Annotated in this window: 58 protein-coding genes (2 of these 58 only partly in view); 32 read left to right on the top strand and 26 right to left on the bottom strand. The window is 72.5% G+C overall.

All coding sequences use genetic code 11. The features are described from left to right. Both ACFY1H_RS37700 and ACFY1H_RS37705 read left to right on the top strand, forming a co-directional pair. On the top strand, nt 1-439 hold the 3' portion of the coding sequence (locus ACFY1H_RS37700) for a MarR family transcriptional regulator (protein ID WP_366583597.1). It extends 101 nt beyond the left edge of the window; the window shows 439 of its 540 coding nt (coding positions 102-540); its start codon lies off the left edge, out of view; its stop codon occupies nt 437-439. Between the two features lie 199 nt (nt 440-638). Continuing rightward, nucleotides 639-1,040: a MerR family transcriptional regulator gene (locus ACFY1H_RS37705; RefSeq protein WP_366583598.1), complete on the top strand. Its 402-nt coding sequence runs from the start codon at nt 639-641 to the stop codon at nt 1,038-1,040. 52 nt (nt 1,041-1,092) lie between these two features. Here ACFY1H_RS37705 and fdhA read toward each other — a convergent pair whose 3' ends face one another. Then, a complete protein-coding gene (gene fdhA / locus ACFY1H_RS37710) occupies nt 1,093-2,307 on the bottom strand; it encodes a formaldehyde dehydrogenase, glutathione-independent (protein WP_366583599.1) in 1,215 nt (404 codons plus the stop codon). Nucleotides 2,308-2,500: 193 nt separating this feature from the next. On the opposite strand from fdhA, the gene ACFY1H_RS37715 reads away from it, so the two are divergent. Both ACFY1H_RS37715 and ACFY1H_RS37720 read left to right on the top strand, forming a co-directional pair. Then, entirely contained in the window at nt 2,501-3,499 is a 999-nt protein-coding gene (locus ACFY1H_RS37715) for an acetamidase/formamidase family protein (RefSeq protein WP_366583600.1), read from the top strand. Nucleotides 3,500-3,510: 11 nt separating this feature from the next. After that, nucleotides 3,511-4,272 (top strand): SDR family oxidoreductase, encoded by a 762-nt coding sequence (locus ACFY1H_RS37720; protein ID WP_366583601.1) that lies wholly within the window; start codon nt 3,511-3,513, stop codon nt 4,270-4,272. 3 nt (nt 4,273-4,275) lie between these two features. On the opposite strand, the gene ACFY1H_RS37725 is transcribed toward ACFY1H_RS37720, so the two are convergent. From ACFY1H_RS37725 to ACFY1H_RS37740, 4 genes are all read right to left on the bottom strand, one after another. Then, nucleotides 4,276-5,199 (bottom strand): alpha/beta hydrolase fold domain-containing protein, encoded by a 924-nt coding sequence (locus ACFY1H_RS37725; RefSeq protein WP_386954533.1) that lies wholly within the window; start codon nt 5,197-5,199, stop codon nt 4,276-4,278. Nucleotides 5,200-5,337: 138 nt separating this feature from the next. Further along, nucleotides 5,338-5,613 (bottom strand): YggT family protein, encoded by a 276-nt coding sequence (locus ACFY1H_RS37730; RefSeq protein WP_366583603.1) that lies wholly within the window; start codon nt 5,611-5,613, stop codon nt 5,338-5,340. Between the two features lie 99 nt (nt 5,614-5,712). Beyond that, nucleotides 5,713-8,007, bottom strand: a complete 2,295-nt coding sequence (locus ACFY1H_RS37735; protein ID WP_386954536.1) for a glycoside hydrolase family 3 N-terminal domain-containing protein — start codon at nt 8,005-8,007, stop codon at nt 5,713-5,715. Next, the gene (locus tag ACFY1H_RS37740) at nt 8,004-9,023 is read right to left on the bottom strand and encodes a LacI family DNA-binding transcriptional regulator (RefSeq protein ID WP_366583605.1); all 1,020 of its coding nucleotides are present in this window, start codon (nt 9,021-9,023) and stop codon (nt 8,004-8,006) included. The genes ACFY1H_RS37735 and ACFY1H_RS37740 overlap by 4 nt, the downstream gene beginning before the upstream one ends. A 133-nt stretch (nt 9,024-9,156) precedes the next feature. Between ACFY1H_RS37740 and ACFY1H_RS37745 the strand changes: the two genes are divergently transcribed. The 4 genes from ACFY1H_RS37745 to ACFY1H_RS37760 all read left to right on the top strand — a co-directional run bounded on the left by ACFY1H_RS37745 (nt 9,157) and on the right by ACFY1H_RS37760 (nt 14,042). Beyond that, nucleotides 9,157-10,449: an extracellular solute-binding protein gene (locus tag ACFY1H_RS37745; protein ID WP_366583606.1), complete on the top strand. Its 1,293-nt coding sequence runs from the start codon at nt 9,157-9,159 to the stop codon at nt 10,447-10,449. Beyond that, nucleotides 10,449-11,414, top strand: coding sequence for a carbohydrate ABC transporter permease (locus ACFY1H_RS37750; protein WP_386954541.1), 966 nt, complete (start codon nt 10,449-10,451; stop codon nt 11,412-11,414). The genes ACFY1H_RS37745 and ACFY1H_RS37750 overlap by 1 nt, the downstream gene beginning before the upstream one ends. Before the next feature lies 1 nt (nt 11,415). After that, the gene (locus ACFY1H_RS37755) at nt 11,416-12,240 is read left to right on the top strand and encodes a carbohydrate ABC transporter permease (RefSeq protein ID WP_386954543.1); all 825 of its coding nucleotides are present in this window, start codon (nt 11,416-11,418) and stop codon (nt 12,238-12,240) included. Between the two features lie 68 nt (nt 12,241-12,308). Beyond that, on the top strand, nt 12,309-14,042 hold the full coding sequence (locus tag ACFY1H_RS37760) for an IlvD/Edd family dehydratase (RefSeq protein WP_386954546.1): 1,734 nt from the start codon (nt 12,309-12,311) through the stop codon (nt 14,040-14,042). A gap of 29 nt (nt 14,043-14,071) precedes the next feature. Here ACFY1H_RS37760 and ACFY1H_RS37765 read toward each other — a convergent pair whose 3' ends face one another. The 5 genes from ACFY1H_RS37765 to ACFY1H_RS37785 form a co-directional block, all read right to left on the bottom strand. Beyond that, nucleotides 14,072-14,266 (bottom strand): hypothetical protein, encoded by a 195-nt coding sequence (locus tag ACFY1H_RS37765; RefSeq protein WP_386954549.1) that lies wholly within the window; start codon nt 14,264-14,266, stop codon nt 14,072-14,074. Between the two features lie 98 nt (nt 14,267-14,364). Continuing rightward, nucleotides 14,365-14,961 (bottom strand): sigma-70 family RNA polymerase sigma factor, encoded by a 597-nt coding sequence (locus ACFY1H_RS37770; RefSeq protein WP_386954552.1) that lies wholly within the window; start codon nt 14,959-14,961, stop codon nt 14,365-14,367. 151 nt (nt 14,962-15,112) lie between these two features. Further along, nucleotides 15,113-15,601, bottom strand: a complete 489-nt coding sequence (locus ACFY1H_RS37775) for a cupin domain-containing protein (RefSeq protein ID WP_366583611.1) — start codon at nt 15,599-15,601, stop codon at nt 15,113-15,115. Next, nucleotides 15,598-16,515 carry an NADP-dependent oxidoreductase gene (locus tag ACFY1H_RS37780; RefSeq protein ID WP_386954555.1) on the bottom strand — a complete coding sequence of 306 codons (918 nt, stop codon included), beginning with the start codon at nt 16,513-16,515 and terminating at the stop codon, nt 15,598-15,600. The genes ACFY1H_RS37775 and ACFY1H_RS37780 overlap by 4 nt, the downstream gene beginning before the upstream one ends. Nucleotides 16,516-16,658: 143 nt before the next feature. Beyond that, nucleotides 16,659-18,827: an ATP-binding protein gene (locus ACFY1H_RS37785; RefSeq protein ID WP_386954558.1), complete on the bottom strand. Its 2,169-nt coding sequence runs from the start codon at nt 18,825-18,827 to the stop codon at nt 16,659-16,661. Between the two features lie 159 nt (nt 18,828-18,986). Here ACFY1H_RS37785 and ACFY1H_RS37790 point away from each other — a divergent pair, with 159 nt between their 5' ends. The 7 genes from ACFY1H_RS37790 (at nt 18,987) to crcB (ACFY1H_RS37820) (ending at nt 24,180) form a co-directional block, all read left to right on the top strand. Continuing rightward, entirely contained in the window at nt 18,987-20,327 is a 1,341-nt protein-coding gene (locus ACFY1H_RS37790; RefSeq protein WP_386954561.1) for an alginate lyase family protein, read from the top strand. Nucleotides 20,328-20,436: 109 nt separating this feature from the next. After that, nucleotides 20,437-21,462, top strand: coding sequence for a 4Fe-4S binding protein (locus tag ACFY1H_RS37795; protein ID WP_366583615.1), 1,026 nt, complete (start codon nt 20,437-20,439; stop codon nt 21,460-21,462). A 95-nt stretch (nt 21,463-21,557) separates the two neighbouring features. Further along, entirely contained in the window at nt 21,558-21,839 is a 282-nt protein-coding gene (locus ACFY1H_RS37800; RefSeq protein ID WP_366583616.1) for an isoamylase early set domain-containing protein, read from the top strand. 60 nt (nt 21,840-21,899) lie between these two features. Continuing rightward, nucleotides 21,900-22,538, top strand: coding sequence for a helix-turn-helix domain-containing protein (locus ACFY1H_RS37805; protein WP_366583617.1), 639 nt, complete (start codon nt 21,900-21,902; stop codon nt 22,536-22,538). Nucleotides 22,539-22,552: 14 nt separating this feature from the next. Then, the gene (locus tag ACFY1H_RS37810) at nt 22,553-23,224 is read left to right on the top strand and encodes an enoyl-CoA hydratase/isomerase family protein (protein WP_386954566.1); all 672 of its coding nucleotides are present in this window, start codon (nt 22,553-22,555) and stop codon (nt 23,222-23,224) included. A 132-nt stretch (nt 23,225-23,356) separates the two neighbouring features. Next, entirely contained in the window at nt 23,357-23,818 is a 462-nt protein-coding gene (gene crcB / locus ACFY1H_RS37815; RefSeq protein WP_366583619.1) for a fluoride efflux transporter CrcB, read from the top strand. Next, nucleotides 23,815-24,180, top strand: coding sequence for a fluoride efflux transporter CrcB (gene crcB / locus ACFY1H_RS37820; RefSeq protein WP_366583620.1), 366 nt, complete (start codon nt 23,815-23,817; stop codon nt 24,178-24,180). The genes crcB (ACFY1H_RS37815) and crcB (ACFY1H_RS37820) overlap by 4 nt, the downstream gene beginning before the upstream one ends. Nucleotide 24,181: 1 nt before the next feature. Here the strand turns inward: crcB (ACFY1H_RS37820) and ACFY1H_RS37825 are convergent, their stop codons facing one another. The 3 genes from ACFY1H_RS37825 to ACFY1H_RS37835 all read right to left on the bottom strand — a co-directional run bounded on the left by ACFY1H_RS37825 (nt 24,182) and on the right by ACFY1H_RS37835 (nt 27,156). Beyond that, a complete protein-coding gene (locus ACFY1H_RS37825; RefSeq protein WP_366583621.1) occupies nt 24,182-24,778 on the bottom strand; it encodes a class F sortase in 597 nt (198 codons plus the stop codon). Nucleotides 24,779-24,782: 4 nt separating this feature from the next. Continuing rightward, entirely contained in the window at nt 24,783-25,664 is an 882-nt protein-coding gene (locus tag ACFY1H_RS37830) for a hypothetical protein (RefSeq protein WP_386954571.1), read from the bottom strand. 256 nt (nt 25,665-25,920) lie between these two features. Continuing rightward, on the bottom strand, nt 25,921-27,156 hold the full coding sequence (locus ACFY1H_RS37835; RefSeq protein ID WP_386954574.1) for an alpha/beta fold hydrolase: 1,236 nt from the start codon (nt 27,154-27,156) through the stop codon (nt 25,921-25,923). 324 nt (nt 27,157-27,480) lie between these two features. Here ACFY1H_RS37835 and ACFY1H_RS37840 point away from each other — a divergent pair, with 324 nt between their 5' ends. Together ACFY1H_RS37840 and ACFY1H_RS37845 are read left to right on the top strand one after the other, a co-directional pair. After that, the gene (locus ACFY1H_RS37840; protein ID WP_386954577.1) at nt 27,481-27,651 is read left to right on the top strand and encodes a hypothetical protein; all 171 of its coding nucleotides are present in this window, start codon (nt 27,481-27,483) and stop codon (nt 27,649-27,651) included. 51 nt (nt 27,652-27,702) lie between these two features. After that, nucleotides 27,703-28,641, top strand: a complete 939-nt coding sequence (locus tag ACFY1H_RS37845; protein WP_386954580.1) for a macrolide family glycosyltransferase — start codon at nt 27,703-27,705, stop codon at nt 28,639-28,641. A gap of 16 nt (nt 28,642-28,657) precedes the next feature. Here ACFY1H_RS37845 and ACFY1H_RS37850 read toward each other — a convergent pair whose 3' ends face one another. After that, complete coding sequence (locus ACFY1H_RS37850; RefSeq protein ID WP_386954583.1) at nt 28,658-28,960, bottom strand: hypothetical protein; 303 nt, start codon at nt 28,958-28,960, stop codon at nt 28,658-28,660. Nucleotides 28,961-29,189: 229 nt separating this feature from the next. Here ACFY1H_RS37850 and ACFY1H_RS37855 point away from each other — a divergent pair, with 229 nt between their 5' ends. Then, a complete protein-coding gene (locus ACFY1H_RS37855) occupies nt 29,190-31,013 on the top strand; it encodes a coagulation factor 5/8 type domain-containing protein (RefSeq protein WP_386954586.1) in 1,824 nt (607 codons plus the stop codon). 51 nt (nt 31,014-31,064) lie between these two features. Here the strand turns inward: ACFY1H_RS37855 and ACFY1H_RS37860 are convergent, their stop codons facing one another. Continuing rightward, nucleotides 31,065-31,682: an RraA family protein gene (locus ACFY1H_RS37860; RefSeq protein ID WP_386954589.1), complete on the bottom strand. Its 618-nt coding sequence runs from the start codon at nt 31,680-31,682 to the stop codon at nt 31,065-31,067. A gap of 101 nt (nt 31,683-31,783) precedes the next feature. Then, nucleotides 31,784-32,437, bottom strand: coding sequence for a GPR1/FUN34/YaaH family transporter (locus ACFY1H_RS37865; RefSeq protein WP_366583628.1), 654 nt, complete (start codon nt 32,435-32,437; stop codon nt 31,784-31,786). A 405-nt stretch (nt 32,438-32,842) separates the two neighbouring features. On the opposite strand from ACFY1H_RS37865, the gene ACFY1H_RS37870 reads away from it, so the two are divergent. The 3 genes from ACFY1H_RS37870 to ACFY1H_RS37880 are packed head-to-tail and all read left to right on the top strand — an operon-like array spanning nt 32,843 to nt 35,196. After that, nucleotides 32,843-34,147, top strand: coding sequence for a sensor histidine kinase (locus ACFY1H_RS37870; RefSeq protein WP_386954593.1), 1,305 nt, complete (start codon nt 32,843-32,845; stop codon nt 34,145-34,147). Continuing rightward, nucleotides 34,144-34,767, top strand: a complete 624-nt coding sequence (locus tag ACFY1H_RS37875; protein ID WP_366583630.1) for a response regulator transcription factor — start codon at nt 34,144-34,146, stop codon at nt 34,765-34,767. Before ACFY1H_RS37870 ends, ACFY1H_RS37875 begins: the two co-directional genes overlap by 4 nt. Before the next feature lie 48 nt (nt 34,768-34,815). Beyond that, the gene (locus tag ACFY1H_RS37880; protein ID WP_366583631.1) at nt 34,816-35,196 is read left to right on the top strand and encodes a hypothetical protein; all 381 of its coding nucleotides are present in this window, start codon (nt 34,816-34,818) and stop codon (nt 35,194-35,196) included. A 3-nt stretch (nt 35,197-35,199) separates the two neighbouring features. Here the strand turns inward: ACFY1H_RS37880 and ACFY1H_RS37885 are convergent, their stop codons facing one another. Further along, nucleotides 35,200-36,081 (bottom strand): DMT family transporter, encoded by an 882-nt coding sequence (locus tag ACFY1H_RS37885; protein WP_386954598.1) that lies wholly within the window; start codon nt 36,079-36,081, stop codon nt 35,200-35,202. A gap of 70 nt (nt 36,082-36,151) precedes the next feature. Here ACFY1H_RS37885 and ACFY1H_RS37890 point away from each other — a divergent pair, with 70 nt between their 5' ends. After that, a complete protein-coding gene (locus tag ACFY1H_RS37890; protein WP_386954600.1) occupies nt 36,152-37,036 on the top strand; it encodes a LysR family transcriptional regulator in 885 nt (294 codons plus the stop codon). Between the two features lie 30 nt (nt 37,037-37,066). Here the strand turns inward: ACFY1H_RS37890 and ACFY1H_RS37895 are convergent, their stop codons facing one another. The 4 genes from ACFY1H_RS37895 to ACFY1H_RS37910 form a co-directional block, all read right to left on the bottom strand. After that, entirely contained in the window at nt 37,067-38,479 is a 1,413-nt protein-coding gene (locus ACFY1H_RS37895) for an alpha/beta fold hydrolase (protein WP_386954603.1), read from the bottom strand. 122 nt (nt 38,480-38,601) lie between these two features. After that, entirely contained in the window at nt 38,602-39,858 is a 1,257-nt protein-coding gene (locus ACFY1H_RS37900; protein WP_386954606.1) for a bifunctional 3,4-dihydroxy-2-butanone-4-phosphate synthase/GTP cyclohydrolase II, read from the bottom strand. 103 nt (nt 39,859-39,961) lie between these two features. Next, the gene (locus ACFY1H_RS37905; protein ID WP_366583636.1) at nt 39,962-40,867 is read right to left on the bottom strand and encodes a hydroxymethylglutaryl-CoA lyase; all 906 of its coding nucleotides are present in this window, start codon (nt 40,865-40,867) and stop codon (nt 39,962-39,964) included. A gap of 10 nt (nt 40,868-40,877) precedes the next feature. Then, nucleotides 40,878-42,095 (bottom strand): CaiB/BaiF CoA transferase family protein, encoded by a 1,218-nt coding sequence (locus ACFY1H_RS37910; protein WP_386954610.1) that lies wholly within the window; start codon nt 42,093-42,095, stop codon nt 40,878-40,880. Between the two features lie 161 nt (nt 42,096-42,256). Here ACFY1H_RS37910 and ACFY1H_RS37915 point away from each other — a divergent pair, with 161 nt between their 5' ends. Next, nucleotides 42,257-42,763 carry a flavin reductase family protein gene (locus ACFY1H_RS37915; RefSeq protein ID WP_386954613.1) on the top strand — a complete coding sequence of 169 codons (507 nt, stop codon included), beginning with the start codon at nt 42,257-42,259 and terminating at the stop codon, nt 42,761-42,763. A 3-nt stretch (nt 42,764-42,766) separates the two neighbouring features. Here ACFY1H_RS37915 and ACFY1H_RS37920 read toward each other — a convergent pair whose 3' ends face one another. Next, nucleotides 42,767-43,774, bottom strand: coding sequence for an AraC family transcriptional regulator (locus tag ACFY1H_RS37920; protein ID WP_366583639.1), 1,008 nt, complete (start codon nt 43,772-43,774; stop codon nt 42,767-42,769). A gap of 313 nt (nt 43,775-44,087) precedes the next feature. Here ACFY1H_RS37920 and ACFY1H_RS37925 point away from each other — a divergent pair, with 313 nt between their 5' ends. The 3 genes from ACFY1H_RS37925 (at nt 44,088) to ACFY1H_RS37935 (ending at nt 47,778) form a co-directional block, all read left to right on the top strand. Then, entirely contained in the window at nt 44,088-45,578 is a 1,491-nt protein-coding gene (locus tag ACFY1H_RS37925) for an aldehyde dehydrogenase (protein ID WP_386954616.1), read from the top strand. Between the two features lie 30 nt (nt 45,579-45,608). Then, the gene (locus ACFY1H_RS37930; RefSeq protein ID WP_366583641.1) at nt 45,609-46,787 is read left to right on the top strand and encodes an LLM class flavin-dependent oxidoreductase; all 1,179 of its coding nucleotides are present in this window, start codon (nt 45,609-45,611) and stop codon (nt 46,785-46,787) included. A 142-nt stretch (nt 46,788-46,929) separates the two neighbouring features. Further along, nucleotides 46,930-47,778: a helix-turn-helix domain-containing protein gene (locus ACFY1H_RS37935; protein ID WP_386954620.1), complete on the top strand. Its 849-nt coding sequence runs from the start codon at nt 46,930-46,932 to the stop codon at nt 47,776-47,778. 3 nt (nt 47,779-47,781) lie between these two features. Here the strand turns inward: ACFY1H_RS37935 and ACFY1H_RS37940 are convergent, their stop codons facing one another. Next, the gene (locus tag ACFY1H_RS37940) at nt 47,782-49,245 is read right to left on the bottom strand and encodes an amidase (RefSeq protein WP_386954623.1); all 1,464 of its coding nucleotides are present in this window, start codon (nt 49,243-49,245) and stop codon (nt 47,782-47,784) included. A gap of 215 nt (nt 49,246-49,460) precedes the next feature. Here ACFY1H_RS37940 and ACFY1H_RS37945 point away from each other — a divergent pair, with 215 nt between their 5' ends. From ACFY1H_RS37945 to ACFY1H_RS37955, 3 genes are read left to right on the top strand one after another with little or no spacing between them, the layout of a single operon-like run. Next, the gene (locus ACFY1H_RS37945; RefSeq protein WP_366583644.1) at nt 49,461-49,961 is read left to right on the top strand and encodes a methylated-DNA--[protein]-cysteine S-methyltransferase; all 501 of its coding nucleotides are present in this window, start codon (nt 49,461-49,463) and stop codon (nt 49,959-49,961) included. After that, nucleotides 49,958-50,452: a sigma-70 family RNA polymerase sigma factor gene (locus tag ACFY1H_RS37950; RefSeq protein ID WP_366583688.1), complete on the top strand. Its 495-nt coding sequence runs from the start codon at nt 49,958-49,960 to the stop codon at nt 50,450-50,452. Before ACFY1H_RS37945 ends, ACFY1H_RS37950 begins: the two co-directional genes overlap by 4 nt. Beyond that, nucleotides 50,449-51,048 carry a methylated-DNA--[protein]-cysteine S-methyltransferase gene (locus tag ACFY1H_RS37955; protein ID WP_366583645.1) on the top strand — a complete coding sequence of 200 codons (600 nt, stop codon included), beginning with the start codon at nt 50,449-50,451 and terminating at the stop codon, nt 51,046-51,048. The genes ACFY1H_RS37950 and ACFY1H_RS37955 overlap by 4 nt, the downstream gene beginning before the upstream one ends. Before the next feature lie 10 nt (nt 51,049-51,058). On the opposite strand, the gene ACFY1H_RS37960 is transcribed toward ACFY1H_RS37955, so the two are convergent. Continuing rightward, nucleotides 51,059-51,241: a hypothetical protein gene (locus ACFY1H_RS37960; RefSeq protein ID WP_386954626.1), complete on the bottom strand. Its 183-nt coding sequence runs from the start codon at nt 51,239-51,241 to the stop codon at nt 51,059-51,061. A 566-nt stretch (nt 51,242-51,807) separates the two neighbouring features. Between ACFY1H_RS37960 and ACFY1H_RS37965 the strand changes: the two genes are divergently transcribed. Together ACFY1H_RS37965 and ACFY1H_RS37970 are read left to right on the top strand one after the other, a co-directional pair. Continuing rightward, nucleotides 51,808-52,041, top strand: coding sequence for a hypothetical protein (locus tag ACFY1H_RS37965; RefSeq protein ID WP_366583647.1), 234 nt, complete (start codon nt 51,808-51,810; stop codon nt 52,039-52,041). 124 nt (nt 52,042-52,165) lie between these two features. Then, nucleotides 52,166-52,471, top strand: coding sequence for a hypothetical protein (locus ACFY1H_RS37970; protein ID WP_366583648.1), 306 nt, complete (start codon nt 52,166-52,168; stop codon nt 52,469-52,471). A gap of 6 nt (nt 52,472-52,477) precedes the next feature. Here the strand turns inward: ACFY1H_RS37970 and ACFY1H_RS37975 are convergent, their stop codons facing one another. Next, complete coding sequence (locus ACFY1H_RS37975) at nt 52,478-52,870, bottom strand: hypothetical protein (RefSeq protein WP_386954630.1); 393 nt, start codon at nt 52,868-52,870, stop codon at nt 52,478-52,480. 106 nt (nt 52,871-52,976) lie between these two features. On the opposite strand from ACFY1H_RS37975, the gene ACFY1H_RS37980 reads away from it, so the two are divergent. Next, a complete protein-coding gene (locus ACFY1H_RS37980; protein ID WP_386954703.1) occupies nt 52,977-53,627 on the top strand; it encodes a response regulator in 651 nt (216 codons plus the stop codon). 235 nt (nt 53,628-53,862) lie between these two features. Here ACFY1H_RS37980 and ACFY1H_RS37985 read toward each other — a convergent pair whose 3' ends face one another. Further along, nucleotides 53,863-54,582, bottom strand: partial view of a hypothetical protein gene (locus ACFY1H_RS37985; protein WP_386954633.1) — the 3' portion only. Its footprint extends 126 nt past the window's final position; 720 of the gene's 846 nt are visible here — the last part of the coding sequence; its start codon lies off the right edge, out of view; it ends in the stop codon at nt 53,863-53,865.

Below are 54,582 nucleotides of genomic sequence, written 5' to 3' on the forward strand. Positions count from 1 at the left end.
GTTGTCGCGGCAGTTCGAGCAGGTGCTGGGCCGCGCGGCCGCCGCCCACGACCTCACCCCCGGCGACTGGCAGGCCCTCTCGGCATTGCACCGCTCCGGCGAGCCGCCCGTGCTCACGCCCAAGGAGCTCGGTGACCTGCTGGGCGTCACCTCGGGCACCGTCAGCGTCCGGATCGACCGCCTGGCCCGCGCGGGCCTGGTCGAACGCGTCGCGGCCGCCGACGGCCGCAGCCGCCCGATCCGCCTCACCCGCAAGGGCCGCGCCCGCTGGGCCGCCGCCACGAAACAACGCACCGACGACGAACGCGACCTCTTCGCCGGTGCTCTCGAACCCGGCCGCCTGGCCGCCCTCAACACCCTGCTGGCCGACCTGCTGGCGCGCTTCGAGTCGGAGTTCGGCCCGGCGTCCACAGTGGACCGAATCGGCGACGAGGCCTGACCTTCGCCGCAGCCGGGCAAGGATGCGGGAAGGGCGGCGCCGGTGGGCTCACCTCCGCGAGCCGGTCGAGCACCGCGGCCGGCGGTCCGGCGCCACCGGCTCGCCGACGAACCGCAAGCACCCCTGAGGTGGCAGCCCGGACCGAGATCCCGGACCTGGAGCTTGACCTGGAGCGCGCTCCAGGTGGGAGTCTGGACGGGTGGATTCCTACTCACCCGCCGAAGTGACCGCCCGGACCGGCTTCAGCATCGACACGCTGCGCTACTACGAACGCATCGGCCTGCTGCGCGACGTCCGCCGCACCGCGGGCGGGCGCCGCCGCTTCACCGAGGACGACCTGCGGTTCCTGCACCTGCTGCGCTGCCTGCGCGACACCGAGATGCCGATCGCGGAGATGCTGCGCTACGTCGAGCTGCTGCGCGAGGGCGACGGCACCCAGGCCGAACGCCTCGCCGTGCTGCAGGAGCACGAGACGCGCGTGGCCGAGCAGATCGACCGGCTGCGCGGGCACCAGGAGCACATCCGGATGAAGATCGCCGTCTACGGCGCCGCTCTCGAAAAGCCCGTGCCCGACCAGGCCGAAGCCCTGGCCAAGGTCTGAGCCGAGCCGGTGGAGCGGCACGGGCGAGAGCGCCACTCCACCGGAACCGTGCTCAGTTGAGCATTCCGTGCGGGTCCAGCACGTACTTGCGCGCCGCGCCCTGGTCGAACTCGTGGTAGCCGCGTGGCGCGTCGGTGAGGCTGATCGGCGTCGCGTTCACGGCCTTCGCGATCTGCACCCGGTCGTGCAGGATCGCCATCATCAGCTGCCGGTGGTACTTCATCACCGGGCACTGGCCCGTGGTGAACGAATGCGACTTCGCCCAGCCCAGCCCGATCCGGATCGACAGCGAGCCCTGGCGAGCCGCCTCGTCGCCGGCCCCGGGGTCACCCGTCACGTACAGGCCGGGGATGCCCAGCGCCCCGCCGGCGCGGGTGAGGTCCATCAGGGAGTTGAGCACCTCCGCCGGGTGCTCGGTGGCCGACTCCTTGCCGTGTCCGCGCGCCTCGAACCCGACGGCGTCGACACCGCAGTCGACCTCCGGCTCGCCCAGGATGGCGGCGAGCTGGTCCTTCGGGTCGCCCTTCGACACGTCCACGGTCTCACAACCGAAGCTGCGGGCCTGCGCGAGCCGTTCGGCGTTGAGGTCACCCACGACCACCACGGCGGCGCCGAGCAGCTGCGCCGACGCGGCCGCGGCCAGCCCGACCGGACCGGCACCCGCCACGTAGACCGTCGACCCCACCGTGACCCCCGCCGTGACGCAGCCGTGGAAGCCGGTCGGGAAGATGTCCGAGAGCATCGTGAGGTCCAGGATCTTCTCCATCGCCTGGTCGCGGTCCGGGAATTTCAACAGGTTCCAGTCCGCGTAGGGCACCATCACGTACTCCGCCTGGCCGCCGACCCAGCCGCCCATGTCGACGTAGCCGTAGGCCGAACCCGGCCGGTCCGGGTTCACGTTCAGGCAGATGCCCGTCTTGCCTTCCTTGCAGTTGCGGCAGCGTCCGCACGCGATGTTGAAGGGCACCGAAACCAGGTCGCCCACCTTGATAAACTCCACGTCGCGGCCGGTCTCGATCACCTCTCCGGTGATCTCGTGGCCCAGCACCAGCCCCTGCGGTGCAGTCGTGCGGCCGCGGACCATGTGCTGGTCGGAGCCGCAGATGTTGGTCGCGACGTTCTTCAGGATCACACCGTGCTGGGTTTCCCGGCCTACGTTCGCCGGGTTCACCCCCGGCCCGTCCCTGAGCACGAACCCGGGATACTCGATCGTCTCGACCTCGACCTTACCCGGTCCCACGTAGCTGACTGCCTTGTTGCCCGCCATGATCTTCTGGCCGCCTTCCTCGTTCTCCGGTGAACAGGTTTGGCGCGGCGTTGGGTCTGCCCGTCACGTCAGGCATTCCATGCTAACCCCGTCGCGCACACCGGCGCGCTGACTTGCCCGCGGCCGCGCGGGTGGGCAAGATCGACCGCGGCGGGGGGCCGGTCGTGTGCAGCCTTCGGCATGAGGAGCCAGTGTGGAGATCGTCGAGTTCACCCCCGAGCGCGAGCAGTACGCGTGGACCTTCGGCGGGGTCGCCCCGATCCGGACGGTGAAGCCCGGCACGGTGTTGAAACTCTGGACCGAGGACGCGTTCAGCGGCCGGTTGCAGAGCGCGTCGGACAAGCCGAGTGAGAAGCTCGACATGCGGGAGGTCAACCCGCAGACGGGACCGTTCTTTGTGGACGGCGCGGAACCCGGTGACACACTGGCGCTGCACTTCGTGGACCTGGAACCGGCGCGCGACTGGGCGGCGTCGGCGACCATCCCGTTCTTCGGCGGGCTGACGGCCACCGACCGCACGGCGATGCTGCACGAGCCGCTGCCCGAGCTGACCTGGATCTACCAGCTCGACCGCGAGAAGCAGGTCGTGGTGTTCGAGGCGCTGCGCGGCGACTTCCGCGTGGACCTGCCGGTGGAGCCGATGCTCGGCACGGTCGGTGTCGCGCCGGCCGGGCGGGAGGTCCGCACCTCCTTGGTGCCGGACATGTTCGGCGGCAACATGGACACGCCGGAGATGAAGGCGGGTGCCACCTGTTACCTCGGCGTGAACGTGCCGGGTGCGTTGTTCTCGGTCGGCGACGGGCACTACCGCCAGGGCGAGGGCGAGGCGTGCGGCACGGCCGTGGAAGGCGCCATGAACGTGACGCTGATCGTGGAGCTGATCAAGGGCGGCGCGCCGGTGTGGCCGCGCATCGAGCAGGACGAGAACTACGTGGTCGTCGCGTCCTCGCGTCCGCTGGAGGACGCGTGGCGCTCCAGTCAGCACGGCATGATCGGCTGGCTCGGCGAGCTCTACGGGCTCGACCCGCTCGACGCCTACCAGCTGCTCACGCAGATCAGCCAGGCCCCGCTGGCCAATGTCGTCGACGCGAACTACAGCGCCGTCACCAAGATCGCCAAGCGCCTGCTGCCCACGGGCGAGGCCTACGGCGGAATGCACCGGTACCTGCGCGAGCAGGCCGCGAAGCTCTAGGAGGAAAACGCATGGATCTGCGGCTGGCCGGGCGCAAAGCCCTGGTGACCGGCGGTACCAAGGGGATCGGGCGCGCGGTCGTCGCCGCGCTCGCGGGCGAGGGCGCTGCGGTGGCGTTCTGCGCACGCACCGAATCCGAGGTCCGCGCCACGGAGAAGGAGTTCCGCGACGGCGGCGCGACGGTGTCGGGCGAGGCGGTGGACGTCGCCGACGCCGACGCGCTGACCGCGTGGGTCGAGCGCGCCGCGACCGACCTCGGCGGCCTCGACATCGTGGTGGCGAACGTCAGCGCCCTGTCCATCGGCCCGACCGAGGAGAACTGGCGCGCCAGCTTCGAAGTCGACCTCATGCACACCGTGCGCGTCGCGGAGACCGCGCTGCCGCACCTGGAACGCAGCGACGCCGGCTCGATCATCGCGATCTCCAGCGTTTCCGGGCGTGAGATCGACTTCGCCGCCCCCGCCTACGGGACGATGAAGGCCGCGGTCGTGCACTACATCCAGGGCCTGGCGTTCCAGCTCGCCCCGAAGGGCATCCGCGCCAACACCGTGTCGCCCGGCAACACCTACTTCGAGGGCGGCATCTGGCACAGCACCGAAAGCGGTAACCCGGAGCTGTTCAACACCGCGCTCGGCCTCAACCCGATGGGCCGCATGGGCACGCCGGAAGAGATCGCGTACGCGGTGACCATGCTGGCGAGCCCGCAGGCGTCGTTCATCACCGGGACGAACCTGGTCGTCGACGGTGCCCTGTCGCGGGGTGTGCAGCTGTAGTTCTCAGTTACCGTCGGTGCCTCGGGCTCTTGCGCCCGGGGCACCGAGCTGTTCGCGCAGGAAGCCGAGTCCCCGGGTGGTCATGCGTTCGCGGGTACCGAGCCCGTAGACGTGCCCGACGTCCTCGAGCCACGCGAACTCGGCGTCGGCGCCGGCCTGCCAGTAGGTGGCGACGAGGGTTTCGCTCTGGGTGATGGGCACGACGTCGTCGGCGGTGCCGTGCACGACCAGCAGCGGCGCGGCGGACTCGCTCACGTGCGTGAGCGGGCTGGCCGCGGCGGCGAGCGTCGGGTGCTGCGCGGGCGCGCCGCCGAGCAGCCACGCGTGCGGGTCTTCGCCGGTGGCGTGGAACGGTGAGCTCGGCGGGGGCGGCGGCAGCCGCGTGAAGTCCGACGGCGGGCTCCACGCCACGGCCGCCTGCACGCCGGAGTCCGGGCCGAGCACGCCGACGTCGCCTTCCAGCTCGGGCCGGCCGCCGGTCACGGCGAGCATCACTGCGAGGTGCCCGCCCGCGGCGTGGCCCCACGCGGCGAACCGGTCCGGGTCCAGCGCGAGCGTCGCGTGGTGGTGCCGCAGCCAGCGCACCGCGGCCTTCACGTCGTGCAGCTGCGCCGGGTACACCGCTTCGCGGCTGTGTCTGAAGTGGACCAGGCCCACGGCGAACCCGGCCGCGGGCAACCGTTGGGCGAGGTACCGGCCGAGTGGCGCGTGCTTGGGCGAACCCAGGGCGAACGCGCCGCCGTGGACGAACACCACCACCGGCCACCCGGTGGGCGGCGGCGGACCGGCCGGCACGGCCAGGTCGAGCAGCAGCGGCCGGTAGCCGAGCAGGGGAGCTACCACGGCGTCGCGGTAGAGCACCCGGCCGGCGGCGGGCTCGGGGTCCGGCGGGGCGGTCTGCGGGAGAACGGGGAGCACCTGGGTCACCAGCCGACTATCACCCACCCCGGCCTCCGATCGGTAGCCGTACCAGGAAGCGGGACAAGGTGGTGTTTTCCCGGCATCCGGACCGATTTCGCGCACGGGAAAGGTGCTGCCCCTCGCCCGGGCGGCGAGGGGCAGCCGTCACAGGGCGAACGCGATCGACCGCACGATCAGCGCCGCGAAGAACACGACGGTGAACGCGAGGTCGATCGACAGCCCGCCGGCGCGCACGGGCCGCAGCACGCGGCGCACGGGCGCGATCACGGGCTCGGTCACGCGGTGGCTGTAGTAGCGCGCCTTTCCGAGCCACACCGGCCCGGTGGTCGCCAGGCGCGTCCAGTCCAGGATCATGCGCGCGATCAGCGCGAGGATGAACAGGGTCAGCACGTACCCGACCAGCGTTCCGATCAGGCTCATCACACACTCCTCAGGGTGGGTCGTTCACCTGGCTCAACGCCGGGAGCGCCCGCGGAGTGTCCCGTTTGCCGGAGTTCTCAGCGAGTTATCAGCGAATGGTCAGCCCGGGACCACCGTGACCAGCGGCTGGAGCACGCGGTCGAAGCCCACCACGCGCCGCGATCCCGTGACCGGCACCGCCAGCACGGTGTGCGCTACGGCGCTCGACGGGCCCACGCGCAGCTCCACGGCCCCGGTGTCGACGATCCGGTCGCCGGCCCGGCCGGTGTAGGACGTGAGGTCCGCGTGCAGGTCCAGGTGCGCCACGCGGGTCTGCCCGGGCGGGAGCGTCACGCGCGGCGCGGCGATCAGCTGCCGCAGCGGGCGCGCGACCTCGGCGACCGGGTCGTGGAGGTAGACCTGCACGACTTCCGAGATCTCCGTGCCGTGGGGGTTGTGCAGCGTCACGCTCACCCGGCACGAACCGTCCGCCGGCCACACGGTGGCGCCGGTGACGGAGACCCAGGTGGCCGGGTGGTAGGCGAGGCCGTGGCCGAACGGGAACAGGGGCGTGGGGTCGACCGAGCTGACGTCGCTGCGCGCGGCCAGCGCCGCGCCGAGGTAGGTCGACGGCTGGGCCGCCCCGGCGGCCGGGAAGCTCACCGGCAGGCGGCCGGACGGCTCGACCCGGCCGGTGAGCACCCCGGCGAGCGCCGCCGCGCCCTCTTCCCCGGGGTAGAACCCGCACACGACGGCCGCCAGGCGCTCGACCTGGCGCGACAGCTCGTAGGGCCGGCCGGACAGCAGCACCAGCACCACGGGCGTGCCCGTCGCCAGCACCGCTTCGAGCAGCTCCTCCTGCCGGCCGGGCAGCCGCAGGTCGGCGGCGTCGCAGCCTTCGCCGGACGTGCCGCCTCCGAACAGGCCCGCCCGGTCGCCGAGCACGGCGACGCAGACATCCGCCGCCGCGGCCACCTCGACGGCTTCGGCGAGATCGGCGTCCGTGCCGCCGGTGACGCCGCAGCCCGCGGCGAAGGTGACGTCGAACGACTCCCGCAGCGCCTCGGCGACCGTGGGTACGTCGAGCCCGAACGGCACGTCCGGGTGGTGGACGCCGACGTGCATCGGGAACGAGTAGCAGCCGAGCATCGCGCCCGGTTCGTCCGCGCGCGGGCCCACGACCGCCAGCCGAACACCGGAACGCAGCGGCAACGCTCCGGTGTTCGACAGCAGCACCACCGACCGCTCGGCGAGCTCCCGGGCGAGCGCCCGCGACCCGGCGTCGTCCAGCTCGGTCCCGGCCGGGTGGGGCGACCAGCCGGGGTCCAGCAGGCCCAGCTCGAACTTCTGCGTCAGCACGCGGTGCAGCGCACGGTCCACCAGGGACTCGTCGACGGTGCCGTCGGCCAGCGCGGCCACCAGCGGCGGGCCGTAACAGTCCACTGTGGGCAGTTCGACGTCGATGCCCGCGGTCAGCGCCTGCCCCGCCGCGTCCGCCGGTCCGGTGGCGACGTGGTGCAGGGCGTGCAGGAACGCCACGGAGAAGTAGTCGGACACCACGGTGCCGGTGAACCCGAAGCGTTCGCGCAGCAGCGTGGTGAACAGTTGCGGGTCGGCCGCGGCCGGCAGCCCGTCGAGGTCGGTGTAGGAGTTCATCACCGACCGCGCCCCGGCGCGCAGCGCGTGCTCGAACGGCGGCAGCAGCACGTCGGCCAGCTCACGCGGCCCGACCGACACCGGCGCGAGGTTGCGCCCGGCCTTGGACGCGGAGTAGCCCGCGAAGTGCTTGAGCGTCGCGACGATCCCGGCCGACTCGAGCCCGGCGACGTAGGCCGCGCCGATCGTGCCGACGAGGTACGGGTCCTCGCCGATGGTCTCCTCGACGCGGCCCCAGCGCAGGTCCCGCGCCACGTCCAGCACCGGCGCCAGCCCCTGGTGCACGCCGAGCGCCCGCATGGTCTCCCCGATGCGGAAAGCCATGCGCCCCACCAGATCCGGGTCGAAGCTCGCGCCCCAGCACAGCGGCGCCGGGTACACCGTGGCCTGCCAGGCCGCCAGGCCCGTGAGGCATTCCTCGTGCACCACCGCGGGGATGCCGAAGCGCCCGCGTGTCACGATCTCCTCCTGCGTCCGTGCGAGGCCCCGCGCGCCGATCTCCGGATCGACCGGCCGCGTGCCGAACGCGCGGGTCAGCTGCCCGACCCCGTGCGGCACGAGCGCGTCCCAGTCCGGCGGGTCGTGGGCGAAGTCGTGCTGGTGCGGCGCGACCTCGCCGCCGGAGTCCATGCCGACCCAGATCCCGGACAGCTGCGCCACTTTTTCCCGCGTGGTCATCCGCGCGACGAGGTCGCGCACGCGCTCGGCCACGGGCAGCCGCGGGTCGCGCCAGGGTTCGGGCGCGGTCTCGGTCGTCACGAGCCCGCCCGCGGCGCGGCGCTCGACGAGCGCACCACCAGTTCCGTGTCGAGCACCACGGGCTCACGCTCCTCGGGTTCGCCGTTGATGAGTCCGATGAGGACGGTGATGGCACGGTGGCCCATCTCGCGGATGGGCTGCTGCACCGTGGTCAGCGGGGGAGTGCACAGGGCCGACTCGGGGATGTTGTCGAAGCCGACCACCGACACGTCGTCCGGCACGCGCAGGCCCAGTGCCGAAGCGGCGTCCAGCGTCGCGAGGGCGGAGGTGTCGTTGGCGGCGAACACGGCCGTGGGCCGGTCGGGACGCGTCAGCAGCTCCCGTGCCGACGCGCCCGCCAGCTCGCCGTCGTAGTCACCCGCCACGACCAGGGTTTCGTCCACCTCGACGCCGGCCGCGGCCAGCGCGCGCCGGTAGCCGGTCTCGCGTAGCTGGGCGGATTGCAGGTCCGGCCGGCCCGCGAGCAGCGCGATCCGCCGGTGCCCGAGCGTCAGCAGGTGCTCGGTCGCCAGCTGCGCGCCGCGCAGGTTGTCGGAGACGATCGCCGGCAACGGCGAACGCCCGGTGTGCGGATCCACTGCCACGACGGGAGTCCCGGGCAGGCCTTCGAGCTCGGCCGCGGGCGTGACGAGCACGGCGCCGTCGACGAGCGTGCCGCTCAGGCGCGAGAGGTACCGGCGCTCCCAGCCCTCCGGATCGCCGGTGCGCCCGCCCGCCGAGTACACGACGAGCTCGAACCCAGTGCCGCGGATCGCGTCGGCCGCACCCTTGAGCAGCTCGGTGGAAAACGGCTCGAGATCGGCCACGAGGATGCCGATGACGTTGGTCTTGTGGTTGCGCAGGCTCTGCGCCACGAGGCTCGCCTCGTACCCCAGCTCGTCGATCACGGCGCGGACGCGCGCGAACGTGTCGGCGGCGACGCCGTAGCGCTGGTTGATCACCTTCGAGACCGTCGCGACCGACACTCCGGCACGGGCGGCGACGTCACGGATCGTGACACGGGAACGAGGCTGCACCGGCACAGACTAGCGATGTAAAACGTTATCGACAACGATTGACACGGGAATTTCGGGCGCGCAGACTCTTCGCCATCCCGGGCACCGTCACGCCCCGTCCAACTCGGCCGAAGTCGTCAGGAGTGGATCCGCCATGCGTCCCAGCCGGAGAATTCCCCTCGCCGCGCTCGTCGCGACAGCCGCGCTCGTGCTCTCCGCGTGCGGGGGAGGTGGCGACGAGGCCCCGGCCGCCGCGTCGGGACCGGTCACGCTGACCTGGTGGCACAACGGCACCGCGGAGCCCGTGCGCTCGCTGTGGCAGCAGGTCGCCGACGACTACCACAAGGCGCATCCGGACGTGTCGTTCACGGTGCAGCCGATCCAGAACGAGGAGTTCCCCACCAAGGTGCCGCTGGCGTTGCAGTCGAACACGCCGCCGGACCTCTACCAGCAGTGGGGCGGCGGGGACGAAGCTTCCCAGGTCGAATCGGGCCGCGTGGCGGACCTGACGTCGTCGGTGCAGGGCTGGATCGGCGGACTGGGCTCGATGGCGCAGGGCTGGCAGGTCGGCGGGAAGCAGTACGGCGTGCCGTACGTGCAGCACGTCGTCGGGTTCTGGTACCGCAAGGATCTGTTCGCGCAGGCCGGGATCACGGCGCCGCCGACGACCATGGCGGACTTCAACGCCGCCGTCGGCAAGCTGAAGACCGCGGGTATCGCACCCATCGCGCTCGGCGGCAAGGACCGCTGGCCCGACGCGTTCTACTACGACTACTTCGCCGTGCGCGAGTGCTCGCCGCAGGTGCTCAAGGACGAGATCGCGGCGGTGAAGCTGCAGAACCCGTGCTGGGTCAAGGCCGGCCAGGACCTGCAGGGCTTCCTCGCGACGCAGCCGTTCCAGACCGGCTTCAACGGCACGCCGGCCCAGCAGGGCGCCGGCAGTTCGGCCGGGCTCGTCGCCAACGGCAAGGCCGCGATGGAACTGCAGGGCGACTGGGACCCGAGCACGATGTCCTCGCTCACCGACGACAAGGATCTCGACAGCAAGCTCGGCTGGTTCCCGTTCCCGTCCGTGCCCGGCGCCGCGGGTGACCCCGCCGTGCTGCTCGGCGGCGGCGACGGGTTCTCGTGCACGACGCGCGCGGCGGCCGCGTGCGCCGGGTTCCTGCAGTACCTCACGAGCACGCCGGTGCAGCAGAAGATCGCCGAGGCCGGCTCGGGCCTGCCGGTGAACGCGGACGCGGTGGCGTCGTTGAAGAACGAGTCGCTCAAGTCCGTGGCGGAGCAGACGCGCAAGGCCTCGTCCGTGCAGATGTACTTCGACCGCGCGTTCCCGACCGCCGTCGGGCAGGCGCTCAACGACGCCGTCGCGAACCTGTTCGCGGGACAGGGCAACCCGGAAGCGGTGGTGCAGGCCGTGAACCAGGCCGCCACCGGGAACAAGTGATGGCGGCTCCCGCCCCGCCGCGGCCGCTCGCGCGGACCGTCCACAGTGCACGCGAGCGCCCCGCGCGGCGCCGGGGCCGCACCCGGCTGGAGCTCGCGCTGCTGCTCGGCCCGGCGCTGGTGCTGTTCGCCGGGTTCGTGCTCGTGCCGATCGGCATCGCGGTGTACTACAGCCTGTACTCGTGGAACGGGTTCGGCCCGCTCACCGACTTCGTCGGGCTGCAGAACTACGCCGACGCGTTCGGCGGCGCGGTGTTCCGCGGCGCGATCGGGCACAACGTGATCATCGCCGTGCTCTCCATCGTGATCCAGCTGCCGCTGAGCATCGGCCTCGCGCTGCTGCTGGACCGCAAGCTCAAGGGCCGGACGGTGCTGCGGATGGTCGTGTTCGCGCCGTACGTGCTGTCGGAGGCGATCACCGCCGTGATCTGGCTGCTCATGTTGCAGCCGAACGGGTTCGTGGACGAGCTGCTGCGCGGTGCGGGCCTGGGCGGGCTCGTGCACCAGTGGCTCGCGGACCCGAGGATCGTGCTGTACACGCTGTTCGTGGTCATGACGTGGAAGTTCCTCGGCTTCGGCATCATCCTGCTGCTCGCGGGCTTGCAGGGCGTGCCGCCGGAGCTGCGGGAAGCGGCCGCGCTGGACGGCGCCACCGCGTGGCAGACCACGCGCCACGTGGTGCTGCCGCTGCTGGGCCCGACGATCCGGATCTGGGTGTTCCTGAGCGTCATCGGTTCGCTGCAGCTGTTCGACCTCGTGTGGATCATGACGCTCGGCGGCCCGGCCAACGCGTCGACCACGATGGCCAGCTACCTCGTGGACCACGGGTTCAAGCGCTACGAGTTCGGCTTCGGCAGCGCCGTCGCGGTGGTGCTGTTCGCGATCTGCTTCGTGTTCGCGCTGGTGTACCAACGGTTCGCGCTGCGCCGCGACACCGCGGGTGCCCTGACCCGGGCGGTGAGCTGACGTGGCGGGCCGGCGCTGGGGCCTGATCGCGAGCTACGCGGCCGCGGTCGTCGTCGTGGTGGTCACGGTGGTGCCGCTGCTGTTCGTCGCCCTTGGCGGCTTCCGCACCAACGGGCAGCTCAACCGCGACCCGGCGGGCCTGCCGGGGCCGTGGGTGTGGGACAACTACCGCAGCGTGATCACGTCACCGGACTTCTGGCGGTTCCTCGGCAACAGCGCGCTGATCGCGGTGATCGCGACGGTGCTGGCCGTGAGCCTGGGGTCGATGGCGGCGTTCGCGTTGTCCCGCTACGTGTTCAAGGGCCGTGAAGCCGTGTATGCGCTGTTCACGCTCGGGCTGCTGTTCCCGCTGGGCGTCGCGACGCTGCCGCTGTACCTGTGGTTGCGCCAGCTCGGGCTGCTGGAGAACCCGCTGGGCGTCGCGATCCCCGAGGCGGCGTTCTCGCTGCCGGTGACGATCGTGATCCTGCGGCCCTTCATGCACGCCGTGCCCGGGGAGCTGGAGGATGCCGCGGTGCTCGACGGGGCGAGCCGGCTCGGGTTCTTCTGGCGGATCATGCTGCCGCTCTCGGCGCCCGCGCTCACCACGGTGGCGGTGCTCGCGTTCGTCACGAGCTGGAACGCCTACCTGCTGCCGCTGCTGGTGTTCAACGACACCGCGCACTTCACGCTGCCGCTGGGCGTGGCGACGTTCCAGTCGCAGTACTCGCAGGACACCGCGCGGGTGCTGGCGTTCACCGCGCTGTCGATGGTGCCGGCGCTGGGGTTCTTCGTGGTGGCGCAACGGCGGATCGTGGGTGGGCTGACCGGGTCGGTCAAGGGCTGATCACTTGCCCCGTCCGGTGGTCTGCGGTGGAGTGAGGAGGCACGCACCGTCGGCGACAGGAGGTTCGCGTGGGTGAGCAGGCCGGAGAACGGCGCAGCACGGCGTGGTTCGGTGCCTCGGGCCGGGCCGGGATGATCCACCGGTCGTGGATGCGGTCGCAGGGCTTCGGCTCGGACGTGTTCGACGGCCGGCCCGTGATCGGGATCGCGACCAGCGCGTCGGAGCTGGCGCCGTGCAACGTGCACCTCACCCGCGTGGCCGAGGCGGTGAAACGCGGGGTGTGGCAGGCCGGCGGGTTCCCGCTGGCGTTCCCGACGATGGCCACCGGCGAGACGCTCATGCGCCCCACCGCCATGCTCTACCGCAACCTGATGGCGATGGAGGTCGAGGAGCTCATCCGCGCCAACCCGCTCGACGGCGTGGTGCTGCTGTCCGGTTGCGACAAGACCACGCCGGCGATGCTGATGGGCGCGGCGAGCGTGGACCTGCCCGCGGTGATGGTGACCGGCGGGCCGATGCTCAACGGCAAGTTCCGCGGTGAGGACGTCGGGTCCGGCACGCACGTGTGGAAGTTCGAGGAGGAGCTCAAGGCCGGGCGCATGAGCCAGGAGGAGTGTTTTTTCGCCGAGGGCTGCATGGCCCGCTCCAACGGCCACTGCATGACCATGGGCACCGCGTCCACGATGGCGTGCCTCGCCGAGGCGCTGGGCATGCAGCTGCCCGGCTCGGCGACGTGGCCGGCCGTCGACGCGCGCCGCTTCGAGACGGCGCAGGAGGCGGGGCAGCGGATCGTGGCGATGGTGGACGAGGGCCTGCGGCCGTCGTCGATCCTGACGCGCGAGGCGTTCGAGAACGCGATCCGGGTGAACGCGGCGATCGGCGGCTCCACCAACGCGATCATCCACCTGCTGGCGCTCGCGGGCCGCGTCGGCGTGCCGCTGGAGATGGCGGACTTCGACGCGCTGGGCCGCGACGTGCCGACGCTGGTGAACCTCATGCCGTCGGGCAAGTTCCTGATGGAGGACTTCTGCTACGCCGGCGGCCTGCCCGTCGTCGTGCGGCGCCTGGCCGAAGCCGGCCTGCTGCACCCCGGCACGGTCACCGTGACCGGGAAGTCCTTGGCGGACAACGTGTCCGGCGCCGAGTGCTGGAACGACGAGGTGATCACCCCGGTGACCGAGCCGTTCCAGCCGACGGGTTCGGGCACGGCCGTGCTGACCGGGAACCTCGCTCCGGACGGTGCGGTGATCAAGCAGTCGGCCGCCTCGCCGGACCTGCTCACGCACACCGGTCCGGCGCTGGTGTTCGACACCGCCGAGGACTACCACCGCGTCGCCGACGACCCGGATCTGGACGTCACCGCCGACACCGTCCTGGTGATCCGCGGCGCCGGCCCGAAGGGCTACCCGGGCATGCCGGAGGTCGCCAACGTGCCGCTGCCGGCGAAGCTGCTCAAGGACGGCGTCACCGACCTCGTGCGCATCTGCGACGGCCGCATGTCCGGCACCGGCTACGGCACGGTCGTGCTGCACGTCAGCCCGGAGTCCGCCGCGGGTGGCCCGCTCGCCCTCGTGCGCACGGGCGACCGGATCACGCTGGACACCCCGGCGCGTTCGCTGACCCTGCACGTGTCCGACGAGGAGCTGGCGGCCCGGCGCGCGCAGTGGTCGGCGCCGGAATCGCCGTACGCCAGCGGGTACACGTGGCTCTACACGCACCACGTGACGCAGGCGCACCAGGGCGCGGACTTCGATTTCCTGCACGGTTCCCGCGGCCCGGGCGTGCCGCGTGATTCGCACTGAGATCCGCTCCCGCGGGTACGACGCCGGGCTCAGACGTGAGAAAGCTTGTCCGGGTTGATCACCCTGCGGTACGCGGTGATCAGCCCGTCGGTGATCTGCACGGTGTCGACGGAGTAGACGCGGCCCTGCCAATGGCACACGAGGGCGAGCTCGCCGCCCACCTCGATGAACCCGATGTGGTCGGGTCGCCACATCCGGCCCACTCGCACCATCACGTCGGCCATGCGCTCCGCACCCCGGATGACCTTGCGGGCCGCCGTGACCTTGCCGCCGCCGTCGGTGATGTAGACGGCGTCCGGGTGCAGGAGCCGGACCAGGCCGGTCAGGTCCCGGATTCGTAGGCGGCGCGAAAGGTCGCCAGCAGCCGTTCGCGTTCCTCTTTCGGCGCGCCCGGAGCGGACTGCTTCGCCTGGGCCACTCGCCGTCGCGCCCGGGAGGCGAGCTGGCGGGAGCCGGGTACGGAGACGTCGAGCACTTCCGCGATCCGGCCGAACTCGAACCCGAAGACGTCGTGCAGGACAAGGGCGACCCGCTCCGGTGGGCTCAATTCCTCCATGATCAGCAGCATCGCCGTGCTCACGGACTCGTCGACGAGCACCGGCTCCGAGGCGTCCGGCCCGGTCACCAGCGGTTCCGGTAACCATGGCCCGACATAGGATTCCCGGCGCGAGCGCGCGCTCTTGAGGATGTCGTACGACCGTCGCGCGGCCACCGTGACCAGCCAGGCCCGCAGGTCCGCGACCTCGTGCAGATCCGCCCCGGCCGCCCGCAGCCACACGTCCTGGGCCACGTCCTCGGCATCGGCCACACTCCCCAGCAGCCGGTAGGCCACGCCGAACACCGCGGGCCGGTGCGTCTCCCACTCGGCAGCGAGTGTGTCCTGGTGTCCAGACCTTCGGGACGCGTGCCCGTCACCCATGCAGATCGCATCCTCCTCCGTGCGGGTCCAGCGTAGGGCCGCAGAGCGTCGCCGGCATCCGTGCGTGGCGCACGTCCCGCGATCGTGGACGACCCGGCGATGTCCCGCCGCTCCGAGGCCCGCGAACCTCGGGCTGCGCCTGGGAAACTCGTCAGTGCGGGTCGTCGGTCTTCAGCGGGTCTCCGGTGTCGGAGACGGAGACCGTGAGGAGCTTGGCGGGTTGCGTCGCGCTGGTGTTCTCGGCGAGGACGTGGTGGGAGCCGGGCGGCTCGACCCAGCCCTGACCCTGGTGGTAGGTCTGCATGGGCTGGCCTTCGAGCTGACTGCGGATGACGCCCTCGAGGACGTAGGCGTAGATGAACGCCGCACCGTGCCGGTGCGGCACGCCCTTCCCGTCGGGCGGGAAGTCGACGACGGCCGAGGTGAACGTCTTGCCCGGCACGTCCGGGAGGGCCTGCTGGAGCAGCGGCGTGAACTTGTCGGTGGGACGCGTCGCCGCGACGGAACCGGCCGCCGCGGAACCGGCCGTCGGCGCCGTCGACGTGCCGCCGGCGGCGGGCCGGTCCGAGCTGCCGCAGGCGGTGGCCCCGGCCAGCGTGACGACGGCCAGCACAACACCGGCGACCGTGGCGCGCTTCATGATTGCTCCTCGGTGACGCGGATGATCGTTTTGCCGGGCGAACGCTTCGAGCGGAACGCCTCGGGCGCCTCGGCCAGCGGGCGCACTTCGCCGACCGCCACCTCGAGCCGGCCGTCCCGGACCCGCTGAGCGAGGTCGGTGAGCCGTGCTCGGTCGGCCTCGACGATGAAGAACAGGGCCCGGCCGTCCGCGGGCTGGATCTCGGGTGGTGTGGCGATGGAGACGAGCGTGCCGCCGGCGCGCACCACAGCGGTGGAGCGGTGGAGGATCTGCCCGCCGAACACGTCGAACACCACGTCGACCTCGCCCGCGTCCTCCAGCCGGTCGGTCTCGAGGAACGTGTCCACGCCGAAGCCGAGCGCGCGTTCGCGGTCGCGGGCCCGGCCGGTGCCGATGACCCGGGCACCCGCCTCACGGGCCAGCTGAACGGCGAGGGAGCCGACCGCTCCGGCGCACCCGTGGATCAGAATGGTCTGCCCGGCGGCGAGCCGCGCGTGGTCGAACAGGCCCTGCCACGCGGTCAGCCCGGAGATCGGCAACGCGGCGGCCACGGTGTGGTCGAGGTCCGCCGGCAGCGGTGCGAGGTTGCGGGCTTCGACTGCGATGTACTCGGCGAGCGCGCCGTCGCGAGTGCCGTCGGCGAACCCGAACACCCGCTGGCCCACGCTCAAACCGGTGGTGCCGTAGCCCAGCTCGGCGACGACACCCGACACGTCGTGCCCCGGCACGCTCGGCGTCCGATCCCGGCCGGACCGGTCCTGCCACGTGCCCGGCCAATCCAGCTCGCCGGTGGTGAAGCCGGCCGCGTGCACCCGTACGAGAACGTCGTTCTCCGCTGTGCGTGGACGCGGTATGTCCTCAACGGACAGTCCGGCGAGACCGGCGTCCCGTTCGCGGACGGTGATGGCTTGCATGGAGGTCCTCATCTGGTAGCCCGGTTGTCGTCAGGGAGACGAGGCGGACCCGGCGCGTGTGACAGCCCGAGCGGTCCGAGTTGATCACCCGATAGTGGGCACGCGTCCACCCGACACGCGACGCGCACAGCGGACCGGCGTCGTCAGCTCCAGTCGGTTTCGGCTGTCGTGCGGGTGAACCACGCGGCCAGCGCCGAGCGGGGGCGCACGCCCAGTTTGGCGCGGATGCGTTCCAGGTGGGTGGCGACCGTGCGGGGCGCGATGCCGAGGCGGCGCGCGATCTGCTGGTTGGTCAGGCCGTCGGTCACCAGGGCGGCGACGGTGTGCTCCTGCGGGGTCAGCCCGCGGTGGCCCGTGGCGTGGAAGTGCGCGCTCGCGTCGAGGGCGTGGGCGACGGCGGCGGCGAGGGAGACGCGGGCACCCGCGCGGGTGGCCGCCCGGGCCCGGCGCGGGTCCAGGCCGGCGGTCGCGGTGTCCAGGGCGTCGCGGACCCGCCGGCGCCACGCGGGTTCCGCCACGGCGCCCAGGCCCCGGCGGGCGGCGTCGGCGCACGCGAAGAGGCTCAAGGCGCGCTCGTGTTCGCCGCGGGCGGTCAGGACGACCGCGACGCCTTCGGTGAAGTAGGGCACTTTGAGGCCGTCTGCGGGGTTCGTGACGAGCAGGGCCTCCACGAACCACGCCTCGGCCGCGGGGTGGTCGCCAGCGGCGAGCGCGACGGCGCCGGCGGTGTGCAGCACGCTCGCGAGGCGGCCGGGTGTCGCGTGGGTGCGGGCGAGGGGCAGGGCTTCGGCCAGCACTTCGCGGGCCTCGTCGAGGTCGCCCGATCCCAGCGCGCCCCACGCGAGGTCGTTGAGCAGCAACGAAATCACGGCCGGATCGGCGAGGCCACGCGCGATCACCAAGGCCTCGTGGCAGCGCGCGGCGGCGTCCGCTCCCGACGCGCGCAGCCCGGCGGCGAGCAGGTCGAGGACCGAGGCGACCCGAGCAGGGCGGTCCAGTGTGGACTCCAGCGCCAATGCCGCTTCGCCGAGGCGCAGCTGCTCGGCGTAGCGGCCGGCGCGGTGCGCGGCCTTGCACAGCGCGGCCAGCAGCGACGCGGTGAGGTCCGGCCGATCGGCGACGTGCGGCAGAGCTTCGCGCAGCAACCGTTCGCTCTCGGCGAGGTTGCGGCCCAGCGCGAGCCACGACCGCGCGAGCCCGCATGCCAGCACCGCGAGCCGGGCGTCGCCGCGGCTGGTGAGCCGCCGGATCACCGCGAGCACGGGCTCGGCGCGCGCGACGAGCCGCCGGCAGAGACCGTCGGGCAGGAGGAACGCCGGCAGGTGCGGCTCGACCTGAGCCACGAGGTGGGCCGTCAGCAGTTCGAACGCGGCGTCGGTGCCGCCCTCGGCGTCGAGTGCCTCGCGGCCGAACGCGCGCGCGGCCGCCCACAGCCGCAGCCCGGTCGTGCCGTCGGCGGCGGGTTCGGGCACCAGCAGCGACACCGCGACCAGCCGCTGCAGCACCTCGGGCCCGGCGCCCAGAACCGACGCCAGCTCCGGGTCGAACGGACCGGGCAGCACCGAAAGCCGGTGCCACGCCTCGCGTTCGGCGGGCGAAAGCCGCCGGCGGTCGCTCTCGAGCTCCGCGCGCACCTTGCCGGGGGCCAGGTCGAGGGCGGTCGCCAGCCCTTCGGCTGCCCCGGCCACGCCCAGCAGCCGCACGCGCGGCGCGGCCAGCTCCAGCGCCGCCGGTACCCCTTCGAGCACGCGGCACAGCTCTGTGACGTCGGCCGGCGCAACGGTGAGGAACGGGTCCAGCAGGTGGATCCGCTCCGCGAGCAGCTGGGCCGCGTCGGCGGGGGAGAGGCCGCGCAGCGGCAGCACCTGCTCACCTTCGATCCCGAGCGCGACGCGGCTCGTGGCCACCACCCGCAGGCCCGGGCGCTCCCGCAGCAGCCGCGTGACCAGTGCCGCGCAGGCGTCGAGGGCGTCCTCGCAGCCGTCCAGCACGAGCAGGTCCCCGAGCTCGGCCGGAAGCTCCACAGCGGACGGATCGGCGCGCACCGCGCCCGTCAGCTCCGCCGCGAGCCGCGTCTTGCCGACGCCGGCCGGGCCGGTGATCGTCACGAGCCGGTGGTTCGCGAGCAGCCGCCGCAGCGTCGCCGTCTCAGCTCGCCGTCCGGTGCACCCCGCCCCCGGCCGCCGCGCCCGCACCCGCCGCCGGTACGCGCGCTGGCGGCAAGCGCCGGAGCAGAACCGCGGCCGTCGTCCGCCCTGGCGCCCGGCCGCCGCCGGCAACGGTGCACCGCAGGCGAGGCAGAGCGTCGGCATGGCGGAAGCTTAGATGTAACGCGCCCAGTGGCCAATTGATGAGCCTGGTGCTGTGGTTTCGTAACGCCAGGCGGTGCTGCCGACTGGGCTCCGCGTGTTCGACTCCCTAAGTTGAATTCACATATCTGCTTGATATTCACGTACTTGAACGGAGTTGCAGTGCTGCCTCCTTCACGGTCCCGTTTCCGGCTGGGCCGGATCTCCCTCGTCTTCGCCACCGTCGCCGGCCTGCTTGCCACCACCGCGGGCGCGGCCGGAGCCGTCCCGGTGCAGCAGTCACCGAAGTCGGTGTGCGACCTGCCGATCGTCTCGCTCGCTTGTCAGCCCGACACCGTCGTGCTCGACGGGGCGCGGCTGACGAAGAACCGCGTCGGGCTGCTGCTCGGCGACAGAACCCTGCGCACGTCGCTGGCCGACCTCCTCAAGCAGGCCGACGCGGCGCTCACCAAGGGCCCGTGGACGGTCGTCGACAAGGAGCGCGTGCCGCCGAGCGGTGACAAGCACGACTACCTGAGCCTCGCGCCCTACTGGTGGCCCAGCCGGCCCGCGACGGCCGACAACCCGCAGGGCTGCCCGTACGTCCAGCGCGACGGCGTGCTCAACCCCGAGACCACCGCCGTCCCGGACAAGGCCGAGCGGCTCACCGCGTTCAGCTCCATCTACCAGCTCTCGCTGGCCTGGTTCTACACGCGCAAGCCCGAGTACGCGCAACGCGCGGCCCTCGACCTGCGCACCTGGTTCCTCGACGCGGCCACGAAGATGAACCCGAACCTCGACTTCGCGCAGGGCATCCCGTGCAAGAACGACGGCCGCGGCATCGGCATCATCGAGTTCGCCTACACCTTCACCCAGGTCCTCGACGCCGCCCGGATCCTCGACGCGGGCGCGCCCGGCTGGTCGAAGACCGACGCCACGGCGATGAAGGGCTGGTCGGCCGACTTCCTGACCTGGCTGCGCACGAGCAAGAACGGCACGGACGAAGCCGCCGAGACCAACAACCACGGCTCGTTCTACGACATGCTGTCCGCCGGCATCGCGCTCTACACCGGCGACAAAGCACTCACGAAGCAGATCGTCACAGGCGCCGAGAAGACCCGCCTCGACCACCAGATCGCGGCCGACGGCAGCCAGCCCGAGGAGTCGACGCGCACGCGCAGCTTCCACTACCACACGTTCAACCTCGTCGCGCTGACCCGCCTCGCGCAGATCGGCCGCCACGTCGGCGTGGACCTGTGGAGCTACCGGACGCCGGAGGGCGGCAGCCTGTTCAAGGCCGTCGACCACCTGCTGCCCGCCGCGACCGGCGGGGCGTCGCAGTGGCCGCTGCCCGACCTGAACTTCCTGCAGTACGCGGCGCTCGACAGCGTCCACGCCGCCGCCGACGCGGGTGACGCCCAGGCGAAGGCCGCGCTCCCGCACATCCCCGCCCCGCCGGGAGGGGACCTCTACCCGGTCCGCCCGGCCGCCGAGCAGCTCGACGACATCTCGGTCACCGGCTGAGCCCGGCGCCGCGGCGGGGGCGCGTCCCCGCCGCGGCAGGCTCGGTCTTGTTATCGGACTCAGCACGTGGGAACGTTGGTTGGAAATTCCTACCGATGGAGGACTCCTCGTGCCCGAGCTGCCGCGCAAACTTGCCGCCCACCCGTCGGTGCGCGCCGTGCTGGAGCGCGGCACCCCGCCGAAGCCGGGGCCGATCGACGCCGCGTGGCTGCGGGAGCTGGCGCTGGCCGCGGGAGCCGACGACGTCGCGGCCGTGTCGCTGGAGCACGCCGACCTGGCGGGGGAGCGGCCCCACGCGCTCGCCGCGCTGCCCGGCACGCGCAGCCTGATCTCCCTGGTCGTGCGAATGAACCGCGACAACGTGCGCACGCCCGCGCGCAGCGTCGCGAACCAGGAGTTCCACCGCAGCGGCGAGATCATCAACGAGGCGGCCCGCACGATCACCCGCGAGCTGCAGGACGCCGGCTACCGCGCGCTCAACCCGTCGGCGACCTTCCCGATGGAGATGGACCGTTTTCCAGGCCGGATCTGGGTGGTGGCGCACAAGACGGTCGCGGTCGCGGCCGGCCTCGGCGTGATGGGCCTGCACCGCAACGTGATCCACCCGAAGTTCGGCAACTTCGTCCTGCTGGCCACACTCCTCGTCGATGCCGACGTGACCGGCTACGGCGAGGCGCTGGACTACAACCCCTGCGTGGAGTGCAAGCTCTGCGTGGCCGCGTGCCCCGTCGGGGCCATCGCCAAGACGGGCGAGTTCGACTGGGCGGCCTGCTCCACGCACAACTACCGCGAGTTCATGGGCGGGTTCACCGACTGGGTGGAGACCGTCGCCGACAGCGCCGACGGCGCGGAGTTCCGCGAGCGCGTCACCGATTCCGAGAACGCGTCGATGTGGCAAAGCCTTTCCTTCAAAGCGAACTACAAGGCGGCCTACTGCATGGCCGTGTGCCCGGCGGGTGAGGACGTGCTCGGGCCGTACCTGGAGGACCGCCGCGAGTTCATGCGCACGGTGCTGCGACCGTTGCAGGACAAGGAAGAAACGATCTACGTGACCCCGGGCTCGGCCGCGAAGTCCCATGTGGAACGCCGGTTCCCGAACAAGACCGTGAAGGTGGTCCCCGGCCGCACGCCGTGAGTTCACCCGGACGGGCAGGCGGTTCTCACGCCTGCGAGCGGGAACGCGTGGAACGCTTTTCGGCGGAACCAGCCGGAAAGTGAAGGGGAGCACTCGTGATCAAGACCAGCCGAGCCGGCCGCGGGGCGAGGAAGGTGACGTTCGTCCTCCCGCTCGACACCCCGCCGGGGCCGGTCAGCGTGGTCGGCGACTTCAACGACTGGCAGCCCGGGCGCCACGAGCTGCGTAAGCGGTCCAACGGCACGCGCTCGGCCGCCGTCGAGGTGCGGCGCGGCGTGAAGCTGCGTTTCCGCTACCTCGCCACGGGCGGGCAGTGGCTCGACGACCCCGACGTGGCGACCCGCGACGGACACGACTGCGTGTTCGTCGCCGAGTAAAGGAACGTGTGCTCCACAACACCGTTGTTGTGGAGCGCGTGTTCCTTTACGCTCGGCTTCGTGCCCAGGCCGCGGATCCACGACCCCGAACGGCTGCTCGACGTCGCCGAGCGCCTCGTGGCCGACCGCGGCCCCGAGGAGGTCACCGCGCGCGGGCTCGCGCTCGCCGCGGGCGTGCCGAACAGCGCGATCTACCACAGCTTCGGCTCGCTGCCCGCGCTCGTCGGGCGCGCCTGGCTGCGGGCCGCGACCCACTTCGTCGACGTACAGGAAGGCCTGGTCGACGCCGCGCTGGCCGAGGCCGGCCCGGTCGCTGCGGTGGTCGCCGCGGCCGACGCGCCCGCCGTCGTGGCGGCGCGGCGCCCGGATGCCGCGCGGCTGATGATCACCGTCTCACCCGACCGCGTGCTGGGCCCGCAGCTGCCCGACGAGATCGCCGAGGCGCTGCACGCGCTGGACAAACGCCTGGTGCGCCTGCTCGTGCGCCTGGCGCGCGAGCTGTGGCAGCGCGGCGACGGCCTGGCCGTCGAGGTGATCACCACGTGTGTCGTCGACCTGCCGAGCGCGATCTACCGCCGTGAGCTGGCCGAAGGCCGCGTCGGTGAGGACAGCCGCCGCCGGCTCGCCGCCGCCGTGCGCGCGGTGCTCGCTCTGCCGCCGCCGAAGCGGCGTTCGTCCCGGACCGCAACCACCGTCTGAAAAGGATTCTCGCGATGCCCGCACTGACCCAGCACGAAGCCGTCTCCGTCCTCGACTTCGGTGCCGACGAGAACCGGTTCTCACCGGCGTGGCTGGAAGAGGTGAACACCCATCTCGACACCGTCACGGCCGGTTCGGCGCCCGCCGCGCTCGTGACCACGGGCAGCGGCAAGTTCTACTCCAACGGCCTCGACCTCGAGTGGCTGACCACCCACGGCGACGAGGCCGGCAAGTACGTCACCGACGTCCACGAGCTGCTCGCCCGTGTGCTCGCGCTGCCGGTGCCGACCGTCGCGGCGGTGAACGGGCACGCGTTCGGGGCCGGCGCGATGCTGGCGATGGCCCACGACTTCCGCGTGATGCGCGCCGACCGCGGGTTCTTCTGCTTCCCCGAGGCCGACATCAACATCCCGTTCACGCCCGGCATGGCCGCCCTGATCCAGGCCAAGCTGACTCCGGCCACGGCGGTCGCGTCGATGACCACCGGGCGCCGCTTCGGCGGCCCGCAGGCCCGGGAGCTGGGCCTGGTCGACGCGACGGCCGACGAGGCCGCGCTGGTCAGCACGGCGACCGAGGTCGTCGCGCCGCTGGCGGGCAAGGACCGCGGCACGCTCGGGGCGATCAAGTCCACGATGTTCGCGACCGCGTTGACGGCCCTGCGCACACCGGCGGATCTGGTCCGGTAAGCTACTCGCGCGGCGGTGGGGCTCGCCGCTCCGGGACTCCCCGAGGTAACCCGGACAACCGCAGCATTCGCTGCCAACAGTCCCTACTCGAACCGAGGGCGCTAGCATGCCCGCGTGGAGTAGGAGACATCTGTGCCCGAATCGTCTTCGCGGCGGATGCCGCTGTGGCGCCGCACGGCCGTGCGGGAGCACGCGCCGGTCCTCGTCGTGATCGCCCTCGGCGGCGGCCTGGGCGCGCTCGCGCGCTACGGCGTCGCTGAGCTGCTCCCCACCGCGCCCGGGCACTTCCCGCTGGCGACGTTCCTGATCAACATCACCGGCTGCTTCCTCATCGGTGTGCTCATGGTCGCGATCACCGAGGCGTGGACCGCGAACCGGCTGGTGCGCCCGTTCCTCGGGATCGGGATCCTGGGCGGCTACACCACGTTCTCGACCTACGTCGTCGAGATCCACGGGCTGCTGCGGCCGGGCACGGTCGGGCTCGCGTTCGGCTACCTCGCGGGCACGCTCGTGGCGGCGCTGCTCGCGGTGGTGGGCGGGATGGCGCTCGCGCGAAGGATGTTCGTCCGTCCGGAAAGGACGGTCGAGTCGTGACGGTGCTGCTCGTGTTCGTCGGCGCGGTGGTCGGGGCGCCGCTGAGGTACCTCACCGATCGCTTCGTGCAGGCGCGCCACCAGAGCGGGTTTCCGTGGGGCACGTTCGCGGTCAACCTGGTGGGGTCCTTGGTGCTGGGCTCGCTGGCCGGTGCCGGGTCGGCGTTGCCCGCCGCCGTGTCGATCCTGGTCGGCACAGGCTTTTGCGGAGCGCTGACCACGTACAGCACATTCGGCTACGAGACCGTACGCCTGCTGGAGCGGCGGGCGTACGGTCTCGCGGTGGCCAACGTGGTGCTGAGCGTGGCCGCGGGGCTGGGCGCGGCCACGCTCGGGTACGCGGTGGTCGGCTCGCTCGTCTGAACTACGAGGCGAGGTTCGCGTAGACGACAATGTTGTCCTCGTAGCTGTGCTCGGCGTGGTCGAACACGCCGCCGCAGGTGATCAGCCGGAGTTCGGGTTTGGTGCTGTTGCCGTAGACGGCGTCCTGGGGGAACTGGTCCTTGGGGACCTGCGTGAGGTGGTCGACGGTGAACTTCAGCTTCTTGCCGTCGCTGCGGTCGATGTCCACCTCGTCGCCCGGGACGAGATCCTTGAGCTTGTAGAAGATGCCCGGCTTCTTGTCGCCGTCCACGTGGCCGAGGACGATGGCCGGGCCGACCTCACCGGGCACGGGGGAGAGGCGGTACCACGCCGCCTGCATCGGAGTTTTCACCGAGGGCACGGAGATCTTGCCTTCGAGGTTGACCGCGACGGAGACCAGGCTGGACTGCGCGCCGATCTTCGGGATGCTGACCGACGTCGGGCGCAGGCCCTTGAACGGTTTCGTGACCGGCACGCTGCTCGGGACCGGTTTGGCCGCGGCGGCCGGTGCGGCGGCCGGCGCGGAACTGCAGCCGGCCAGCACGGCGGTGACGGCCAGTGCGGCGGCCGCCGTCGCGATGAGCTTGGATCGGTTCATCGGCTCAGAACCAGAACCGCGCGGTGCCGCCGAAACCGGTCTCGACGCCACCCTGGGGTGCGTAGCGGACCTGGACCGTCGGGCGGGTGACGGCGGGACCGGGTGCGGCCTTCGTGGTGTCCGAAGTGGACACCGAGGTGGCCGGGCTGCCGGCGGTGCTGCTGGGGGTCTCACCGCTGCTGGGGGTTTCACTGCCGGACGGCGGTTCGCTGGTGTCCGAAGTGGGTGGGGTGACCTGTTCGAAGGTCACGTCGCCGTGGCCCTCCTGCCCGTCGCAGGTCCAGCTGAACGGCGCGGTGGTGGCGGTGTACCCGTCGACCACGCGCACGTCGTAGTTCCAGTAGCGGCCGTCGGCACCGTCCTGGTCCGGGCCGGCGGTCACGGTCAGGCCGACGGTGGCGACGTTCCCGGGCGCGCCGGACGCGCAGGCGATGACCAGCACGCCCTCACCGCCGAGGCCGACGAAGCCGTGGCCGGCGTTGTCGGTGTACGGGTCGATGGGGGCGCTGCTTTCGGTGGTCTCGTCGGCGTTCCGGCCGTCTTGCCCGTCTTCGGAGTCCTTGGCGTCCTCGGCTGCGCGGGGCTTCGCGGCGGCCGGGGCGCGGCGGCCTTCGGTGGTCTGCACCTCGGGGTCCGCCGGCGCCGGGGTGTCGCCGGTGGTGCTCGGCGGCGTGGCGGACGTCGGGGTGCTCGAGTCGCTCGTCGGGGTCTCGGAGGTGCTGGAGTCCGATGTGGTCGGTGCCGTCGAGTCCGTCGGCTCGGACGTCGCCGAGGTCTCGACCGGCGCGGTGGGGTCGTCCTGCGCGAAGGCGGCCGGCGCGGACGCGAGCGTGAGGGCGGCGCCGGCGAGCACGGCACCTGCGAGACGGCCCAGCGGTTTCTTCACGGCGACTCCCTGCTGCGACTGTGCCCGACGTTGGGCAATGGCGGGATTCTGCCGCAGAAAAGCGACGGAGGAAAATGATTCCCGAGTGGTAAAAACCACGCTCGAATTCTGTAACGTTCCGCGTTTCCGGGCCGATGGAATTGCTCTGGTGTGGCTTCAGGAAACGACCTGATAACGAAACCGGTGGGCGTGATAACGGAATCGATCGTAACACGCCCACCATTCCCGTGGGCTATCCGGCACTTCTTTTCGATCTTCAGGCCCGGCCGCGGACGAGGTCGATGAGCCGGCCGAGCACGTGCTCGCCCGCCGCGCGCAGGCCGTTGTGCTCGTACTCGTTCGTGACCCACGGGCGCATCGTCGGGATCAGCCCGGCGGTCTCTTCGGAGAACCGGCGGTCCACGTACGCGTCCTCGGCGTAGATCGCGGCGGCGCACGGCACTTCGCAGCTTCGCAGCACGTCGGCGTCGTAGAGGCGCGGCCACTCGCGCTCGGCGAGCAGCTCGGCGGCTTCGCGCAACGGGGCGAGGCCGGGCAGGTCGGTGAACACCGACGGGAAGACGTGCTCGCCGGTGAAGAGCGTGACGTCGTCGTCGTACTCGGCCGGGCGGGTGCGCTCGGCCGACCAGCGGGTGGCGTGGCCGTCGGCGTAGCAGGCTTCGTGGATCACCGCGTAGAGCGGGTTGCGCGCCGAGAACGGCAGCGTCGCAGCGACGTCGTGGGCGAAGGCCGGGGAGTCGGGGTCGCGCTCCAGCAGGTAGTGCAGCGTCTCGGCGCCCTCGCTCGCGCCGAGGACGTGGCCGAGCTGGCGGAACAGCCGGGACGTGAGCGGCGTGCCGTCGGGCAGGGTGATCTCCCCGGCGTCGAGGCGCGCGTGCAGCTTGCGGACCCGCTCGCGGTCGCCCGGGTAGCGCCGGAAGTAGCGGCGGTTGCGCTCCAGCAGCGTCGCGTACGTCGCCTGGTACACCTCGTCGGGGTGGCGGCCGACGGGTGGCAGGCCGCCGGTGAAGAACGCCTCCCGCAGGCCTTCCGGCGCTTGCGAGAGGTAGGCGAGCGAGGTGAACCCGCCGAACGACTGGCCCAGCACGCTCCACCGCTGCACGCCCAGCTGCCGCCGGATCAGCTCCGCATCCCGCACGATCGAGTCGGCCCGGAAGTGCGCCAGGTAGCCGGCCTGCTCGGCGGGCGTGCGCCCCGGCAATGTGCCGACGGGAGTCGAGTTGCCGGTGCCCCGCTGGTCCAGCAACAGCACCCGGTAGTCCCGCACCGCCCGCCCCAGCCACCCCGAGGGGCGCCCCGCCGGCCGCGGCGCTTCGTGCCCGGGCCCACCCTGCAGGAACACGAGGAACGGCCGCTCCTCCCCGCCGTCCGGCTCCGCGACCTCCCGCGCGAACACGGTGATCCGTTCGCCCTCGGGTTTGCTGTGATCCAACGGGACGTCGAACTCGTGCTCGGTGAGCACCAGACCGGGAACGCGCACGGAGGTAGGCATGGGGCGATCAAATCACGCCGGCGCCGGCGGGGTGGGGTGGTTTTGCGGCGGGTTCCTGCCGGCCGGCCCGTCGCGCCCCGCCTCGCCGGGCGCGGGTGGTGCGATCGGACCGGTCGCTCGGCCTTGGCGGCACGAACGGTCCGCTCGCGGCTGTGGTCGCACGAACGGTCCGGTCGTGGCGGCGGCGATGCGCGAGCGGTTCGTTCGGCCCACCTGCCGGAAGGGGTGTCGATCCGGGTGCTGCGCGGTGGTCGAACGGACACAGTCCAGCCGAAACGACCGCCGTTACGGTGATCTTCTCCGGACTGCGAGGGGAAACCACCTGTGGGCAAGCACCTGTTCTTCGTCGCCGCGCCTGCGGCAGGGCATGTCAATCCGGTCTTGCCGCTGGTGGCGGAGCTGGTGGGGCGAGGGCATCGGGTGACGTTCGCGAGTGGGCCGGCGTACGTGGGGGCCATCGAGGGGGCCGGGGCGGAGGCGGTGCGGTTGCCGTGAACGCTCGATCCGACCGCTTTGTCGCGGGAGGCGTTCAGCACCACGAGCTTCGTGGGCCTGCTGGACGGGTTGCTGGAGGCGGCGGCGCCCGGGATCGACGCTCTCGTGGAGAAAGTCCGGGATGCCGACGTGGTGTGCTTCGACGCGACCGTGGCGCCCGTCGCCGCGGCCGTTTCGCAGCGGCTGGGGGTGCCGGCGGTGGCGCTGGTGGCGAGCATGGCCGTGAACGAGCACCTGCCGCTGGCGGAGCTGCTGCCGCCCGACTTCCGGCCGGACAACGAGGCGCTGGTGCGGTTCGCGACACGGCTGCACGAGTTCTCCCAGCAGCAGGGCCTGCCCGCGCCGCTGGTGCCGATGGCGGCGCCGCCGGTGCCGTTGACGCTGGTGTTCGTGCCGGCCGCGTTCCAGATCGCGGCGGAGACCTTCGACGAGACCTACCGGTTCGTCGGCCCGACGGTGCGGGCGGGGGAGTGGGCGCCGCCGGGCGGGAAGCCGGTGCTGCTGGTGTCGCTCGGGACGGCGTTCACCGACCGGCCGGACGTGTTCCGCGCGTGCGCCCAGGCGTTCGCGGGCACGGAGTGGCACGTCGTGATGTCGCTCGGCCGCACGGATCCCGCGCTGCTGGGCGAGCTGCCGCCGAACGTCGAGGCGCTGCCGTCGGTGCCGCAGCAGGCGGTGCTGGGCCACGCGACCGCGTTCGTCTCCCACGCCGGCATGAACTCGATCATGGAGGCGCTCTCGCACGCCGTGCCGCTGGTGACGCTGCCCCAAGTGCCCGAACAGGCACTCAACGCCCGCCGCGTCCGCGAACTCGGCCTCGGCGAGGTGCTCGACTCCGAGGCCCTCACCCCGGAGCTCGTGCGCGAGACGGTGCTGCGCGTCGCCGGCGACGCGCGGGTGCACGACCGGCTGGCCTGGCTGGCCAAGGAGATCACCGCCGCCGGCGGCGCGAAAGCGGCGGCCGACGCCGTGCTGGACCTGCTGGGCTGACCATCCACAAGGGACGTTACTGCTTGCCCATCGACCGGCGGATCTCGGCGAGCTTCTCCTTCGCCGCCTTGTCCCGGTCGGCGATCTTCTTGTCGAGCGACTCGATCGTCTCCGGCCCGCCGATTCCCGCGAGCTCCTGCGCACCCACCGACGTGTTGTAGCGGTTCTCGATGCGGTCGCGGACGAAGTCGAACGACGGCACGCCGCCCTCGCTGTAGTCGGGCTCGGGCAGGTCCGCCGCCGGCGCGCCAGCGCTCGCCGGGGCTTCGACGATCTCGGCGTCCAACGGTTCCTGGTCGCCCGGCTGGTTCGTGGTCATGTGGCACTCCTGTCGTCGCGGTCCCCACCCCCGACCCTAGCCGTCTCCGCAACCTGCCGCCTTTGCCCGGTACCGCCACGGTCGCGGCGTTCAGGACTTTCGGCTGTCCCGGTCACCGACAGGCGCCTTGACACCGGTGAGCCCGGCTCGGAAATGTCGGTGCCGCACGGATTCCTCGGCCCGCACACGCCGCCACGTGTCGTGTCGTGTCGAAAGGACGGTCCCCCCGTTGCCAGCACAGTCAGCCCAGCCGGCACAGCCCGACAACCCCGACCAGACCCTCGCGAGAAGAAGCTTCCTGGCGCTGGGCTCCGGCGCCGCCCTCGCGGCGACGTCCGGGCTCACCCTCGCGAGCCCCGCCGTGGCCGCCCCGGCAAGGAAAACCCCGCAAGCCCCACCGCCGGCCACCCACGCCGCCGGGCAGCCCGACTTCGGCCCCAACGTCCACGTCTTCGACTCGAGCACCCCGAACATCCAGGCCACCCTCGACGCGATCTACGCCCAGCAGCGCGGCAGCCAGTTCGGCGAGGGCCGCTACGCGCTGCTGTTCAAACCCGGCGCCTACTCCGTCGACGTCAAGCTCGGCTACTACACCCAGGTCGCCGGCCTCGGCCTGCAGCCCAGCGGCGCCAGCATCACCGGCTCGCTCGGCGTGGAGGGCGATGCGCACGGCAACGGCACGCTCGTGAACTTCTGGCGCGGCGCCGAGAACCTCAACGCCGTCCCGAAGAGCGGCGTCGACACCTGGGCCGTCTCGCAGGCCACCTACTACCGCCGCATCTACCTGCTCGGCGACCTCAAGCTGTCCGACGGCGGCTACTCCAGCGGCGGGTTCATCGCCGACTGCCAGCTCACCGGCCAGGTCAACTCCGGCACGCAGCAACAGTGGCTCACGCGCAACTCGGTGGTCGGGTCGTGGGTGGGCTCGAACTGGAACTTCGTGTTCGTCGGCTCGCCCGGCTCGCCCGCGACCTCGTTCCCCACCCCGCCGTACACCTCCGTCGAGCGCACGCCGGTGATCTGCGAGAAGCCGTTCCTGTACGTGGACGGCGCCGGCGCCTACCAGGTGTTCGTGCCCGCCGTCCGCACGAACGCCGAGGCCACCAGCTGGGAGGCGCGCAAGCCCGAGGGCACCTCGCTGCCCCTCGACGCCTTCCACATCGCCAAGCCCGCGGAGTCCGCCGCCGACCTCAACGCCGCCCTCGCGCAGGGCAAGCACCTGCTGCTCACCCCGGGGATCTACCACGTCGACCAGCCGCTCACGGTCACACGCGCCGACACCGTCGTGCTCGGCCTCGGCTACGCCACCCTGATCCCGGACAACGGCGTCACCGCGCTCGACGTCGCCGACGTGGACGGCGTGCGCGTCGCCGGCCTGCTCGTGGACGCGGGACCGGTCGCCTCCGATCCGCTTATCCGCTTCGGGCCCGACGGGTCACGCCGCGGCCACGCGCGCAACCCGAGCTCGATGCACGACGTGTTCGTGCGCGTCGGGGGTGCCGGCGTGGGCAAGGCCAAGCGGTGCGTGGTCGTCAACAGCGCAGACGTGCTCATCGACAACATGTGGCTGTGGCGGGCCGACCACGGCGCGGGCGTCGGCTGGGACGCCAACACCTCCGACGTCGGCCTGGTCGTGAACGGCTCGGGCGTGATCGCCTACGGGCTGTTCGTCGAGCACCACCAGAAGGCCCAGGTCGAGTGGAACGGTGAGGGCGGCCGCACCTACTTCTTCCAGAACGAGATGCCGTACGACCCGCCGAACCAGGCCGCGTGGATGGACGGGACCCACCGCGGTTTCCCCGCCTACGCGGTGGGCGACCACGTCCGCACGCACGAAGCGTGGGGCCTGGGCAGCTACTGCATCTTCGCCGAGGACCGCACGATCGTGTCCGACCGCGCCATCGCCGCCCCGAAGCGGCCGGGGGTGAAGTTCCACAGCATGATCACGTTCTCGCTCGGCGGCGGTCAGGGCACGATCGCCCACGTCGTCAACGACACGGGCGGCCCGTCGGACGCCGTCACCGGGCTGGCGATGCTGAAGTCCTACCCATAACGAGAAACCCGCGCCGCGACCGTCCACTCACGACGGTTGCGGCGCGGGCCGTCAGCCTGCGAACCCGCGTTCTTCCAGGATGGCGTCGATCCGGATCTGGTGGTCGGCGTCCCACTCGTCGAGCGTCTGCGCCTCTTCCTCGGCCAGGCGCGCCTGCGCGGCCAGGAGGATCCGCTCCGCGTCGGCGGCGGGCGTGACCACGACGCCCTCCTCGTCGGCGGTCACGATGTCACCTGCGTGCACGGTGACCCCGCCGCAGCTCACCGGCTCACCCAGCGGCGCGACGGCCGCCTTCCTGCCGGGGATCGGGATCAGGCCGCGGGCGAACACGGGGAACCCGAGCTCGCGCACCTCGGCGAGGTCGCGGATCACGCCGTCGAGCACGAACGCCGCGATCCCGTTGCGCTGGGCCACGGCGCAGACGTTGCCGCCCGCCAGCGCGTAGTCCAGGTCGCCGGACTCCACCACGACGATCGAGCCCGCCGGAGCGCGGTGGATGGCCGCGTGCAGCATCAGGTTGTCGCCCGCCGGGCACTGGACGGTGCAGGCCGGGCCCGCGACGCGCGGCACGGGGCCCCACAGCGGGCGCACGCCGATGTCCATCACCTGGTCGCGGCTCAGCAGGTCGGCGAGGGTCGTGGTCGGGATGTCGCGGAATCCGTCGGGCATGGTCCTCCTGTCACGTCGTCGTGTCCCGTGGACGAGACCGCGATCGTCGCAGGAAAGTGCCCCGGAGTCGCGGACTCCGGGGCACGTGTGACGCAGTTCGCTCAGTGCACGATCGGCGGGCCGAGCGGGAGTGCGGACCCGCCCGTCGCCGTCGAGGCCGAGCTGAAGAACAGGTACACACCGACGGCGGCGAACACCAGCACGACGTACCCGCCGACCTGGAGAATGCCGGCCGAGCCCTGCAGCGTGCCGACCAGCACGAGCACGAGCGCGACCTCGATGAGGAGGAACAGCAGCGTGTAGGCCACCGGCAACCGCAGGGTCGCGAGCGTCAGCATGCCGACGATGACGAGCCAGGAGATGAGGAACAACCCCTGGGTGGCGACGGCTGCTGCCGCGTCGATCCCGAACCAGTTGTGGGTCAGGCCGAGCACGAGCAGCGCGTAGCTCAGCCAGAACCCGGAGAAGATGGCGAACACACCCGCCACCGCGCTCTGGCCCACGGCGGCGGCCCAGACGGCTGCGATGAGCAGGCCGAGGCCTGTCGCGGCGATGATGACGGCGAGTGACGCGCCGACGGCCGTCGCGGGCACGTAGCCGATGAGGACGAGCCCCAGCGCGACGGATCCGACGACGAAACTGGGCAGACCGACCATCATCGGGTCGGCGGCCGGGGGCGCTTCGGGAGCGGCCTCCGCAGTGTGCTGGGCAGGTACTCGGGGGACGCTTTCGGCACTGGTATCGAGGGTGGTCATGAGCGGGCTCCCTGGTCGGGCATCCGGAATGTGCCTGGTCGTGTGCCTGGTCGTCGCGGTGGCACATCGCTCGGTATACGCCTGTCCCCAGCGGGCGGGAGTCTCATTTAGAGACGCCGCCGACCAGGTGGAAACCGGGGCACACCGCCCACATCCGGCCCGTACGCTGCAGTGATCGCCCTCACAGGGCCCCGGCGAACCGCACCCCGCGGCGCTTCACGCGGAGCAACGACTGGGCCACGAAACGGCCTAGCTCCGGCTACGCCGAGTGGATCCGCCGAAATGTCACGCAGGGTGATCGCGGAGTGCTCCGCCCGGGGAGCCGGCTCCCGCCTCGCCCGATCGGGAGGTCGTAGTCCTGCCGGACAGGTCCGGACCGGGCACCCGGGCCGATACCGTGCTCGCATGTCACCGGAGCGGAGCCCGTCCACGGCCGGGCTGCTCGCCCGGTTCACGATCGCCGGGGTGGTCGTGCTCGCGGCGCTGGCCGGCCTCATCGCCTACCTCGCGCGCGAAGCGGGCACGGCGCAGGCCACCCAGTCGGCGGTGCAGACCACGTCCGTCACGGCCCGCGGCGTGGTCGAACCGCGCCTCGACGCGGCCGTGGTGAACCGCGACCCGGCCGCGCTGACCGCGTTCGACGCGGCCATCCGGCGCTACGTGCTGCAGGGTTCGCTGGTGCGCGTGAAGGTCTGGTCCGCCGACGGCACGATCCTCTACTCCGACGCGTCCGCGCTGATCGGCGAGCGCTACCCGCTCAGTGCCGAGGAGGCCGAGGCGCTGCGGGTGCAGGGGAGCGTGTCGGAGGTCAGCGACCTGACGCGGCCGGAGAACCGGCTCGAGACGTCGTTCGGGAAGCTGCTGGAGGTCTACGTCGGGATCCGCGCGGCCGACGGGCGCCCGCTGCTGTTGGAGGCCTACTACCGCTACGACGCCGTGACGCAGGCCGGGCAGGCCGCGTGGGCACGGTTCGCGCCGCCGTCGCTGGGCGCGCTGGTGGTGCTGGAGGTCGTGCAGGTGCCGTTCGCGTGGTCGCTGGCGCGGCGCGTGCGGCGCTCGCAGCGGGAGCGGGAACGCCTGTTGCAGCACGCCGTGGACGCCTCCGACGCCGAGCGCCGGCGGATCGCCCGCGACCTGCACGACGGGATCGTGCAGGACCTGTCCGGGCTCACGTTCGGCCTCGACGCCGCCAGGCTCGGCGAGCCGGACGAGGCCCGCCGCGCCGAAGTCATCGCCGACGCCGCGGGGAGGCTGCGCACGAGCGTCGGCGCGCTGCGCTCCCTGCTCGTGGACATCTACCCGCCGAACCTCGCGGAGGAGGGTCTCGGGCCGGCGCTGGCCGAGCTGGCCGGCGGCCTGGAGCGCACGGGCGTGGCCGTGGATCTCGACGCGGACGACGCCGACGGCCTGCCCCCGGCCGCGTCGGCGCTGCTGTTCCGCACCGCGCAGGAGGTGCTGCGCAACGTCGTCGCCCACAGCGCGGCCCGGGCGGTGCTGGTGCGCGTGACGCGGGCCGGCTCGGGGGCCATCCTGGTGATCGACGACGACGGCCGCGGCTTCGACGGAGACCGGCTCACCGAGCAGGCGCGCGACGGGCACTTCGGGCTGCGGGCCGTCGGCGACCTGCTGGCCGAGGCCGGTGGCAGGCTGTCGGTGCGCGCCGCGCCCGGCCGGGGCACGCGGGTGGAGGCGGAGGTGCCGTTGTCATGATCCGAGTGCTGATCGCCGACGACCACGCCATCGTGCGGACCGGTCTCACCCAGCTGCTGAGCACCGCCGGCGACCTGCAGCTCGTCGGCGCCGCGGGCGACGGCGAGGAGGCCGTGGCGCTCGCGGCGGAGCTGGGCCCGGACGTGGTGCTGATGGACCTGTCGATGCCCGGCACCGACGGCGTCGCGGCCACCGCGCGGATCGTCGAGGCGAACCCCGACACCCACGTCCTGGTGCTCACGTCGTTCTCCGACCAGGCGCGGATCCTCGACGCGCTGCGCGCCGGGGCCGAGGGTTACCTGCTCAAGCACAGCGAGCCGGAGGTGATCCTCGCGGGCATCCGCGAGATCGTCGCGGGCGGCTCGCCGCTGGACCCGAAGGCGGCGCGCGTGCTGCTGAGCGATCGGCGGGCCGCGCAGCCCGCCGCGAAGCTGACCGACCGCGAGCGCGAGGTGCTGCGCATGGTCGGCGACGGCCTGCCGAACAAGTCCATCGCCCGGCGCCTCGGGATCACCGAACGGACCGTGAAGGCGCACCTGACCAACGTCTACCAGCGGCTCGGCGTCACCGACCGGACGCAGGCGGCGCTGTGGGCGCAGCGGCACGCCGACCGGTACTAGGACCACCGGACAATGGCGCTCCCGCGCGGCGATCGCGAGGATGGACCCGTGACCGATCCCGCCGCCGACCCCCGGCCCGTGGTGTTCGAGACCCGTGCCGGCGCCGGTCCTCGCGCGCCCCGGCGGGGCCGCCAGGTGCTCGGTGCTCTCGCCGGCGCCGTGGTGGCGGCCGGTGCCGCGGCGGGGATCGTGTGGGGTGGCACGGCCGTGTGGTCCCTCGTGGACCCGGGCCGGACGGCCGACGCGCCGGCCCCGTTGTGGATCCCGCCGCCGCCGCTCGTCACGGCGGTGTCGGCCCCGCCGTCGGACGACAACCCGCACACCTCCGGCTCCCGGGCTCCGGAACCCGGCGACGACCACGGCGGTGATCGCGGTGGCCGGGGTTCCGACGACAACGGCGGTGGCCGCGGCCGCGGCGGGGGCCGCTGACGCTCACCCGACCGGTTCGCGCACACGCGCCTTGCGCCGCGCGGTGATGAGCACGACCCCGCCCACGGCGATCGCGCCGCCCACCAGCTCGATGGGCGCGGGGACCTCGCCGAGCCAGACGTAGGCCACGGCCAGCGCCACCACGGGCACGAGGTAGAGCGCCGACGTCGCCGCGGTGACCGTGTTGCGCGCGACGCCGTAGCCCCACAACACGAACCCGAGCGCCGAGGGCAGCAACCCCAGGTACAGCACGGCCGCGTGCGCCGACGCGGGCGCGGTTTCCAGGCCGTGCCAGGCCGCGGGGGCCAGCGGCAGCGAGAAAACCGTGCCGGTCCACATCGCGTAACACGCGACTTCGAGCCCGGAGTAGTGGCGCAGCAACGGTTTGCTGCAGAAGTGGTACGCGCCCTGCACGAGCGCCGCGGCGAGGACCACCCACGCGGCGGTCGAGTACCGCACGTCCCCGCCGGACAGCGCGATGAGCGCCGAACCGCCGAGCGCGACGGCACTGCCGAGGAGGCCGCGGGCGCCGAGCCGTTCACCGAGGAACGCCGCGGCGAGCACTGCGCTGAACACCGGCGCCGTGGCCACCAGCAGGCTCGCCGTGCCGGCGGGCACGTGCACCTCGCCCCAGTTGAGCAGCACCTGGTAGGCCGCCATTCCCGTGAGGCCGCACAACGCGATGAGCGGCAGGTCCTTGCGCCGCGGCAGCCGCACGCCCAGGAACGGCGCCGCGACGGCCAGCGCGACCGAGGCCACGACGAGCCGCGCCAGCGACAGCCCGAGTGGGCCGTAGCCGTCGAGCCCCACACGGACCGCGGGGAAGGCCGAGGCCCACAGGACGACGGTGCCGCCGATGGCCAGAACGGGTTTCGAGGTGCTCACCGGGCCAGTGTGGGCGTTATGATGCGGTAGATCCAGTTAGTCTTTGCTTCGAGATCGGGAAGTTCGGCTTATGTTGGAAGTCCGCCGCCTGAGGCTGCTGCACGAGCTCGCGCACCACGGCACCGTCGCCGCGACGGCCGAGGCGCTCAACCTGACCGGTCCCGCCGTGTCTCAGCAGCTCGCGGCCCTGGAACGCGAGGCGGGCACGCCGTTGCTGGAACGGCGCGGGCGCACGCTCGCGTTCACCGCCGCCGGTGAGCTGCTGGTGTCCCACGCCGACGTGATCCTCAGTGATCTCGCGGCGGCCGAGTCCGCGCTGGCCGCCGTGCGGTCCGACGGCGCGGGCACCGTCCGGGTGGTCGCGTTCCCGTCCGCGGCCAGGACCCTCGTCGCTCCACTGTGGACGAAACTGCCCGGGGTGTCGCTGCGGCTGGTCGAGCAGGAGCCGGAGTCGGCGATCGGCACGCTGCTGCACCAGGAAGCCGACGTCGCCGTGGTGCACAGCTACAGCCTGCTGCCGCGCGAAACCCCCGCCCGGTGCGAAGAACACCACCTCGCCGACGACCCGGTGCTGCTCGCCGTGCCGCCGGCGCTGGCCGAGGCGCGCGCGCTCGCGGACGGCCAGAAGGTGCGCCTGGCGCGGTTCTCGGCGGTGCCCTGGCTGGTGCCGTCGAAGGAGTACTCGTGCCACGAGATGATCCAGCGCGCGTGCGGCGCGGCCGGGTTCGTACCCGACGTGGTCGCCGAGGCCACCGACTTCGCCGTGCTGACGGCGCTGGTGGCGGCCGGTGCGGGCGTCGCGTTGATCCCGCGCATGGCCTTGCCGGACTCGCACGCGCCGGTGAGCCTGCACCCGCTGGCGAACCCGGTGTCGCGCAAGGTGTACGCGGTCACGCGGCTGGGCACGGGACGGCGGCCGGACGTGGGGGCCGTGCTCACCGGCCTCGGCGCGTGACGGCAGGGGTGCGCAGGGGTCCACAAAGGACTACCCGGAACACGTGTCGTTCGACGTCGCCCCGGTGGTGAAGAACTCGACGCCGTCGGCCGCGCACGGGAGGTGGGCGAACGACGAGTGCACGTCGTCGGTCACGGTCAGGAGCGCGCCACCGACCTTCGCCTGCATCTCGCGGGCCCACGGGAACGGGGTGTTGGTCTCGAACTCGTGCCCGACGAGCTGCAGCGGGCTGGAGCCGCGTACGAGCGCGGTGGGCTGCGGCGCGAACGGCCAGCCGGCGCACCGCGCGTCGCCACCGGGTTCGTAGGCGGCCACCGGGTACCGGGCGGCGAGCTCGAGCCCGTGCGCCCACGCCTGGTCGACGTCGCGGGCGCCGGGGGAGTCGTTGCAGTTCACGGCGGCCAGGACGAACCCGATCTCCCCGTCTCGGTAGCCGACGTCGAACCCGTTGCCGGCCGGTGCGGCCGCGGGCGGTGCCGTGGCCGCCGGCGGCGTTCCGTCGCGGGCGTCGGCGAGTGCTTGCGCGGCTGCGGCCCAGTCGGTGCGGGAGGCGAGCAGTTGCCGGTTGGCCCAGTGGTCGTCGCGGTCGGCCAGGGGCTGGGCCGCGAGCCGGCCCCGCAACGCGAGCAGGGCCTGCGAGACGGCCGCGGCGGTGCCGCCGAACCCGTACGTCGCGTCGCGATCGGCGAGCCAGCGGGTGAAGTCGTCGAAGTGTGCTTCGGCCGCGGCGGCCTGGTCGTCGGACCGCCTGACGGCCTCGCCCGGCGCGAGCACCGAGTCCAGGAGCATCCGGTCGACGTGGCCGCCGAACAGGCTGCGGTAGGCGGTGCCGAGTGCCGTGCCCCACGAGTTACCGAAGTAGCCGATCTTCTCCTCGCCCAGCGCCCGGCGGATCACGTCCATGTCGCGGGCGATGTTGGCCGTGGTCATCGACCGGGCCAGCTCGGGGTCCTTCCCGGCGCAGGTGCGCATCCGGTCCGCGACGGCCTGCGCCTGGTCCTTGAAGCGCTGCTCGGCGGTGTCGGTGGCGGGCGGCCGCGGCACGTTCGCCGGATCCAGTTCGGGGCAGCCGATCTTGTCGCTGTAGTCCGAACCGCGGATGTCGAACCCGATCAGGTCGTGCGTGCGGCCGATCCCGGCCAGCTCGGTCCGCGTGAGCTCGTCCGGGAAGGTCGTGCCCTGCTCGCCGGGTCCGCCCGGGTTGACGAGCACCACGCCTTGCCGGTGTGCCGGATCGGTCGCGCGGACCCGGCTGACGGCGATGGTGAGTTGCCGGCCGCCGGGCCGGCGGTAGTCCAGCGGTACGCGGACCGTCGCGCACTCGCTCGCTTCGCCGTTCGCCCAGCCTTCGGCGATCTTCGCGCATTGCTGCCACTGCAGGCCTTGCGCCGGTGGCGGGGCCACCGCCGTCGTGAACGGCACCGCCAGAACCGCCAGTACCACAGCCGCACCCTTGGCCACGTCGTCCGCCTTTCCGTGGACTGCACCGTCGATCTTCGTCGGGACCGACGGTGCCGGGCGGGTGTGCGCGGATTGTCCGCGGCGCGTACTGGTTCGGTAACGGCTCAGCCGGTGCTCTCGTCGACGTCGAGGGTGTGGCCGAGGCGCTGCTGCTTGGTCCGCAGGTAACGCAGGTTGTGCGCCGTCGCGGCGGCGGGCAGGCCGACGCGGTCGACGATCTCGAGGCCGTAGCCGTCGAGACCGCCGTATTTGGCGGGGTTGTCGGTGATCAGGCGCAGGCGCGTGATGCCGAGGTCGGCGAGGATCTGGGCGCCGACGCCGTAGGAGCGGGAGTCGACGGGCAGGCCCTGGGCGGTGTTGGCGTCGACGGTGTCCAGGCCGGTCTCCTGCAGGGCATAGGCGCGGATCTTGTGCGCCAGCCCGATGCCGCGGCCCTCGTGGCCGCGCAGGTAGACCACGGCGCCCGCGCCCTCGGCGGCGATGGCGCGCAGGGCTTGTTCGAGCTGCGCGCCGCAGTCGCAGCGCAGGGAACCGACGATGTCGCCCGTGAGGCATTCGCTGTGCACGCGCACGAGGGCGCCGCGCGGGCCGCGGCTCGCGGCGGCCACGTCACCGTGGACGAGGGCGAGGTGCTCGGTGCCGTCCGTGGTGGACCGGTAGGCGACGGCCCGGAAGTCACCGAAGACGGTGGGCATGGCGGAGGTGGCGACGTGCTCCACGAAGCGTTCCGTGGCTCGCCGGTAGCGCACGAGGTCGGCGATCGCGAGTACCGGCAGGTCGTGCTCGGCGGCGAACCGCGCGAGCCGCTCGCCGCGGCACATCGAGCCGTCCTCGGCGACGATCTCGCCGATCACGCCCACCGGTTCCTGCCCGGCCAGGCGCAGCAGGTCGACGGCGGCCTCGGTGTGCCCGGCGCGCACGAGCACCCCGCCTTCCCTGGCGCGCAACGGGAATACGTGCCCGGGCCGCCGCAGCTCGCCGGCGCGGGTGCCCGGCGCGGCGAGCGCGCGCAACGTCTTGGCCCGGTCCGCCGCCGACACTCCCGTGCCGCTGCCGACGTGGTCGACGGTGACGGTGAACGCGGTGCCGTGGGCGTCGGTGTTGTCCTCGACCATCGGCGGCAGGCGCAGCGCGTCGGCGCGCTCGGCGGTCATCGGCGCGCACACGATGCCGGTGGTGTGGCGCACGACGAACGCGAGCTGCTCCGCGTCGGCGACGGCGGCGGGCAACACCAGATCGCCCTCGTTCTCCCGGTCGGCCGCGTCCGTCACCACGATCATCCGGCCCGCCGCGAGCGCCGCGACCGCGCGCTGCACCGCCAGCGTCGAGGGCAGGCCGGCCGGGGTGGGTGGCTGGGTCATCGTCGGCTCCTGGGAGGTCGGGGTCGCTCCGGCGTGAGGTTACGAGCACCGCGACGGCCGGGATAGCCGTAACCCGCAGCGGAATGGCCGTTGTGCGTATCGGTCAGCCGCGCCCGCGCGGCCGGTTCGGGCCGCCGGCGCGGTAGAGGTTGCTCGGCAGCCCGTGTCCCACGGCGCGTTCCACCACCGCGGCGGCTTCGAGCACCTTGCCGAGGTCGAGTCCGGTGTCCACACCGGACTCTTCGAGCAGGTACACCACCTCCTCGGTGGCGATGTTCCCGCTCGCGCCGGGCGCGAACGGGCAGCCGCCGAGCCCGCCGACCGACGCGTCGATCTTCGTGACCCCGGCCTGCAGCGCGGCGAGCACGCACGCGAGCCCGGAGCCGCGGGTGTTGTGGAAGTGCACGCCGAGCTCGACGTCCGGGCACGCCTCGCGCACCCGGCCCAGCAGCTCGGTGACCCGCCCGGGCACGGTGGTGCCGATGGTGTCGCCGAAGCACAGCTCGTCCGCGCCGAGGTCGACGGCCCGGCGCGCGAGGTCCACGGTGCGGCTCACCGGCGTGCGCCCGTCGAAAGGACAGTCCCACGCCACGGCGAGGATGGCCTCCAGACGCCCGCCCGCGTCGTGCGCGAGCTTCGCGACCTCCGGCACCGCGGCGACGGCCTCGTCGGTCGTCCGGCGCGCGTTGGCGAGGCTGTGCCCGTCGGACGCGGAGATCACGTACTCGAGGTCGGCCATCCCGGCGGCCACGGCCCGGCGCGCGCCGCCGCGGCCGGCCACCAGCGCGGAGAACGCGAGTTCGGGCCAGCGGCCGAGCTCGGCCGCGAGCTGCTCGGCGTCGGCGAGCGCGGGTACGGCGGCAGGGGAGACGAACGACGTCACCTCGACGCGCCGCACACCTGTGGCGGCCACGGCCTCGAGGATGTCCAGCTTGGCGGCGAGCGGGATCGGCGCTTCGAGCTGAAGGCCGTCGCGCAGCCCGACTTCGCGCAGGTTCACGGGACTCATTGCTTGCCTCTCAGACGATTCCGGCTTCGGTGAGCTCGGCCAGCTCGGCGCCGGTGAGCCCGAGCAGTCCGGTGTAGACCTCCGCGTTGTGCGTGCCCGGGTGCGCGGGACCGGCCCAGCGCACCGCGCCCGGCGTGCCGCTCAGCACCGGCATCACCCCGGGGCCCAGCACTTCCTTGCCGATCGCGTCGTCGAAGTGCGGCAGCAGCATGTCGCGCGCCCGGAACTGCGGGTTGGCCACCACGTCGGCGACGGTGGCGACCGGCCCGACGACCACGCCGGCGGCCTCGAGGATCGACGTGAGCGTGGCGGAATCGTGGCGGGCGGCCCATTCGCCGAGGAGCGCGTCGATCTGGTCCTGGTTGCGCCCGCGCGCCACGTGGGTGGCGAACCGCTGGTCGGTCACGAGGTCCTCGCGGCCCATCGCCGTGCACAGCCGCGCGAACACCGTGTCCTGGTTGGCGGCGATGACGATCCAGCGTTCGTCGGCGCAGCGGTAGAGGTTGGACGGCGCGAGCCCGTCGAGGCGGGTGCCCGACGGTTCGCGCACCAGGCCCGTGGCGTCGTAGTCGGGGATCACGGACTCGAGCATCGCCAGGCAAGCCTCGGCCAGCGCGACGTCCACGACCTGGCCGCGTCCGCTGGTGCTGCGCGCGTGCAGCGCCGCGAGCACGCCCTGCGCGGCGAACATCCCGCCGAGCGAGTCGCCCAGCGACAGCGCCGCGCGCGGCGGCGGGCCGCCCGGGAACCCGTTGAGGTAGCGCATTCCGCCGACCGCCTCGGCCACCGACGCGTAGCCGGGCCGCTCGGCGTGCGGGCCGGTCTGCCCGTAGCCGGAGACCCGGGCGAGGATCAGGCCGGGGTTGCGCTCGGCGAGCACGTCGAAGCCGAGGCCCCAGCGTTCGAGCGTGCCGGGGCGGAAGCTCTCGACCACGACGTCGGCAGTGTCGGCGAGGCGCAGGAACAGCTCTCGGCCTTGCGGACGGCGCAGGTCGAGCGTGACGCAGCGCTTGTTGCGGGCGTGGACGGTCCAGAAGAAGTGGTGCCCGTCGAGCTCGGCCTGGCCCCACACGCGCAGCGGGTCGGGCCGGTCGGGGGCTTCGAGCTTGATCACGTCCGCGCCGTGGTCGGCGAGCAGCCGGCCGCAGAACGGGCCGGCGATGAGCGTGCCGAGCTCGAGGACGCGGATCCCGGCGAGGGCGCCGGCGGGGAGGTCGGTGGCAGACACGACGCACACCGTAGGAACGCGGGTGAGCGGCGAGATATCCGATCGCGGTGGCGGACTATCCGTCCTGTGCGCCGCCGCGCGAAGCCGGTCCGCGCGCCGCGGCTATTCGCCCGCGGTTGGCGGATGGTGCCGGGCGGGAACTGCTCTTACCGTTGCGGCGCATGGACAACCGGACAAGCACCGAGCCGCCGCAGGTCGAGCCCACGCACATGCGCGAGGTCCTCGGGCACTTCGCCTCCGGCGTCGTGATCGTCACGGCGCGGGCGCCGGGCGGCCCCGCCGGGTTCACCTGCCAGTCGTTCAGCTCGCTCTCCCTCGACCCGCCGCTGGTGTCGTTCGCGCCCGCCCGCTCGTCCACGAGCTGGCCGAAGATCCGGGCCGCCGGGCGCTTCTGCGTCAACGTCCTCGCCGAGGACCACACCGAGCTGAGCACCGCCTTCGCCCGCTCGGGCACCGACAAGTACGCGGGCGTCGCCTGGCGCCCGGCCCCGTCCGGCGCGCCGATCCTCGACGGGGTGGCCGCGTGGATCGACTGCACGCTGGAACACGAGTACGCGGGCGGGGACCACACGATCGTCGCCGCCCGCGTGCAAGCGCTGGGTGCGGATCCTTCGCGGGCGCCGCTGCTGTTCCACCGCGGCGCGTACGGGATCAGCGTGCGGGACTGAGGCTCACGCCGAGACCGCCCGCAGCGTTTCGCGCGGCAGCTCACCGAAGCGTTCCCGGTACTGCTGCGCGAAGCGGCTCTGGTGGAAGAAACCCCAGCGCAGCGCGATGTCCGTGACGCGCGTGAGGGCCGGATCGCTGCGCAGCAGCTCGGCGCGCACGTGGTCGAGCCGGATGCGGCGCAGGTGGTTCATCGGCGACTCGCCCAGCACCTGCTGGAACGTGGCGTGCAGCGTGCGCACGCTCATGCAGCCGACCTTCGCCAGCTCCTGCGGGGTGAGCGGCTCGTCGGCGTGGGCCTCCATGTACTCGATCACCGGGCCGAGCCGGCTCTGGCGCACGGGATCGTCGGGCGCGGCGAGGTCGTCGGCGAACTGGTGGCGCCCGGCGTGCAGCAGCTGCGTCATCACGAACGCTTCGAGCTGCTCCCGCGCGATCGGCATGTCGGCGAGGCCGCCGGGGCGGTCGAGCTCGCGGGCGAGGAACTCCACCGACGAGAGCAGGGTGCTGCCCGCGGGCGTGGTGAAGTCGATGCCGAAGTCGAAGTCGAGCACCTCGTCGACGGGGCGGTTGAGGTGCTCGCCGAGGTGGGCCTCCAGCGTCCGGCGGCCGATCTTGAGGATGAGCTGCGCCGCGTCCGGCGACCAGCGCACGGTGTTGACCTGGTCGGGCAGCAGCACGACGCCGCTGGTGCGCGCCCGCGTGGTGGCGCGGCGCCCGTCGGTGCGGTCGGCGTCCGTGCGGCCGGCGATGGTGAGGTTGACGTGGTAGCAGTCCTCGGTCGGCGGCATCACGAGCTTCGCGCACGACTGGTAGCTGAGGTAGCCGACGGTGAACATGCGGTCGGCGGTCGAGTTCAGCGTCATGTCGAGCTCGTTGCCGGGCACGGTCAGGTCGTGGTCCAGGTAGATCCTGGTGACCGCGTCGCGGGCCTCCTCCAGCGAGCGGGTGCCGAGCACCCGGTAGCGCGACAGCGGCGCCTCGGCCGGGACGGCCTCAGGACGGGCAGCCATCCGACACCTCCTTGTGTCGTCTCTGCTCAGTGTCGGTTCTTCTCCGGCGGCCTCGAACGGCGAGGCCGGTGCTCCGGGCCAGCTCGACACTAGGTGGTCGCCGCGGCCCCCTACTAGCCCGAAAGCGCGTGGCGCTATCCGCTGAGTGCAGCACTGCCCGGCCGGGTGTGCTTCTCGTCTCGCCGGGTGGGACGGGCTCCTTCGCGCTGAGGGGATCCGCGGCTGCCGTCCGGGGATATCGGCGGGCCGCCGCCGATCCCTAGCGTTTCCCGGCATCCCCAGGCGCCAGCCCCCTGCAACGAAGGAGAGGTCGATGACGACCACCTCAGCGCCATCGCTGGAGGAACTCAAGCTCTTCATCCACGGCAAGTCCGTCGACGCCCGCTCGGGCCGGACCTTCGAGTCGCAGGACCCCTACGCCGGCCGGCCGTGGGCCCGGCTCGCGGACGGCGGTCCCGAGGACGTCGACGAGGCCGTCGCATCGGCCCGGGCGGCGTTCGAAGGCGAGTGGGGCGCGATGACCGGCTTCCAGCGCGCCGCGATCATCCGCCGCTGCGGCGACGCGATCGCCGCCAACGCCGAGCGTCTCGCCCGGCTGGAGGTCAACGACTCGGGCAAGCTGCTGCGCGAGATGCTCGGCCAGCTCAACAGCCTGCCGCAGTGGTACTACTACTTCTCCGGCCTGGCCGACAAGATCGAGGGCCGCACGGTCCCGCCGGTGAACCCGAACTACTTAGGCTACACCCGGCGCGAACCGGTCGGTGTCGTCGGCGCCATCACGCCGTGGAACTCGCCGCTGCTGCTGCTCACGTTCAAGCTCGCCCCCGCGCTCGCGGCGGGCTGCACGATGGTGGTCAAGCCGTCGGAGCACGCGCCGGCCTCGACCGTCGCGTTCGCCGAGGTGCTGCACGAGGCCGGGCTGCCCGCGGGCGTGCTCAACGTGGTCACCGGCTGGGACCGCGCCACCGGTGAGGCCCTGGCCAAGCACCCGGGCATCGACAAGGTCGCGTTCACGGGCTCGTCGGCGACCGGTGCCAAGGTCGCGCAGGCCGCCGTCGCGAACTTCAACCGAGTGACGCTGGAGCTCGGCGGGAAGTCGCCGCAGGTCGTGTTCCCCGACGCCGACCTCGACGCGGCCGCCAACGGCCTGGTCGCGGGCGTGTTCGCGGCCACCGGGCAGACCTGCATGGCCGGCTCGCGCCTGATCGTGCACGCCGACGTCCACGACGCGCTGGTCGAGAAGGTCGTCGCGCGGGCCAACGCCATCAAGCTCGGCGACCCGACCGACGCCGCCACCGAGATGGGCCCGGTCGCCAACCGGCCGCAGTACGAGAAGGTGCTCGGCTACCTGCAGGGCGCGGCCGCCGAGGGCGCCACGTTCGCCTGCGGTGGTGAGCCCGACGCCGCTCGCGGCGGCCTGTTCGTGAAGCCGACCGTCGTCACGGGCGTCACGCCGGAGAACACCATCGTCCGCGAGGAGGTGTTCGGCCCGGTGCTGGCCGTCTACCCGTTCCACGACGAGGACGAGGCGCTCAAGCTCGCCAACGACACCCCCTACGGCCTGGCCGGTGCGGTCTGGACGAAGGACGTGCACCGCGCCCACCGCGTCGCCGCGAAGCTGCGCGCCGGCACCGTGTGGATCAACGCCTACCGCGTGATCGCCCCGAACATGCCCTTCGGCGGCTTCGGCGCCAGCGGCATCGGCCGGGAGAACGGCGTCGACGCGATCAACGAGTACACGGAGAACAAGTCCGTGTTCGTCGAGCTCACCGGCGGCACCCGCGACCCGTTCCAGCTCGGCTGAGCCACCCCCATTCCGCGAAGGAGACCCCCCATGACGATGACCGCCAACGAACGGCTCGGCCTCGCCCCGACGGACCCGCGCCCGGCCGACGAGACCCGGCCGCTGGTGGACCGGGCCGAGACGAACCCGCTGTTCGGCGACCAGAAGATGAAGCTGGGCCTGTTCGGCACCAACTGCTCCTACGGGCTGATCATGAGCCACGCCCCGAGCACCTACAAGATCACCTGGGAGCACACGCGCGAGATCGCCCAGCGCGCCGACGGCCTCGGCTTCGACGTGCTGGTGCCCGTCGCGCGCTGGAAGGGCTTCGGCGGCTCGACGAACTTCAACGGCAACTGCTTCGAGACCTACGCCTGGGCCGCCGGCCTGGCCGAGGCGACGGAGCGGATCGCCATCGCGTCGACCTCGCACCTGCCGACCGTGCACCCGATCGTCGCGGCGAAGGCCGCCACCACGATCGACCACATCTCGGGCGGGCGGTTCGCGCTCAACCTGGTGATGGGCTGGGTGCCGCCGGAGATGGAGATGTTCGGCGGCGAGCAGCGCCAGCACGACGAGCGCTACGCGTTCGGCCAGGAGTGGATCGACTACGCCGTCCGGCTGTGGACGGAGCCCGGCTCGTTCGACGTCGCCTCGAAGTACTTCCAGGGCAACGACGTCGAGGCCTACCCGAAGCCGCACCAGGCCCCGCGCCCGGCGCTGCTCAACGCGGGCAACTCGCCCGCGGGCATCGAGTTCTCCGCGCGCAACGTCGACATCAACTTCGCCTCGCTCGACACGCTGGAGAACATCAAGGCCTACACCGCGAAGGTCAAGGCCAAGGCCCGCGACGACTACCAGCGCGACATCAAGGTGATGACCTACGGGCTCGTCGTCTGCCGCGACACCGAGGAGGAGGCCAAGCGGGCCTTCCAGCAGGTCGTCGACGAGGGCGACTGGGGTGCCGCGGGCAACGTCATCAAGATCGCCGGGTCGGGCGCGAGCCAGTCGTTCGACCACGCGGTGAAGGAGATGCAGGAGCGCTTCATCGCCGGCTGGGGCGGCTACCCGATCGTGGGAACCCCGGAGCAGGTCACCGAGGAGCTCGGCGCGCTCAACGAGGCCGGGATGGAAGGCATGATCTTCGGCCTCATCGACTACAACGAGGAGCTGAAGTACTTCGGCGACAACGTGATGCCGCTGCTGAAGCAGGCCGGCCTGCGTCACTGAAGTCCGGGGTCGCAGGGCGGGTGTCCTGCGGCCGGACGTGCGGCTCCGGGCGGGTGGCGGACCCGTCCGGAGCCGAACGCCTTCCTGTGCTTGCGAAAAGCGGCGGTAGGATCACCGGCCGCGATTTGCGAGGATGGGTGGTGTGAACAGCCCGGACGAGCTGGCGTCGACGCTGCGGGGCTGGCGGGAACGGCTGGTACCCGGCCGGGCCGGCCTGCCGGTGCACGGGCCGAGACGGGCGCGCGGGCTGCGGCGCGAGGAGCTGGCCGTGCTGGCCGGGCTCTCGGTCGACCACGTCGTTCGCCTGGAACAGGGCCGCGCGCCGGCTCCCGGGGTGCAGGTGTGCGTCGCGCTCGCGCGGGCGTTGCACCTGTCCGACGCCGAGCAGGAACGGCTGTTCCGGCTCGCCGGCCACGAGCTGGGCGGCGGCCGCGTGGGACGGCTGGTCCCCGAAAGCACGCGGCGGCTGCTGGAACGCCTCGACGACCACCCGATCGCCGTGCACGACGCGATGTGGACGCTCATCGCGTGGAACCGGCCCTGGGTCGCGCTGCTGGGCGAGCCCGCCGCGCGCGACGACGAGCGCAACGCCGTGTGGCGCCACTTCACCGGCTGCCCCACGCGCACGGTGCTGACCGCGGCCGAACGCGAGGACTACGAGACCGCGCTGGTCGCCGACCTGCGCCTGGCGCAGTCGCGCTACCCGCGTGACCCCGACCTGTCGGCCCTGGTCGGCCGGGTCGGCTCCGCGAGCGAGGGGTTCCGCACCCGGTGGGACGCCCCGGGCGTCGACGGCCTCGCCCGCCAGCCGACGTGCCTGACCGTGGTCCACCCCGACGTCGGGCGCCTCGACCTCGACCGCGACGTGCTCGCCAGCCGCCACGGTGACCTGCGCATCGTCGTCTGCACGGCGCGTCCCGGCACGGAGTCCGCCGCACGGCTGGCGTTGCTCGGCGCGCTCGAGTTCGAGTCGATGGCCCCGCCGGGTTAGCGGCTACCCGCGTTCGAGGTCCGGTGCGGTGAACCCGCCCATCTCGCGCTCCAGCAGCTCGGCCAGGCGCAGGGGCGTGCGGTCCTCGAACATCGGCCCCACGAGCTGGACCCCGACCGGCAGGCCCGCGTCGTCGAGGCCGGTGGGGACGACCGTGGCCGGCAGGCCCGGCAGGGTGGCGAGGCCGGCCCACACCAGCTGGTCGCCGTAGGGGTGCTCGGCGCCGTCGACGAGGACGTGCCGCAGCTCCTGGTGCGGTGAGTGGTCGTGGGGGAACGCGGGGGTCGGCGAGACGGGGCAGAGCACCACGTCGTACTCGGCGAAGACCGCGCGCCAGGAGTGCCGCTGCCGTTCGCGGGCCAGGTCGGCCGCGAACCAGTCGCGGTAGCTCAGCCGGGTGCCGCGCACGCGGGCGGCGTGGAGGCTGTCGTCGTCCGGCGCGAGGTCCGCCAGCAGCCGGCCGAACCGCTCGTAGACCTCGGCGGGGAAGTTCGTGCCGAAGGTGGCGAACAGCAGCCGCAGGTACAGCCGCGCCGACTCGGTCAGGTCGGGCAGCAGCGCGCTGCCGTGGTCGACGCGGGCGCCGGCCGCCGTGAGCGCGCCGGCCACGCGGGCGAGGCCGGCACGCACGCTCGCCGACGTCGGCATGTCCGGGTGGTCTTCGAGCACGAGCACGCGGAACTCCGCCAGGCGCTCGTGGCGGGCCGGCGGCAGGCGCAGCTCGTAGGCGACCCCGAGCGTGAGCGGATCCGGCTCGGCGAGCAGGTCGAGCAGCACGCCCAGGTCGGCCGCGCTGCGCGCCATCGGGCCGATCACCGCCAGGTCCACCTCGGTCGGCAGCGCGGGGGCCGGCGGCGGTGTGTGACCCCGCGACGGCAGCAGCCGGTACGACGGTTTGTGCGCGTAGACCCCGCAGAAGTGCGCGGGCGTGCGCAGCGAGCCGCCGATGTCCGAACCCATCGACAGCGCGCCGAACCCCGCGGCCAGCGCGGCCGCCGAGCCGCCGGACGAACCACCGGGAGTGCGGGCGAGGTCGAACGGGTTGGCCGTGGTGCCGTAGATGTCGTTGTAGGTCTGCAGATCGCCGAGGGCGAGCGGCACGTTGGTCTTGCCCAGCAGCACCGCGCCGGCCGCCTTGAGCCGGGCGACGGGCAGCGCGTCCTGCGTCGGGACGAAGCCCGCGAACGGCGGGAGACCCCACGTGGTCGGCAGCCCGGCCGCGTTGAACGACTCCTTGACCGTGATCGGCACGCCGAGCAGCGGACCGTCCTCACCGCGGGCGCGCGCCGCGTCGGCCGCACGGGCGGCGTCGAGTGCGCGGCCGAAATCGGGCACGCAGATCGCGTTGACGGCTCCGTCGTACTTCCCGATGCGCTCGATCGCGGACTCGGCCAGCTCGACGGCCGTCACCTCGCCGGCCCGCAGAGCCGCGGCGAGCTGCCCGGCCGACAGCAGGTTCGGGTCCATGCGTTCCTCCCACGACAGCGTTCCACGGCTTACGACGGCGTACCGACGGCTTGCGACGGCGTACCGACGGCGACGTTAGCGGCTCGTCCGGCCGGTCGTCCCGGACTTCGCCGGACTATCGTGGCGCGGCGGGGAAACCGCTCGCCTCGCGGATCTCACGTTTCGGCGCGCCCGCGCGTCTACCCGGGGAGAGGCGAGAAGAAGGGAACGGGGACATGAGCGTTCGGCACACGGTCACGGCGTCGCCGGTCGGCGACCTCACGCTGGTCGCGGACGGCACGGCGCTCGTCGGGCTCTACTTCGAGGGCCACAAGCGCGAACCGCGGCTGGCGAGCCTGGGGCCGCGCTCGGACGAGGGCTTCGGCGAGGCGATCCGGCAGCTGGGGGAGTACTTCGCGGGCGAACGCCGGGAGTTCGATCTCGAGCTGGCGCCACGCGGGTCCGGCTTCGAGCGCAAGGTGTGGGACTTGCTCACGAAGATCCCGTACGGCGAGAAGCGCACGTACGGCGAGCTCGCCGCCGAGCTGGGCGACCCCGGCGCCGCGCAGGCGGTCGGCAACGCGAACGGCTGGAACCCGATCAGCATCGTCGTGCCGTGCCACCGCGTGGTCGGCGCGAGCGGCGGCCTGACGGGGTACGCGGGTGGCATGGACCGCAAGCGGTTCCTGCTGAGCCTGGAGGAGCCGCCCGCCGAAGACGACGGCAGGCTGTTCTGAGCGCGCGCCCGTTCGACGAGGTCGTCACCGCCCACGGGCCCATGGTGCTGCGGGTCTGCCGGGCGGTGGTGGGCCCGCACGACGCCGAGGACGCGTGGTCCGAGACGTTCCTGGCCGCGCTCAAGGCCTATCCCGAACTGCCGGGCGACGCGAACGTGGCGGCGTGGCTGGTCACCATCGCGCATCGCAAGGCCGTGGACATCACCCGCGCCCGCGCGCGGCACGCCGTGCCCGTGGAGCGGACCCCCGACGAGCCGAGCCGCACCGGCCGGCCGGAGGACTGGGACGGTGATCTGTGGGACGCGCTGGCCGCGTTGCCGGACAAGCAGCGGGCGGCCGTTGCCTACCACTACCTCGGCGGGTTCCCGTACGAGGACGTCGCCGCCATCACGGGCGGCACCGCGGCCGCCGCCCGCCGCGCGGCCGCCGACGGGGTGAAGGCCCTGCGCGCGGCGTCGCGCCGAGGCGAGCTGGAAGGAGCAGCGCCATGACCACCGATCTGTTCGCCGCGCTGCCGGCAGACGACGAAGCCGCGCAGGACCGCCTGCGCGCCCGGCTGCTCGCCGCGGCCGAACGCGACGGTCTGCTCGACGTCGCGTACCGCACGGTCGACTCGCCGGTCGGCCCGCTGCTGCTGGCCGCGACCGGTGCCGGGCTCGTGCGGGTCGCGTTCTCCGTGGAGGACCACGGTTCCGTGCTCGCCGAGCTGGCCGCGGCGATCAGCCCGCGGGTGCTCGCCGCGCCGGCCCGTCTGGACACAGTGTCGCGTGAGCTCGACGAGTACTTCACCGGACGGCGCGAGACGTTCGACGTCGCCGTGGATCTGCGGCTGGCCAAGGGTTTCCGCCGCGAGGTGCTGCAGCGGCTCGGCGAGATCCCGTACGGCAGCACGCGAAGCTACGCCGAAGTCGCAGCCGCGGCCGGCAGTCCCAAGGCGGTGCGCGCCGTCGGGACGGCATGCGCGCGCAATCCGGTGCCGCTCGTCGTGCCGTGCCACCGGGTGGTGCGTTCCGACGGCAGTTCCGGGCGGTACCGCGGTGGCGAGGAAGCAAAACTCGCGTTGCTGGCCCTGGAAACGGCTTCCTGACACGGATTCGTCAGTGGTGGTCCTCGTCGAGGCCGTCGGCGGCGTCGAGGCCGAGGATCGCGAGCAGCAGCGCGCAGTCGTCGACGTCCTCGGCCGCCGAGGCGACCAGGCGGACCACGTGGCGGCGCTGGTCCTCGGGGAGCTCGTGGGCGCTGTGCAGGTCGGCGACGGACGGCACCGTCGTGCGCTTCACGGCCGCCCGCCCGGGATGACGGCGCCGGCGCGTGGGGCACAGGAGTATGGCGCACAGAGGTATGGAGCACAGGGGCGTGGGGCAGGGGCGCGTGACAACAGAGGCGCGTGGGCAGAGGCGGTCATCGGGCCCTCCGTTCTTTCGGCCGCGCGGGCCGCCGCCGGGGGCCGGGGCGGGGACCCTTCAGCATATCCCGTTCCGGGCTTGCCCGGTGGGGTGACGGGCAGCGGGAAAACGCTTCCTCGGGGGGCTCCGAAGCGGTTCCGGTCCACTGTGGATCTTCGATTCGGACACGGACTGTGCTCGGCCGCTTGCCGGAACCACCCGGGTGGCCGAACGACCACCGGCCTGCACGCGCCTACTCTGTGAGCTTCTTGCCCAGGACCCCGGCGACCGGCGATGGCTTGCACGCGGGAGCGGGGTGACCGGCGGTGTTGGGGGACGACAGTCCGCGCGATCCGTCCATCGAGGGCGGCGATGTGAAGACCGGGAACACTTTTCACGACTGGCCGCTGCGCCACGGCGGCGGGTATCCACCGGGCTGGCAAGTGCGGTATCGGTGCCGGGTGCGCCGTGCCGCAAGGGATTCCGCGGAACCTTCGTGGCAGGAGAAGACGGGCACGATCGTCGGCCGCGGCCTGCGCGACGAGCACACCAGCACCACCTGGGTCCCGGTGCGGCCGCGCGGAACCGCCGCCGACACCCCGGTCAGCCTGGTGCGGGCCACGGACATCCTCGACGCCCGTCCGCCTTCCGGGGGCGCGAACCTGGCCGGCGAAACGCCTTGGCCACCCTGGTGATCCACTGAGGACGGTGCGACTGTTCGGGTGAAAAACCCGGAAACCGCACATCATGGGGTAGATTCGCCGACGAGGCCCCGGACCCGCCTTCGCAGGCCGGGGGGCCAGTGAAGGGTGGAGGCGGATGACCAACGGAATCGAGACGGAAACCGGGCCGTTCGCGGTGGGGCGGAAGTTCGCGTACCTGGCGCGGGAAGACGACGGGGTGACGGTGCGGACCGGGGTGGTCGCGGGCGAATGCGTCGACACGGCGGCGGTTTCGCACGTGCCGATCGTGGACGCCGAAACCCCGGATCCGGGGTCCAGCAAGCTGGTTCCGGTCACGGACGTCACCGACGCGGCGCCGGGTCGCAACAGCCATTCGGCAGGGAACCGGCCGCGTTCGTTGCCGTGGCGGGTTTTTCACGTCGGGCGCCATCGGCGCGCCTGAGCGGGTTCAGCGTGCGGCGCCGGACCGGATGACGGTCGCCGGGCCGGGCGGGGAAGAGTCCACGGAGTCGTCGGGGGTTTCGTGGGCGACTCCCGCCCGGTCGAGGACGGTGGCCACACCGGGGTTTCCGGCGCGCACGCGGAACCGGTCGCCGGCGAGCGCGGCCGCGGACTCCGGGCTGAGTGCGGTGCACGCCGTCAGGTCGACCATCACGGCGGCGGCTCGCAGCGTCACGGCTTCGGCGAGGTGCGCGGCGAGCACCGCGTCTCCCGCGGGGCCGAGCGCACCGGAGACCTCGACGGTCACGAGCCCGGCGCTCACGAGCGTGCGCACCCGCGAAACCCCGGGCAGCGCAAGGACTTGCGGTACATCGACCTTCGGCTGGTTCTCCACGGACATCCCGCGCCCCTCTCCGGAAACCCGCGGTGGCCGGGGGCTGGGGTCCACGTGTCCGGCCAGTCTAACCGGCCGGGCGGCGTAACCTCGGTCCGTGGCCGGAGCGCGGATGATCACCGTCTTCCTCGTCGACGACCACGAGCTGGTGCGCCGCGGCGTGGCCGAGCTCGTGGGGGACGAGGACGACCTCACGGTGGCGGGTCAGGCCGCCTCCATCGCCGAGGCGCTGGCCCGGATCCCCGCCGTGCGCCCGGATGTCGCGGTGCTCGACGTCCGGCTCCCCGACGGCGACGGCGTCCGGCTGTGCCGAGACCTGCGCGATTCGCTGCCCGGCCTGCGCTGCCTGATGCTCACGTCCTTCACCGACGAGCGCTCGATGGTCGACGCCGTCCTGGCCGGCGCCGACGGCTACGTCATCAAGGACATCAAGGGACTTCAGCTCGTCGACGCGATCCGGCGCGTCGCGGCCGGCCACAGCCTGCTCGACGAGCGCGCGGTCGCGGCCCTGATGGCGAAACTGCGCGAAAGCACCCGCGGCCCCGGTCCGCTCGCCGCGCTGACCGACCAGGAACGCGTGCTCCTGGACCTCATCGGCGAAGGGCTGACCAACCGGCAGATCGCCGAACGGATGTTCCTGGCGGAGAAAACGGTGAAGAACTACGTTTCCCGCCTGCTCGCCAAACTCGGCGTGGAACGTCGCACCCAGGCGGCTGTTCTCGTCACCGCGCTCCACGACGAGGAACGCCGCGCCGGCGGTTGATCGCGGCCGGCCGGGGAGAACGAGCGTTCCCCATCGGCTGACGCGATGACACCGGAGGTGGCTTGGCGTGTCAGCGAAAATCGGGGCCGCGGTCCGTCCGCGCTGAATCGCACCGCCACGCACGCGGTCACCCGGTTGGGTTAAAAGTGTTGTGCAGCCGGGCAGGTACGGCCGACGGTCAGAGAACGAGCGTTCTCCTTGTGGTGACGGCACGTTCGGCGCTCGATCGGGGTGATCACGGCCAGCCGCGGGAGAACGGCCGTTCGTCGCTCGCGACCACGGCGTCGAGGTCGGTGTGGGGCCGCAACGGGACGGGCGCGCCGTGGCCGAGGCGCAGCAGGGCCTGGGGCCACATACCGCCGCCGAGCAGGCGGCGCAGGTCGCGGCGGCGGGCCGGCGTGAGGGTGTCGGACCAGTGCGCGGCCGACAACCCGGTCACGGCCGCCGTGAGCAGGACGCGTTGCACCGCCTGGCCGGCCTGCAGCTGGGCGAGCGGGGTGTCGTGCAGCGAGCCGACGGCGACCAGCAACCGTCCGGGTGCCGCCGCGAAGTCGGTTCCGTCTGTGCCATCGGTGCTGTCGGGAAACATGATTTCGCACAGCCGCGGCAGTTGCGCGTCGCCGATCGTGGCGAGCCAGGCGCGTTCGAGCTCGGCCGCCTTGCGGAGCTCGCGCTGCACCACCGGCGGCACCAGGGCCGCGCTGAAGGGGCTGCAGTTGCCGCGCCGCAACCGGATCGCCTGGACGAGGCTGCGGTCGACCGGCGTCACCGGCTCGAGCCCGCGCGGGCGTACGACGGCGAGGAGGTCGGGCCGCGTGGCGGCGGGCAGCAGGCGCACGTCGGGGTGGCAGCCCTGGGCCTTCACCGCGAGCCGGAGGTTCATCAGGGCTGCGCCGCAGTCGAGCAGCTGCCCGCGGCGGCCGCCCGCGGCCGGGCCCGCGTAGAGCTCGATGGA

It is taken from the genome of Amycolatopsis sp. NPDC001319 (assembly GCF_042896185.1).
GTDB lineage: Bacteria > Actinomycetota > Actinomycetes > Mycobacteriales > Pseudonocardiaceae > Amycolatopsis.

What these genes read in the sequence shown, in the direction of transcription:
- ACFY1H_RS37980 (WP_386954703.1), top strand. Translation starts at nt 52,977, where the DNA reads ATGATCACCGTCTTCCTCGTCGACGACCACGAGCTGGTGCGCCGCGGC.
- ACFY1H_RS37775 (WP_366583611.1), bottom strand. Translation starts at nt 15,601, where the DNA reads ATGAAGCGCGCCACGGTCGCCGGTGTTGTGCTGGCCGTCGTCACGCTG.
- ACFY1H_RS37730 (WP_366583603.1), bottom strand. Translation starts at nt 5,613, where the DNA reads ATGAGCCTGATCGGAACGCTGGTCGGGTACGTGCTGACCCTGTTCATC.
- ACFY1H_RS37870 (WP_386954593.1), top strand. Translation starts at nt 32,843, where the DNA reads ATGTCACCGGAGCGGAGCCCGTCCACGGCCGGGCTGCTCGCCCGGTTC.
- ACFY1H_RS37770 (WP_386954552.1), bottom strand. Translation starts at nt 14,961, where the DNA reads ATGGGTGACGGGCACGCGTCCCGAAGGTCTGGACACCAGGACACACTC.
- ACFY1H_RS37765 (WP_386954549.1), bottom strand. Translation starts at nt 14,266, where the DNA reads ATGGCCGACGTGATGGTGCGAGTGGGCCGGATGTGGCGACCCGACCAC.
- ACFY1H_RS37785 (WP_386954558.1), bottom strand. Translation starts at nt 18,827, where the DNA reads ATGCCGACGCTCTGCCTCGCCTGCGGTGCACCGTTGCCGGCGGCGGCC.
- ACFY1H_RS37975 (WP_386954630.1), bottom strand. Translation starts at nt 52,870, where the DNA reads ATGTCCGTGGAGAACCAGCCGAAGGTCGATGTACCGCAAGTCCTTGCG.
- ACFY1H_RS37720 (WP_366583601.1), top strand. Translation starts at nt 3,511, where the DNA reads ATGGATCTGCGGCTGGCCGGGCGCAAAGCCCTGGTGACCGGCGGTACC.
- ACFY1H_RS37835 (WP_386954574.1), bottom strand. Translation starts at nt 27,156, where the DNA reads ATGCCTACCTCCGTGCGCGTTCCCGGTCTGGTGCTCACCGAGCACGAG.
- ACFY1H_RS37940 (WP_386954623.1), bottom strand. Translation starts at nt 49,245, where the DNA reads ATGGACCCGAACCTGCTGTCGGCCGGGCAGCTCGCCGCGGCTCTGCGG.
- ACFY1H_RS37900 (WP_386954606.1), bottom strand. Translation starts at nt 39,858, where the DNA reads ATGACCCAGCCACCCACCCCGGCCGGCCTGCCCTCGACGCTGGCGGTG.
- ACFY1H_RS37930 (WP_366583641.1), top strand. Translation starts at nt 45,609, where the DNA reads ATGACGATGACCGCCAACGAACGGCTCGGCCTCGCCCCGACGGACCCG.
- ACFY1H_RS37860 (WP_386954589.1), bottom strand. Translation starts at nt 31,682, where the DNA reads ATGCCCGACGGATTCCGCGACATCCCGACCACGACCCTCGCCGACCTG.
- ACFY1H_RS37915 (WP_386954613.1), top strand. Translation starts at nt 42,257, where the DNA reads ATGGACAACCGGACAAGCACCGAGCCGCCGCAGGTCGAGCCCACGCAC.
- ACFY1H_RS37810 (WP_386954566.1), top strand. Translation starts at nt 22,553, where the DNA reads ATGCCCGCACTGACCCAGCACGAAGCCGTCTCCGTCCTCGACTTCGGT.
- ACFY1H_RS37780 (WP_386954555.1), bottom strand. Translation starts at nt 16,515, where the DNA reads ATGCAAGCCATCACCGTCCGCGAACGGGACGCCGGTCTCGCCGGACTG.
- ACFY1H_RS37875 (WP_366583630.1), top strand. Translation starts at nt 34,144, where the DNA reads ATGATCCGAGTGCTGATCGCCGACGACCACGCCATCGTGCGGACCGGT.
- ACFY1H_RS37750 (WP_386954541.1), top strand. Translation starts at nt 10,449, where the DNA reads ATGGCGGCTCCCGCCCCGCCGCGGCCGCTCGCGCGGACCGTCCACAGT.
- ACFY1H_RS37905 (WP_366583636.1), bottom strand. Translation starts at nt 40,867, where the DNA reads ATGAGTCCCGTGAACCTGCGCGAAGTCGGGCTGCGCGACGGCCTTCAG.
- ACFY1H_RS37970 (WP_366583648.1), top strand. Translation starts at nt 52,166, where the DNA reads ATGACCAACGGAATCGAGACGGAAACCGGGCCGTTCGCGGTGGGGCGG.
- ACFY1H_RS37850 (WP_386954583.1), bottom strand. Translation starts at nt 28,960, where the DNA reads ATGACCACGAACCAGCCGGGCGACCAGGAACCGTTGGACGCCGAGATC.
- ACFY1H_RS37920 (WP_366583639.1), bottom strand. Translation starts at nt 43,774, where the DNA reads ATGGCTGCCCGTCCTGAGGCCGTCCCGGCCGAGGCGCCGCTGTCGCGC.
- ACFY1H_RS37925 (WP_386954616.1), top strand. Translation starts at nt 44,088, where the DNA reads ATGACGACCACCTCAGCGCCATCGCTGGAGGAACTCAAGCTCTTCATC.
- ACFY1H_RS37955 (WP_366583645.1), top strand. Translation starts at nt 50,449, where the DNA reads ATGACCACCGATCTGTTCGCCGCGCTGCCGGCAGACGACGAAGCCGCG.
- fdhA (WP_366583599.1), bottom strand. Translation starts at nt 2,307, where the DNA reads ATGGCGGGCAACAAGGCAGTCAGCTACGTGGGACCGGGTAAGGTCGAG.
- ACFY1H_RS37825 (WP_366583621.1), bottom strand. Translation starts at nt 24,778, where the DNA reads ATGAACCGATCCAAGCTCATCGCGACGGCGGCCGCCGCACTGGCCGTC.
- ACFY1H_RS37945 (WP_366583644.1), top strand. Translation starts at nt 49,461, where the DNA reads ATGAGCGTTCGGCACACGGTCACGGCGTCGCCGGTCGGCGACCTCACG.
- ACFY1H_RS37865 (WP_366583628.1), bottom strand. Translation starts at nt 32,437, where the DNA reads ATGACCACCCTCGATACCAGTGCCGAAAGCGTCCCCCGAGTACCTGCC.
- ACFY1H_RS37745 (WP_366583606.1), top strand. Translation starts at nt 9,157, where the DNA reads ATGCGTCCCAGCCGGAGAATTCCCCTCGCCGCGCTCGTCGCGACAGCC.
- ACFY1H_RS37890 (WP_386954600.1), top strand. Translation starts at nt 36,152, where the DNA reads ATGTTGGAAGTCCGCCGCCTGAGGCTGCTGCACGAGCTCGCGCACCAC.